The 57,671-nt window shown below is 55.8% G+C and carries 56 protein-coding genes (1 of these 56 running past the window's edge); 15 read left to right on the forward strand and 41 right to left on the reverse strand.

The window, feature by feature from the left end:
• From tuf to fkpA, 9 genes are all read right to left on the reverse strand, one after another.
• Window positions 1-1,148, reverse strand: a 1,148-nt coding sequence (gene tuf / locus OGX81_RS12615; RefSeq protein ID WP_275149288.1) for an elongation factor Tu, incomplete at its 3' end; no start/stop codon positions are given.
• A 70-nt stretch (window positions 1,149-1,218) separates the two neighbouring features.
• Entirely contained in the window at window positions 1,219-3,333 is a 2,115-nt protein-coding gene (gene fusA / locus OGX81_RS12620) for an elongation factor G (RefSeq protein ID WP_012135435.1), read from the reverse strand.
• Between the two features lie 97 nt (window positions 3,334-3,430).
• Window positions 3,431-3,901, reverse strand: coding sequence for a 30S ribosomal protein S7 (rpsG, locus tag OGX81_RS12625; RefSeq protein WP_002920113.1), 471 nt, complete (start codon window positions 3,899-3,901; stop codon window positions 3,431-3,433).
• A gap of 96 nt (window positions 3,902-3,997) precedes the next feature.
• Window positions 3,998-4,372 carry a 30S ribosomal protein S12 gene (gene rpsL / locus OGX81_RS12630; protein WP_000246815.1) on the reverse strand — a complete coding sequence of 125 codons (375 nt, stop codon included), beginning with the start codon at window positions 4,370-4,372 and terminating at the stop codon, window positions 3,998-4,000.
• A 125-nt stretch (window positions 4,373-4,497) separates the two neighbouring features.
• A complete protein-coding gene (gene tusB, locus OGX81_RS12635; protein ID WP_024131005.1) occupies window positions 4,498-4,785 on the reverse strand; it encodes a sulfurtransferase complex subunit TusB in 288 nt (95 codons plus the stop codon).
• A 7-nt stretch (window positions 4,786-4,792) separates the two neighbouring features.
• On the reverse strand, window positions 4,793-5,152 hold the full coding sequence (gene tusC / locus OGX81_RS12640) for a sulfurtransferase complex subunit TusC (protein ID WP_104868114.1): 360 nt from the start codon (window positions 5,150-5,152) through the stop codon (window positions 4,793-4,795).
• Window positions 5,152-5,538 (reverse strand): sulfurtransferase complex subunit TusD, encoded by a 387-nt coding sequence (gene tusD, locus OGX81_RS12645; protein WP_104868113.1) that lies wholly within the window; start codon window positions 5,536-5,538, stop codon window positions 5,152-5,154. Before tusD ends, tusC begins: the two co-directional genes overlap by 1 nt.
• Entirely contained in the window at window positions 5,538-6,260 is a 723-nt protein-coding gene (locus tag OGX81_RS12650; RefSeq protein ID WP_003023643.1) for a helix-turn-helix transcriptional regulator, read from the reverse strand. Before OGX81_RS12650 ends, tusD begins: the two co-directional genes overlap by 1 nt.
• A 166-nt stretch (window positions 6,261-6,426) precedes the next feature.
• Window positions 6,427-7,245 (reverse strand): FKBP-type peptidyl-prolyl cis-trans isomerase, encoded by an 819-nt coding sequence (gene fkpA, locus OGX81_RS12655; protein WP_047460812.1) that lies wholly within the window; start codon window positions 7,243-7,245, stop codon window positions 6,427-6,429.
• Window positions 7,246-7,477: 232 nt separating this feature from the next.
• Here fkpA and OGX81_RS12660 point away from each other — a divergent pair, with 232 nt between their 5' ends.
• Window positions 7,478-7,696 (forward strand): protein SlyX, encoded by a 219-nt coding sequence (locus OGX81_RS12660; RefSeq protein WP_012135441.1) that lies wholly within the window; start codon window positions 7,478-7,480, stop codon window positions 7,694-7,696.
• A 112-nt stretch (window positions 7,697-7,808) separates the two neighbouring features.
• On the opposite strand, the gene slyD is transcribed toward OGX81_RS12660, so the two are convergent.
• From slyD to kefG, 4 genes are all read right to left on the reverse strand, one after another.
• The gene (gene slyD, locus OGX81_RS12665) at window positions 7,809-8,396 is read right to left on the reverse strand and encodes a peptidylprolyl isomerase (RefSeq protein ID WP_012135442.1); all 588 of its coding nucleotides are present in this window, start codon (window positions 8,394-8,396) and stop codon (window positions 7,809-7,811) included.
• 94 nt (window positions 8,397-8,490) lie between these two features.
• A complete protein-coding gene (locus OGX81_RS12670; RefSeq protein WP_047460809.1) occupies window positions 8,491-8,691 on the reverse strand; it encodes a YheV family putative zinc ribbon protein in 201 nt (66 codons plus the stop codon).
• 9 nt (window positions 8,692-8,700) lie between these two features.
• Window positions 8,701-10,506, reverse strand: a complete 1,806-nt coding sequence (kefB, locus tag OGX81_RS12675; RefSeq protein ID WP_047460805.1) for a glutathione-regulated potassium-efflux system protein KefB — start codon at window positions 10,504-10,506, stop codon at window positions 8,701-8,703.
• Entirely contained in the window at window positions 10,506-11,057 is a 552-nt protein-coding gene (gene kefG, locus OGX81_RS12680; protein WP_024131006.1) for a glutathione-regulated potassium-efflux system ancillary protein KefG, read from the reverse strand. Before kefG ends, kefB begins: the two co-directional genes overlap by 1 nt.
• A gap of 128 nt (window positions 11,058-11,185) precedes the next feature.
• On the opposite strand from kefG, the gene OGX81_RS12685 reads away from it, so the two are divergent.
• Together OGX81_RS12685 and OGX81_RS12690 are read left to right on the forward strand one after the other, a co-directional pair.
• On the forward strand, window positions 11,186-13,087 hold the full coding sequence (locus OGX81_RS12685) for an ABC transporter ATP-binding protein (RefSeq protein ID WP_104868112.1): 1,902 nt from the start codon (window positions 11,186-11,188) through the stop codon (window positions 13,085-13,087).
• A gap of 16 nt (window positions 13,088-13,103) precedes the next feature.
• Complete coding sequence (locus tag OGX81_RS12690) at window positions 13,104-14,036, forward strand: LysR family transcriptional regulator (protein WP_104868111.1); 933 nt, start codon at window positions 13,104-13,106, stop codon at window positions 14,034-14,036.
• A gap of 117 nt (window positions 14,037-14,153) precedes the next feature.
• On the opposite strand, the gene mdcH is transcribed toward OGX81_RS12690, so the two are convergent.
• The 8 genes from mdcH to mdcA form a co-directional block, all read right to left on the reverse strand.
• Complete coding sequence (gene mdcH, locus OGX81_RS12695) at window positions 14,154-15,050, reverse strand: malonate decarboxylase subunit epsilon (RefSeq protein ID WP_104868110.1); 897 nt, start codon at window positions 15,048-15,050, stop codon at window positions 14,154-14,156.
• The gene (locus tag OGX81_RS12700) at window positions 15,051-15,668 is read right to left on the reverse strand and encodes a malonate decarboxylase holo-ACP synthase (RefSeq protein WP_104868109.1); all 618 of its coding nucleotides are present in this window, start codon (window positions 15,666-15,668) and stop codon (window positions 15,051-15,053) included. It lies immediately after the preceding gene.
• 3 nt (window positions 15,669-15,671) lie between these two features.
• Window positions 15,672-16,631 carry an AEC family transporter gene (locus OGX81_RS12705; protein ID WP_104868108.1) on the reverse strand — a complete coding sequence of 320 codons (960 nt, stop codon included), beginning with the start codon at window positions 16,629-16,631 and terminating at the stop codon, window positions 15,672-15,674.
• A gap of 124 nt (window positions 16,632-16,755) precedes the next feature.
• The gene (gene mdcE / locus OGX81_RS12710; protein ID WP_071259392.1) at window positions 16,756-17,556 is read right to left on the reverse strand and encodes a biotin-independent malonate decarboxylase subunit gamma; all 801 of its coding nucleotides are present in this window, start codon (window positions 17,554-17,556) and stop codon (window positions 16,756-16,758) included.
• Window positions 17,556-18,389 (reverse strand): biotin-independent malonate decarboxylase subunit beta, encoded by an 834-nt coding sequence (locus OGX81_RS12715; protein ID WP_012135453.1) that lies wholly within the window; start codon window positions 18,387-18,389, stop codon window positions 17,556-17,558. Before OGX81_RS12715 ends, mdcE begins: the two co-directional genes overlap by 1 nt.
• On the reverse strand, window positions 18,382-18,681 hold the full coding sequence (mdcC, locus tag OGX81_RS12720; protein ID WP_104868107.1) for a malonate decarboxylase acyl carrier protein: 300 nt from the start codon (window positions 18,679-18,681) through the stop codon (window positions 18,382-18,384). Before mdcC ends, OGX81_RS12715 begins: the two co-directional genes overlap by 8 nt.
• A 9-nt stretch (window positions 18,682-18,690) precedes the next feature.
• Window positions 18,691-19,548, reverse strand: coding sequence for a triphosphoribosyl-dephospho-CoA synthase (locus tag OGX81_RS12725; protein ID WP_104868106.1), 858 nt, complete (start codon window positions 19,546-19,548; stop codon window positions 18,691-18,693).
• Window positions 19,548-21,203, reverse strand: coding sequence for a malonate decarboxylase subunit alpha (gene mdcA / locus OGX81_RS12730; RefSeq protein WP_047460778.1), 1,656 nt, complete (start codon window positions 21,201-21,203; stop codon window positions 19,548-19,550). The genes OGX81_RS12725 and mdcA overlap by 1 nt, the downstream gene beginning before the upstream one ends.
• Before the next feature lie 249 nt (window positions 21,204-21,452).
• Between mdcA and OGX81_RS12735 the strand changes: the two genes are divergently transcribed.
• From OGX81_RS12735 to OGX81_RS12745, 3 genes are read left to right on the forward strand one after another with little or no spacing between them, the layout of a single operon-like run.
• Entirely contained in the window at window positions 21,453-22,475 is a 1,023-nt protein-coding gene (locus tag OGX81_RS12735) for a hydrolase (RefSeq protein ID WP_012135458.1), read from the forward strand.
• Window positions 22,472-22,690, forward strand: coding sequence for a YheU family protein (locus OGX81_RS12740; RefSeq protein ID WP_047460774.1), 219 nt, complete (start codon window positions 22,472-22,474; stop codon window positions 22,688-22,690). The genes OGX81_RS12735 and OGX81_RS12740 overlap by 4 nt, the downstream gene beginning before the upstream one ends.
• Window positions 22,691-22,743: 53 nt before the next feature.
• Window positions 22,744-23,613 (forward strand): phosphoribulokinase, encoded by an 870-nt coding sequence (locus OGX81_RS12745; RefSeq protein ID WP_012135460.1) that lies wholly within the window; start codon window positions 22,744-22,746, stop codon window positions 23,611-23,613.
• A 149-nt stretch (window positions 23,614-23,762) separates the two neighbouring features.
• Here the strand turns inward: OGX81_RS12745 and OGX81_RS12750 are convergent, their stop codons facing one another.
• Entirely contained in the window at window positions 23,763-24,167 is a 405-nt protein-coding gene (locus OGX81_RS12750) for an OsmC family protein (protein WP_012135462.1), read from the reverse strand.
• 307 nt (window positions 24,168-24,474) lie between these two features.
• On the opposite strand from OGX81_RS12750, the gene crp reads away from it, so the two are divergent.
• Window positions 24,475-25,107 carry a cAMP-activated global transcriptional regulator CRP gene (gene crp, locus OGX81_RS12755; RefSeq protein WP_000242758.1) on the forward strand — a complete coding sequence of 211 codons (633 nt, stop codon included), beginning with the start codon at window positions 24,475-24,477 and terminating at the stop codon, window positions 25,105-25,107.
• Window positions 25,108-25,158: 51 nt separating this feature from the next.
• Entirely contained in the window at window positions 25,159-27,246 is a 2,088-nt protein-coding gene (locus tag OGX81_RS12760) for a YccS/YhfK family putative transporter (RefSeq protein ID WP_104868105.1), read from the forward strand.
• Between the two features lie 105 nt (window positions 27,247-27,351).
• Here OGX81_RS12760 and argD read toward each other — a convergent pair whose 3' ends face one another.
• The 5 genes from argD to ppiA form a co-directional block, all read right to left on the reverse strand.
• Window positions 27,352-28,569, reverse strand: a complete 1,218-nt coding sequence (gene argD, locus OGX81_RS12765; RefSeq protein WP_101744210.1) for a bifunctional acetylornithine/succinyldiaminopimelate transaminase — start codon at window positions 28,567-28,569, stop codon at window positions 27,352-27,354.
• A gap of 73 nt (window positions 28,570-28,642) precedes the next feature.
• Complete coding sequence (pabA, locus tag OGX81_RS12770) at window positions 28,643-29,206, reverse strand: aminodeoxychorismate synthase component 2 (protein WP_104868104.1); 564 nt, start codon at window positions 29,204-29,206, stop codon at window positions 28,643-28,645.
• 31 nt (window positions 29,207-29,237) lie between these two features.
• Window positions 29,238-29,840, reverse strand: a complete 603-nt coding sequence (locus OGX81_RS12775; protein WP_104868103.1) for a putative adenosine monophosphate-protein transferase Fic — start codon at window positions 29,838-29,840, stop codon at window positions 29,238-29,240.
• Window positions 29,830-29,997: a FicA/YhfG family antitoxin gene (gene ficA, locus OGX81_RS12780; protein WP_012135470.1), complete on the reverse strand. Its 168-nt coding sequence runs from the start codon at window positions 29,995-29,997 to the stop codon at window positions 29,830-29,832. The genes OGX81_RS12775 and ficA overlap by 11 nt, the downstream gene beginning before the upstream one ends.
• Before the next feature lie 106 nt (window positions 29,998-30,103).
• Window positions 30,104-30,676 carry a peptidylprolyl isomerase A gene (ppiA, locus tag OGX81_RS12785; protein WP_012135471.1) on the reverse strand — a complete coding sequence of 191 codons (573 nt, stop codon included), beginning with the start codon at window positions 30,674-30,676 and terminating at the stop codon, window positions 30,104-30,106.
• A gap of 280 nt (window positions 30,677-30,956) precedes the next feature.
• Here ppiA and tsgA point away from each other — a divergent pair, with 280 nt between their 5' ends.
• The 7 genes from tsgA to OGX81_RS12820 all read left to right on the forward strand — a co-directional run bounded on the left by tsgA (window position 30,957) and on the right by OGX81_RS12820 (window position 44,096).
• The gene (gene tsgA / locus OGX81_RS12790) at window positions 30,957-32,138 is read left to right on the forward strand and encodes an MFS transporter TsgA (protein WP_101744209.1); all 1,182 of its coding nucleotides are present in this window, start codon (window positions 30,957-30,959) and stop codon (window positions 32,136-32,138) included.
• Window positions 32,139-32,495: 357 nt separating this feature from the next.
• Entirely contained in the window at window positions 32,496-35,039 is a 2,544-nt protein-coding gene (gene nirB / locus OGX81_RS12795; RefSeq protein WP_104868102.1) for an NADPH-nitrite reductase large subunit, read from the forward strand.
• The gene (gene nirD / locus OGX81_RS12800) at window positions 35,036-35,362 is read left to right on the forward strand and encodes a nitrite reductase small subunit NirD (RefSeq protein WP_012135476.1); all 327 of its coding nucleotides are present in this window, start codon (window positions 35,036-35,038) and stop codon (window positions 35,360-35,362) included. The genes nirB and nirD overlap by 4 nt, the downstream gene beginning before the upstream one ends.
• 304 nt (window positions 35,363-35,666) lie before the next feature.
• The gene (gene nirC / locus OGX81_RS12805; protein ID WP_012135477.1) at window positions 35,667-36,476 is read left to right on the forward strand and encodes a nitrite transporter NirC; all 810 of its coding nucleotides are present in this window, start codon (window positions 35,667-35,669) and stop codon (window positions 36,474-36,476) included.
• Window positions 36,477-36,487: 11 nt separating this feature from the next.
• The gene (gene cysG / locus OGX81_RS12810; protein WP_047460747.1) at window positions 36,488-37,861 is read left to right on the forward strand and encodes a siroheme synthase CysG; all 1,374 of its coding nucleotides are present in this window, start codon (window positions 36,488-36,490) and stop codon (window positions 37,859-37,861) included.
• 327 nt (window positions 37,862-38,188) lie between these two features.
• On the forward strand, window positions 38,189-43,717 hold the full coding sequence (locus tag OGX81_RS12815) for a pectate lyase-fold domain-containing protein (protein WP_104869098.1): 5,529 nt from the start codon (window positions 38,189-38,191) through the stop codon (window positions 43,715-43,717).
• A gap of 208 nt (window positions 43,718-43,925) precedes the next feature.
• The gene (locus OGX81_RS12820; protein ID WP_012135480.1) at window positions 43,926-44,096 is read left to right on the forward strand and encodes a YhfL family protein; all 171 of its coding nucleotides are present in this window, start codon (window positions 43,926-43,928) and stop codon (window positions 44,094-44,096) included.
• A 259-nt stretch (window positions 44,097-44,355) separates the two neighbouring features.
• On the opposite strand, the gene OGX81_RS12825 is transcribed toward OGX81_RS12820, so the two are convergent.
• The 14 genes from OGX81_RS12825 to aroB all read right to left on the reverse strand — a co-directional run.
• Window positions 44,356-45,471, reverse strand: coding sequence for an aminotransferase class I/II-fold pyridoxal phosphate-dependent enzyme (locus OGX81_RS12825; RefSeq protein ID WP_110123641.1), 1,116 nt, complete (start codon window positions 45,469-45,471; stop codon window positions 44,356-44,358).
• Between the two features lie 12 nt (window positions 45,472-45,483).
• Complete coding sequence (locus OGX81_RS12830; protein ID WP_047460741.1) at window positions 45,484-46,788, reverse strand: YhfT family protein; 1,305 nt, start codon at window positions 46,786-46,788, stop codon at window positions 45,484-45,486.
• A gap of 11 nt (window positions 46,789-46,799) precedes the next feature.
• Window positions 46,800-47,153: a DUF2620 domain-containing protein gene (locus tag OGX81_RS12835; RefSeq protein WP_047460736.1), complete on the reverse strand. Its 354-nt coding sequence runs from the start codon at window positions 47,151-47,153 to the stop codon at window positions 46,800-46,802.
• A 10-nt stretch (window positions 47,154-47,163) separates the two neighbouring features.
• Window positions 47,164-48,042, reverse strand: a complete 879-nt coding sequence (locus OGX81_RS12840; RefSeq protein WP_104868101.1) for a phosphotriesterase-related protein — start codon at window positions 48,040-48,042, stop codon at window positions 47,164-47,166.
• Entirely contained in the window at window positions 48,039-49,265 is a 1,227-nt protein-coding gene (locus OGX81_RS12845) for a phosphopentomutase (protein WP_104868100.1), read from the reverse strand. Before OGX81_RS12845 ends, OGX81_RS12840 begins: the two co-directional genes overlap by 4 nt.
• Entirely contained in the window at window positions 49,265-50,428 is a 1,164-nt protein-coding gene (locus tag OGX81_RS12850) for a YhfX family PLP-dependent enzyme (protein ID WP_187305230.1), read from the reverse strand. The genes OGX81_RS12845 and OGX81_RS12850 overlap by 1 nt, the downstream gene beginning before the upstream one ends.
• 84 nt (window positions 50,429-50,512) lie before the next feature.
• Window positions 50,513-50,875: a PRD domain-containing protein gene (locus tag OGX81_RS12855; protein WP_104868098.1), complete on the reverse strand. Its 363-nt coding sequence runs from the start codon at window positions 50,873-50,875 to the stop codon at window positions 50,513-50,515.
• Between the two features lie 20 nt (window positions 50,876-50,895).
• Window positions 50,896-51,801: a GntR family transcriptional regulator YhfZ gene (gene yhfZ, locus OGX81_RS12860; RefSeq protein ID WP_024131011.1), complete on the reverse strand. Its 906-nt coding sequence runs from the start codon at window positions 51,799-51,801 to the stop codon at window positions 50,896-50,898.
• Window positions 51,802-52,038: 237 nt separating this feature from the next.
• Window positions 52,039-53,043, reverse strand: coding sequence for a tryptophan--tRNA ligase (trpS, locus tag OGX81_RS12865; RefSeq protein ID WP_012135491.1), 1,005 nt, complete (start codon window positions 53,041-53,043; stop codon window positions 52,039-52,041).
• Window positions 53,036-53,794, reverse strand: a complete 759-nt coding sequence (gph, locus tag OGX81_RS12870) for a phosphoglycolate phosphatase (RefSeq protein ID WP_012135492.1) — start codon at window positions 53,792-53,794, stop codon at window positions 53,036-53,038. The genes trpS and gph overlap by 8 nt, the downstream gene beginning before the upstream one ends.
• On the reverse strand, window positions 53,787-54,464 hold the full coding sequence (rpe, locus tag OGX81_RS12875; protein ID WP_012135493.1) for a ribulose-phosphate 3-epimerase: 678 nt from the start codon (window positions 54,462-54,464) through the stop codon (window positions 53,787-53,789). The genes gph and rpe overlap by 8 nt, the downstream gene beginning before the upstream one ends.
• Before the next feature lie 17 nt (window positions 54,465-54,481).
• Complete coding sequence (gene dam, locus OGX81_RS12880) at window positions 54,482-55,318, reverse strand: adenine-specific DNA-methyltransferase (protein WP_012135494.1); 837 nt, start codon at window positions 55,316-55,318, stop codon at window positions 54,482-54,484.
• A gap of 72 nt (window positions 55,319-55,390) precedes the next feature.
• Complete coding sequence (gene damX / locus OGX81_RS12885; RefSeq protein ID WP_110123642.1) at window positions 55,391-56,677, reverse strand: cell division protein DamX; 1,287 nt, start codon at window positions 56,675-56,677, stop codon at window positions 55,391-55,393.
• A 96-nt stretch (window positions 56,678-56,773) separates the two neighbouring features.
• A protein-coding gene (gene aroB, locus OGX81_RS12890; protein WP_047460717.1) for a 3-dehydroquinate synthase crosses the window boundary here: on the reverse strand, window positions 56,774-57,671 show its 3' portion. The gene runs 191 nt beyond the window's last position; 898 of the gene's 1,089 nt are visible here — the last part of the coding sequence; its start codon lies beyond the right edge, outside the window; it ends in the stop codon at window positions 56,774-56,776.

The following is a 57,671-nucleotide window of genomic DNA, read 5'->3' on the forward strand; positions in this document are numbered from 1 at the left end:
GTACGGCCGCCTTCACGGATTGCGAAACGCAGACCGTCGTCCATCGCGATCGGGTGGATCAGGGTAACAACCATTTTGATGTTGTCGCCCGGCATTACCATCTCTACGCCTTCCGGCAGTTCGATGGTGCCAGTCACGTCAGTTGTACGGAAGTAGAACTGCGGACGGTAGCCTTTGAAGAACGGAGTATGACGGCCGCCTTCGTCTTTGGACAGAATGTACACTTCAGATTCGAACTTGGTGTGCGGCTTGATGGTGCCCGGCTTAGCCAGTACCTGACCACGTTCGATTTCTTCACGTTTGATACCACGCAGCAGAACACCTACGTTCTCACCAGCACGGCCTTCGTCCAGCAGTTTGCGGAACATTTCAACGCCAGTACAGGTAGACTTCGCAGTCTCTTTGATACCAACGATTTCAACTTCTTCGCCCACTTTGATGATACCGCGCTCTACACGACCGGTAACAACGGTACCACGACCGGAGATGGAGAATACGTCTTCGATCGGCAGCAGGAACGGCTTGTCAATCGCACGCTCTGGTTCCGGGATGTAAGAATCCAGGTAGCCAGCCAGTTCGATGATTTTCGCTTCCCACTCAGCTTCGCCTTCCAGCGCTTTCAGAGCAGAACCACGAACGATCGGCGTGTCGTCGCCCGGGAAATCGTACTGAGACAGCAGTTCACGCACTTCCATCTCAACCAGTTCCAGCAGCTCTTCGTCATCAACCATGTCGCATTTGTTCAGGAACACGATGATGTACGGAACGCCTACCTGACGACCCAGCAGGATGTGCTCACGGGTCTGCGGCATCGGGCCGTCAGTCGCAGCAACAACCAGGATCGCGCCGTCCATCTGCGCAGCACCGGTGATCATGTTTTTAACATAGTCGGCGTGGCCCGGGCAGTCTACGTGCGCGTAGTGGCGAGTCGGGGTGTCGTATTCAACGTGAGAAGTGTTGATGGTGATACCACGAGCTTTTTCTTCCGGCGCGTTATCGATCTGGTCGAATGCACGAGCAGCACCGCCGTAGGTTTTAGCCAGTACGGTAGTGATTGCAGCAGTCAGAGTAGTTTTACCATGGTCAACGTGGCCGATGGTGCCGACGTTAACGTGCGGTTTTGTACGTTCAAATTTTTCTTTAGACACGGCTATATTCCTTACTATAGTGCTCTCCCCTTCAGGAGAGAGCACGGGACTTAGGTTTTAATCCTGTGGATTATTTACCACGGGCTTCAATAACGGCCTGAGCAACGTTGCTCGGTGCATCATCATACTTCAGGAATTCCATAGTGTATGATGCGCGACCTTTGGTCAGAGAACGCAGCTGAGTTGCATATCCGAACATTTCAGACAGCGGTACTTCAGCGTGGATCTTAACGCCAGTAACTTCGGATTCCTGACCGCGCAGCATACCGCGACGACGGCTCAAGTCACCAATTACGTCACCGGTGTTCTCTTCCGGCGTTTCTACCTCAACCTTCATGATCGGCTCAAGCAGAACAGGTTTCGCTTTCTTAAAGCCTTCTTTAAAGGCAATAGACGCAGCCAGTTTAAACGCCAGTTCAGAGGAGTCAACGTCATGGTAAGAACCGAAGTGCAGACGGATACCGATGTCAACAACCGGATAGCCAGCCAGCGGGCCTGCTTTCAGCTGCTCCTGGATACCTTTATCAACGGCCGGGATGTATTCGCCAGGGATTACACCACCCTTGATGTCGTTGATGAACTCGTAGCCTTTCGGGTTGGAACCCGGCTCCAGCGGGTACATGTCGATAACAACATGACCGTACTGACCGCGACCACCAGACTGCTTGGCGTGTTTACCTTCGATATCGGTAACTTTCGAGCGAATCGCTTCGCGGTAAGCAACCTGAGGTTTACCGACGTTCGCTTCAACGTTGAATTCACGCTTCATACGGTCAACGATGATGTCGAGGTGCAGCTCACCCATACCGGCGATAATGGTCTGGTTAGATTCTTCGTCAGTCCATACGCGGAAAGACGGGTCTTCTTTAGCCAGACGGCCCAGAGCCAGACCCATTTTTTCCTGGTCAGCTTTGGTTTTCGGTTCTACTGCGATGGAGATTACCGGCTCAGGGAATTCCATACGTTCCAGAATGATCGGCGCGTCCGGGTCACACAGGGTGTCACCCGTAGTTACGTCTTTCAGACCGATAGCAGCAGCGATGTCGCCCGCGCGAACTTCTTTGATCTCTTCACGTTTGTTAGCGTGCATCTGAACGATACGACCGAAACGCTCACGTGCAGATTTCACGGAGTTCAGTACGGTATCACCAGAGTTAACCACACCAGAGTACACACGGAAGAAGGTCAGGTTACCCACGAACGGGTCGGTAGCAATTTTGAATGCCAGTGCAGAGAAAGGCTCATCATCGCTAGCATGACGCTCAGCCGGAGTATCTTTACCGTCGTCCAGGATACCGTTGATCGCAGGTACGTCAACCGGGGATGGCAGGTAATCAATTACCGCATCCAGCATCGCCTGAACACCTTTGTTCTTAAATGCAGAACCACAGGTTACCAGGATGATTTCGTTGCTCAGAACACGCTGACGCAGAGCTTTTTTGATCTCTTCTTCAGTCAGTTCTTCGCCACCCAGGTATTTTTCCATCAGCTCTTCAGAAGCTTCCGCAGCGGACTCGATCAGGTTCTGGTGCCATTCTTCAGCCAGTTCCTGCATGTCAGCCGGGATATCTTCGTAAGTGAAGGTAACGCCTGCATCTGCTTCGTTCCAGTTGATGGCTTTCATTTTCACCAGGTCAACAACACCGGTGAACGCTTCTTCAGCGCCAATCGCCAGTTGCAGCGGAACAGGGTTCGCGCCCAGACGGCTTTTGATCTGACCAACAACTTTCAGGAAGTTCGCACCCATACGGTCCATTTTGTTAACGAACGCAATGCGCGGAACTTTATATTTGTTTGCCTGACGCCATACGGTTTCAGACTGCGGCTGAACACCACCAACTGCGCAGTAAACCATTACTGCACCATCAAGAACACGCATGGAACGTTCTACTTCGATAGTGAAGTCAACGTGCCCCGGGGTGTCGATGATGTTTACGCGATGCGGTTCATACTGCTTAGCCATACCAGACCAGAATGCAGTAGTCGCTGCGGAGGTGATGGTAATACCACGCTCCTGCTCCTGCTCCATCCAGTCCATGGTAGCTGCGCCGTCATGAACTTCACCGATTTTATGGTTTACACCGGTGTAGAACAGAATACGTTCGGTAGTAGTGGTTTTACCGGCGTCGATGTGCGCACTGATACCGATGTTACGGTAGCGTGCGATGGGTGTTGTACGAGCCATTTGATTCCTCGTTTTATCTTCTAGGCGTTCAATTTAAGTAGCCCAAAGCGGGCTGCTTGCTGGAAGCGCCCGCCTGGTGACTAAAATTCCGAAGGGATTACCAACGGTAGTGTGCGAACGCCTTGTTGGCTTCTGCCATACGGTGAACGTCTTCACGTTTCTTAACTGCAGTACCTTTGTTGTCTGCAGCATCAGTGAGTTCGTTCGCCAGGCGCAGAGCCATGGATTTATCACCGCGTTTACGAGCAGCTTCAACGATCCAACGCATTGCCAGAGCATTACGACGAACCGGACGGACTTCAACTGGTACCTGATAAGTAGAACCACCAACGCGGCGAGACTTAACTTCGACAGTCGGGCGCACGTTTTCGAGAGCTACTTCGAAAGCTTCCAGTTCAGATTTACCAGAACGCTGAGCCAGGGTCTCCAGCGCGCTGTATACGATAGTTTCGGCAGTAGATTTTTTACCATCTACCATCAGGATATTTACAAATTTAGCCAGCAGTTCTGATCCGAACTTCGGATCCGGAAGAATTTTACGCTGACCAATGACGCGACGACGTGGCATGGAAATACTCCGTTGTTAATTCAGGATTGTCCAAAACTCTACGAGTTTAGTTTGACATTTAAGTTAAAACGTTTGGCCTTACTTAACGGAGAACCATTAAGCCTTAGGACGCTTCACGCCATACTTGGAGCGAGCTTGCTTACGGTCTTTAACGCCGGAGCAGTCAAGCGCACCACGTACGGTGTGGTAACGAACACCCGGGAGGTCTTTTACACGACCGCCACGGATCAGGATCACGGAGTGCTCCTGCAGGTTGTGACCTTCACCACCGATGTAGGAAGTCACTTCAAAACCGTTAGTCAGACGAACACGGCATACTTTACGCAGCGCGGAGTTCGGTTTTTTAGGGGTGGTAGTATATACACGAGTACATACGCCACGTTTTTGCGGGCATGCTTCCAGCGCAGGCACGTTGCTTTTCGCAACTTTGCGAGCACGTGGTTTGCGTACCAGCTGGTTAACTGTTGCCATTAAATAGCTCCTGGTTTTAGCTTTTGCTTCGTAAACACGTAATAAAACGGCCTCACACAATATGAGGACGCCGAATTTTAGGGCGGTGTCGAAAAGGTGTCAAGAAATATACAACGATCCCACAATCACCAGGCCATCTGGCTGGGATGCTTAACCGCAAGTCTGACGAAGTCAGTATAGTCAACCCTGACGACACTGTCTGAAATTTGACCGCTCAAACCGCGAGCATCGATATCTTCTTTCAGTGCGTAAACCGTTATGGGGGCGTTACGCAAACTTTCAAGGAAACGGCTACCTTCGATGGCCGCCGTAACGCCATCCTGTAGCAATAAAAGCGCATCGCCTTCTTTGCACACGCGAAGAAGCGCGGAAACGTCACTGAGCCATGCGGAACGATGTAATGTATGCAGGATAGTCACGTCAGAACCTCAGAATAACATCATAATTGTCCAGTTCACCGCGCAACGCTTCAGGTTCAAGCGGCGTCGCATCCACAATGAAACTCGCCCCCGTCTCCAGACCGCGCTCACGCAACGAAGCGGCGCACAGCCAGCATTGCTCGATATCGTACAGCCCCAGCAGTTTGAAGGTGGCGATGTAATCCCGCGCCAGCACGACGTCAGGCGTTTGTCCCGAAAGAATCTGAAAAACGCCATCGCCGATAAAAAAGACGCCAATCTCTTCCGTCAGCGCCGACGTCGCCAGTAACGCATCCAGTCCTTCGCGGCCCGACGCGCTGCCATGCGGCGTGGTGGAAAATACAAAAGCAATACGTTTCATCAAAACTGCACCACGCGATCGCAGGTCAGGGAGGCTTCCGCCAGCGCGCCAAGCCCGCTCAACGAAAACCCTGGCTGTAAGTTGGCTGATGCCAGCGCCAGCCTTTTTGCTTCGGTCTCATCCACAATGCCGCGACGCAGCGCCGCCGCAACGCAGATATTCAACGCGACGTCATGCTGCGCGCCCAACTGCTGCCATGCGCGCACCAGGTCGAATTCATCGCTGGCCGGAGAGGTCAACTGGTTGGCGTTATACACGCCTTCCTGGTAGAAAAAGACGCTGCTCAGCTCATGCCCTTCGTTAACTAAGGCATGTGCAAACTGCAACGCGCTGCTCGCTTGCTGCGTTCCGTACGCTGGCCCCGTCACCACAATGGCAAAACGCATTACTTATCTTGCCCCTGGAAGTCGCCGCTTTTGAACTGACGAATATAGAGGTAGACCGTATGTTTGGAGATGTTCAGGCGGTCAGCCACCTGGTTAATCGCATCTTTAATATCGAAGATCCCCTTCTCATACAGATTCAGCACAATCTGACGATTCTTCGCGTTATTAGAGACATTGCGATCGGCATTCACCTCTTCAATGGTGAATTCCAGCGTCTGAGTGACCAGATCTTCCACCGAGGAGGCAAAGTTCACGGCGGAACCCACTTCCGGCGTTTCCGGCGGAATAAAGGTATTCATAATCTGCGAGAACGGCACATCAAGGTTCATGTTGATGCACAGCAGACCAATTACGCGATGCTCGCGGTTGCGAATGGCAATCGTCACTGACTTCATCAGGACACCGCTTTTCGCGCGTGTGAAGTAACACTTCGATACGCTGCTATCCGCACCCGTCATATCATGCAGCATGCGCAATGCAAGGTCAGTGATCGGCGAGCCAATTTTGCGCCCCGTGTGTTCACCGTTGGCAATGCGAATGGCTGAGCATTTCAAATCCTGCAAAGAGTGCAATACGATTTCACAATGGGAACCAATGAGCATCGCTAACCCGTCCACCACCGCTTCGTAGGATTTCAGAATATCAAAGTCGGTTTGATCGAAAGGACGTTGATCCAGTAAGTCAAGCTCACTGGTTTCGTTGGTTAAAAGCGACCTGGACATGAAAAAAAACACTCCTTTTCAGGAGCCTGTCGTTATGTTTTCAGGGCAGGCTCATTATTTACGCGGATGATTAAATTAATACAGCGGGGGTTCCGCTTTCCAGTATTAATTATATCCGGCCTGCAATAAAAAAACCGCCGCCATGACAGGCGGCGGTTCTCAGTTTTTATTTTTTAGCAGCATCTGCCGATTTGGCGTCGGCCGCCGCGTCTGGTTTCGCATCGGCTTTCGGCGCCGGTTTGATGTCCAGCAGCTCTACATCGAATACCAGCGTGGAGTTAGCCGGAATACCCGGAACGCCCGTTTTACCGTAGGCCAGATCCGGTGGGATAACCATCTGGATCTTACCGCCTTTCTTAATGTTCTTCAGGCCTTCAGTCCAGCCTGGGATCACGCCGTCCAGACGGAAAGAGAGCGGTTCGCCACGGGTGTAGGAGTTATCGAACTCTTTACCGTCGATCAGCGTACCTTTGTAGTTAACCACAACGGTGTCGCTGTCTTTTGGCGCTTCGCCAGTACCGGCTTTCTCTACTTTATAAACCAGACCTGTTGAAGAGGTTTTCGCCCCTTTCTCTTTAGCAAATTTCTCGCGGAACGCTTTACCTTTCGCTTCGTTGTCAGCGGCGTCTTTTTCCATCTTCGCCTGAGCGGAGGTCTTCACGCGCGCTTCAAATGCCTGCAAGGTCTGCTCGATTTCCTGGTCAGACAGTTTGCTCTTGTCTGCAAATGCATCCTGGACACCCGCGATCAGCTGATCTTTATCCAGTTTGATCCCCAGTTTTTCTTGTTCCTTCAGGGAGTTTTCCATGTAACGACCCAGCGAAGCGCCCAGCGCATAAGCAGATTTCTGGTCGTCATTCTTGAACGCGGCTTTGCTGTCAGCAGTTGCAGCTGGTTTCGCGGCGTCCGCAGCGAAAGTGAGCGGTGCATGCAGAGCAACGGCCATCGTGGTCGCCAGCAGCGTTACTTTAAACAGTGATTTCATCCATATCTCCAGGGCCGGGGCATCTCACCCCAAGGTTAACTTACATGAGAAGCGTACTATAAAACGTTGTAGAACAAATCAACATACGGACACGCCCTATTATCACCCCTTTTCAGACTCTTTTTGTTTAAATTAGTTTCGTAGAGGGCGAATGAGTGCTGTGTAATCCGATAAAGTTCAGTAGAATCCGCCGCGACCCAAGAAGTGCCGGAGACAACAAGAGAGGTGAATCATGCAAGATATAACGATGGAAGCTCGCCTGGCTGAACTGGAGAGCCGTCTGGCGTTTCAGGAGATCACCATTGAAGAACTCAACGTAACGGTGACCGCGCACGAGATGGAGATGGCGAAACTACGCGATCATCTGCGCCTGCTGACGGAGAAGCTTAAAGCCAGCCAACCGTCGAATATCGCCTCGCAGGCCGAAGAGACGCCGCCACCGCATTATTGAGACGTAAAAAAAGCGGGATATTCCCGCTTTTTTGTGCCAGATGGCGGCGTAAACGCCTTATCCGGCCTACTGTAGCCCTGATAAGCGCAGCGCCATCAGGCATTACAGACGATTAATGGCAACCACAGCCGCCGTTACCGCCACAACCACCTTTGCCATGCTCATGACCGTGGTCATGATCGTGGCCGTGGCCGCCGCAGCAACCGTCGTGACCGTGGTCGTGGTCGTGACCGTGCGCGCCGTGAACGTGGCCATGAGCCAGTTCTTCTTCGGTCGCTTCGCGGATCGCCACAACTTCCACGTTAAATTTCAGGTTCTGGCCAGCCAGCATGTGGTTACCGTCAACCACAACGTGGTCGTCTTCCACTTCGGTAATTTCTACCGGTACCGGGCCCTGGTCAGTTTCCGCCAGGAAACGCATGCCAACCTGCAACTCGTCAACGCCCATGAAGACGTCTTTAGGCACGCGCTGCACCAGGTTTTCGTCATACTGACCGTAAGCGTCGTTCGCGCCAACAGCCACATCGAATTTGTCGCCAACGTCGTGACCTTCCAGCGCTGTTTCCAGGCCAGAGATCAGGGAACCGTGACCATGCAGGTAGTCCAGCGGCGCACTCACCGGAGACTCATCAACCAACACACCGTCTTCTGTACGTACCTGATAGGCCAGGCTGACCACCAGGTCTTTTGCTACTTTCATGATATCTCCTGAGCATGGGAAGAATAGTGGCGCAGATTGTAGCGGAATTCTGCACCCGTGTACCCACTAGCTTAAAAAAACCTGCGGCATATCGCTAGTCTGGATGAAAAATCCCGATCACTTGCTCTTCTTTGCGAACGTGCTCGCGGGCCGCTTTATCGGCTTCACGCATCTGATGACCGCACTTAACACACTCAACAATATCGACATTATTTTCGCGCCACATCGCCATTGAATCCTGCGCCTGGCAGGCCGGACACGTCGCCCCTGCAATAAAACGTTTACGAATCGCCATACCTACCCTCTACTCAAACTCATCCCAGCCATCCAGCTGGCGCCGCTCTTGCTGCATCTCTCGCTGGAAAATCTCCTCCAGTTCGCGTCTGGCTTCTCTGGCACGAGAAATTTGCACCATGTCGGTATGCATCGGAATAAGCTCCCGTAGCATACGCATATCCAGCCGACGGAAATGCAATTGCGCACGCTGCGCCTGGTGTGGGTGCATCCCTAACGACACCAGCGTCTTACGCCCCAGTTCCAGCGCGCTGGAAAACGTCTCGCGGGAAAACTGCGTGACACCCGCCTGTAATAACTCATGCGCTTCCACACGTCCGCGCGCTCGCGCAAGAATATGCAAATGCGGGAAATGCTGCCGGCATATCTCCACCAGCTTCATGGTGTCTTCCGGTTCATTACAGGTAATGACGATAGACTCCGCCGCTTCCGCTCCTGCCGAACGCAGTAGCTCCACCTGAGTCGCATCGCCGTAATACACTTTGTAGCCGTATTTTCGCATCAGGTTAACGGCGCTGATATCGCGCTCCAGTACGGTGATGCGCATTTTATTCGCCATCAACAAACGGCCAATTACCTGACCAAAACGCCCGAATCCCACGACAATCACCTGCGGTTTATCATCATCCACCCAGGGCTTTTCATCTTCCTCTTCCGGGCCGTTAAGCTGTCTGGAGAGCCATTTATCGACGAGCTTCATCAGCAGTGGCGTGGTCATCATCGACAACGTTACAGTGACCAGCAGCAGCGACATCTGGTCGCCCTGAAACAGCCGCTGGGACGAGGCGGTGGAAAAGAGCACAAACGCGAACTCGCCCCCCTGACTCAGCACGCCCGCAAACTGCATCCGCTCCGAACTCCGAATCCCGTACAGACGCGCCAGCAGATAAAGCACCAGCGTTTTCACCGCCACCAGCACGACGACGCTCACCGCCACCCACAGCAGGTGGGTATAGAGCACGCCAAGGTTTAACGACATCCCCACGGAGATAAAGAACAACCCCAGCAGCAGCCCTTTGAACGGATCGATGGCCGTTTCCAGCTCATGGCGGTATTCGCTTTCCGCCAGCAGCACGCCTGCGATAAACGTACCGAGCGCCATCGACAGCCCCAGCGCATCCATAAATAAAGCAGACCCCAGCACCAGCAACAGCGTGGCGGCGGTAAACACCTCGCGCACGCCGGAATCGGCGATAAAGCGGAACACCGGGCGCAGCAAATAGCGACCGCCAATCAGCATCCCGGCAAAGGCCAGCACCTTCATGCCGACCTTAATCCAGTCGAAATGTTCATCTGCCGAGCCAGCCAGCAGCGGCACCAGCGCCAGCGCGGGGATCACCGCCAGATCCTGGAACAGCAGCACCGAAAAACCCAACTGGCCGGATTCGCTGCGGTTCATCCCCTTTTCCCGCATCAGTTGCAGCGCCATCGCGGTCGATGACATCGCCAGACCAATCCCGCCGATCACCGCCGCCTGCCACGAGAAATCGGTAAGCATCAGCAGCCCGGCCAGCACGACAGCGCTCAGCATCACCTGGGCCGCCCCGACGCCAAAGATAGAGCGACGCAGTTGCCAGAGTTTGGAAGGGTTGAGTTCCAGGCCGATGATAAACATCAGAAAGACAACGCCCAGCTCAGAAAAGTGGAGGATTTCATCAACGTCGCTGATAAATCCCAGCCCCCAGGGGCCAATCGCAATCCCTGCCAGCAAATATCCCAGTACCGCGCCAATACCCAGCCGCGATGCCAGTGGCACCGCAGCGACCGCCGCGAAGAGGAACATTACCCCCGCCGTCAATAAATCGGAACCTTCCATTAGCGACCTCCCGCCAGAACAGGGTTTGCCAGCCATTCGCCGTAGGCTTTCGCGTGGCTGGCCAGTTCCTGCTCACTTTGTCGCCTGGCCCAGTAGATAATAATCGGACTCATCCAGTGCATCCGGCACATCGCCGCCGTCAGCTCAAACGGCCGCAGCACATCGGTCATCGGATAGCGGTTCAGCGCATCGTAACGATACGCGCTTTCCGGCTCGCCGGTGGTAATCACGCTCCGCCAGTACTTTCCCGCCAGTTGGTTCCCTCCTGGGCCACTGGCGAAACCACGGCTGAGCACGCGGTCTAACCACTCTTTAAGCAGCGCCGGACAGCTATAGGTATACAGCGGATGCTGGAAAACAATCACGTCATGTTCACGCAATAGCGCCTGCTCATGCGCGATATCGATAAAAAAATCAGGGTAGTGCGCGTAGAGATCGTGCACCGTCACATTACTGAGTTGCATGGCCGGTTTAAGCAGCACCCGGTTCGCGACCGAGTCCTGAGATTCTGGATGGGCATACAGCAGCAGTACCTTTGCTGGCTGGGACATCATCCCCCTCCCGGTTATTTTGTGTATCGTTATTGTTTTGGGCTACCATTGCGCTCCGGCGCGGCAGAATGCCCGCATATTACATTATCATAATGATAAATTAACATAGTCTGAACATACGGCGCCTTATGATTGTTTTCTCCTCGTTACAAATTCGTCGCGGCGTGCGCGTCTTGCTGGACAATGCCACCGCCACCATCAACCCGGGACAGAAGGTCGGCCTGGTGGGTAAGAATGGCTGCGGTAAATCTACCCTGCTGGCATTGCTGAAAAATGAAATCAGCGCCGATGCAGGCGGCGTGACCTTTCCCGGTAACTGGCAGCTGGCGTGGGTGAATCAGGAAACACCCGCGCTTGCGCAGCCCGCGCTGGAGTACGTGATTGATGGCGATCGCGAATACCGCCAGCTGGAAGCACAGTTGCACGACGCCAACGAACGTAACGACGGGCACGCCATCGCCACCGTACACGGCAAGCTCGACGCCATCGACGCCTGGACCGTGCGCTCACGCGCCGCCAGCCTGCTCCACGGCCTCGGTTTTAGCAACGAACAGCTTGAACGCCCGGTCAGCGACTTCTCCGGTGGCTGGCGCATGCGCCTTAACCTGGCCCAGGCGCTGATTTGCCGTTCTGACCTGCTGCTGCTCGATGAACCGACCAACCACCTCGATCTTGATGCCGTTATCTGGCTGGAAAAATGGCTGAAGAGCTATCAGGGCACTCTGATTCTGATTTCGCACGACCGCGACTTCCTCGATCCGGTGGTAGACAAAATCATTCATATCGAACAGCAAACCCTGTTCGAATACACCGGCAACTACAGCGCATTTGAAGTGCAGCGCGCGACCCGGCTGGCTCAGCAGCAGGCGATGTACGAGAGCCAGCAGGAGCGCGTGGCGCATCTGCAAAGTTATATCGACCGTTTCCGCGCCAAAGCGACAAAAGCGAAGCAGGCGCAGAGCCGTATCAAAATGCTGGAGCGTATGGAGCTTATCGCCCCCGCGCATGTCGATAACCCGTTCCACTTCAGCTTCCGCGCGCCGGAAAGCCTGCCCAACCCGCTGCTGAAAATGGAGAAAGTGAGCGCCGGGTATGGCGATCGCATCATTCTGGACTCCATTAAGCTGAATCTGGTGCCCGGTTCACGCATCGGCCTGCTGGGGCGCAACGGCGCCGGTAAATCAACGCTCATCAAGCTGCTGGCGGGCGAGCTTGCGCCTGCCAGCGGTGAAATCGGTCTGGCGAAGGGCATTAAACTCGGTTACTTCGCTCAGCATCAGCTGGAGTATTTGCGAGCGGATGAATCGCCGCTGCAACATCTGGCGCGACTGGCGCCGCAGGAGCTGGAGCAGAAGCTGCGCGATTACCTCGGCGGGTTTGGCTTCCAGGGCGATAAGGTCAGCGAAGAGACCCGCCGCTTCTCCGGTGGTGAAAAAGCGCGCCTGGTGCTGGCATTGATCGTCTGGCAGCGCCCTAATCTGCTGCTGCTTGATGAACCGACCAACCACCTTGACCTCGATATGCGTCAGGCGCTGACCGAAGCGCTCATCGAATTTGAAGGCGCGCTGGTGGTCGTCTCGCACGACCGTCACCTGCTACGCTCCACCACCGACGATCTCTATCTGGTTCACGACCATAAAGTTGAGCCGTTCGATGGCGATCTGGAAGACTATCAGCAGTGGCTGAGCGACGTGCAGAAACAGGAAAGCCAGCCTGATGACGCCCCGAAAGAGAACGCTAACAGCGCCCAGGCGCGTAAGGATCAGAAGCGTCGCGAAGCCGAACTGCGTGCCCAGACCCAGCCGCTGCGTAAAGAGATCGCCCGTCTGGAAAAAGAGATGGAGAAGCTGAACGCGAAACTGGCGCAAGCGGAAGAAAAACTGGGCGACAGCGAACTGTACGACCAGAGCCGCAAAGCGGAACTGACGGAATGCCTGCAACAGCAGGCCAGCGCCAAATCCGGGCTGGAAGAGTGCGAGATGGCCTGGCTGGAAGCGCAGGAACAGCTTGAGCAGATGCTGGCCGACTAACTTCGGGAATATGACGATGAATCCGCTGATAACCAACGATATCACCTTTCGCAAGTTAAGCATCTTCATGACGTTTATGGAGAAAGGCAATATTGCCCGGACGGCGGAGGCGCTGGATATCAGCGGGGTCAGCGTTCATCGCGCACTGCATACGCTGGAAGAGAATGTTCGCTGTCCGCTGTTCGTGCATAAAGGACGTAATCTGATCCCGCAACCGGCTGCATGGACGCTGCTGGAGTATTGCCAGGAGGTCAGCCAGTTGATGGCGCGCGGGCTGGAAGAGGCGCGCAAAACGGCAGGGATCGGCCAGGGGCGTCTGCGCGTGGGTACGCTCTACTCTCTGACGCTGGAAACCGTCCCGCATCTGATCATGGGGATGAAACTGCGCCGACCGGATCTCGAACTGGATCTGACAATGGGCTCCAACGAAGCGCTGCTGAGAATGCTGGAAGACGGAATGCTGGATGCGATCCTGATCTCCATTTCGGAAAGCGCTATCGATCGCAACAGTCTGGAAGTGCTGCCGCTGTTTCATGACGATATTTATCTCGCCGCACCGGCGACGGCGACGCTTGACACCTCCTCGCCCGCCGATCTGCGTGATTACCGGGATCAGAAGTTTGTCTCACTGGCGGAAGGCTTTGCCACCTATGCGGGCTTCCAGGACGCCTTTCATATTGCCGGGTTTGAACCAGAGATTGTCACCCGTGTGAACGACATCTTTTCGATGCTCAGTCTGGTGCAGGCGGGCGTCGGTTTCACTCTGATGCCGGGACGCATGAAGAAGATGTACGAGAATTCCGTACAGTTGCTGAAGTTGTCGCAGCCGTACCAGATGCAGCAGCTCATCGCCATTGTCTTCGCCCGCAACCGCGAGCGCGACCCTAATCTGCTGGCGCTGGCCGCCGAAGGGCGCATGTACGCGCGTAGCCTTAATCTGGGGGCCTGATCGCCGGATGGCGGCGCTACGCGCCTTATCCGGCCTACGGGGTTGCGTGTTGGCCATCCGGCCTACAACGGGTGCGAGTCGTAGGCCCGATAAGCGCAGCGCCATCGGGCAACCGCACTAGCCTCTAAGCCGTTTTGCCAGATGCACCGCGACATCCACCCCGCTGCGCTCCAGCGAGACAGACTCACCTTCCCACTCCGCCTGTCGCGTTAAGCAGGTCAACACGCCGCCGGGCGGCATTTCAATCGCCAGCCGCGCCTCGCGCTCGTTGGCGGAGATCGCCGCGTCCTGCCAGCGCACCGTACGCGCCATGTTCATCGCCAGGTCGTCAGCAATACGTTCCGGCTGCCACAGCACGCGCCCGGTGCTACCGCTGAGGTATGCACAGCGCGGACGGGAGAGCGTCACATGACGGAACGCCTCCACCAGCCGCTGCGCCGGTTCCGCCAGCAGAGCGCAGTGCGACGGCACGCTCACCGCCAGACGGTGGGCTTTACTCGCGCCTTTATCCAGCGCCCGCTTCGCAACATCCGCCATCGCCTCATCGCTACCGGCAATCACAATCTGGGTTTCCGCATTCAGGTTAGCGATAAAGGTTCCACTGCCTGCAACCAGCGATTCCACCTGCGGCAAGGTCAGCCCCATAATCGCCGTCAGGCCGTAACCGTGCGGGTACGCCTGCTCCATCAAATCACCGCGCAGGGCCACCAGCGTCAGCGCGTCGGTAAACTCCAGCGCTCCGGCGATCACCGCCGCTGGATACGCGCCGATGGACAGGCCGCTGACAATATCCGGCGCAACGCCGCGACGTTCCAGCTCGCGCGCCCACGCCACCCCGGCAATCAGCAGAGCAAGCTGTACCGCCCGGGTGTGTTGCAGCGCGTCCGGGGTATCAAGCGTATCCGCCTCCGCCCCCAGCACCTCGCGCGCCAGCGCTAACTCCGTTCCCGGAAGGTTTTGCAGCATACCTGCATGCTGCGTCCCCTGTCCCGGAAAGGTAAACAGGATTTTCATTTACTCCTCCCTGCGCCACGGGTCGCTGACCAGCCGCGGCCCCTGCGGCGTTTTTAACAGCGCTTTGCCATCGCGCAGCCATTCGTTCAGCGCAAACGCGCCGTACGGCGTTTCCACCTGGGTATCCGCACGGCAAAGCCCGCCCGTCAGTTGCTGCCGCCATTTCTCCAGCAGCTCGCGAGAGAGCGGCTGCCGGGCGCGAATCAGCAAATCCAGATCGCTTGCGGCGTGGATCACCGGGAGCCCAGTCGCCAGCGCGTAGCCGGTACTGCCGGTAATCCCCCACGTCCACGGCCATGCCCGTTGCGTCAGTAATAAAGCCACCTGAACCGGTGGCTGCGAGATAAAGGGCGAGCGCAGCAGCGTCTGTGGGTCAACCAGCGATTCCGGCGTACAGACGCGGGTAATGGCGTCCGGTTGAGCCCAGCCCGCCGCGCGCTGGTCGCGCTTTATGCCGCGAACGCCGACGGGAATGCGCCCCTGCGCATCAACATCACGCCGCACCACCACCGGCAGGCGGGTATGCCAGACGTCATCCACCCAGGATTCCGTGACACCTTCCAGCGCGCTCCGCACGTTAAGCCAGATAAGATCGTGGGGGCGTAATGTTGTGTTCATGCTTTAGAGTCCTGAAGTCAGCGAGATAAACAACGGCAGCGACAGGATACACAGGACCGAGCTTAACAGCAGCACGGCTTCTGCATCCGGCGACTGCACGCCAAAGCGATTACCGAACACCACGCCGAAGAAACCGGCAGACAGCGCAATCATCAGGATAGCGGTGATCGCCACCGAGCCATGCAGACCGAAAATCAGCACGATCCCCCAGGCAATCGCCGGTTGAATCAGCAGCTTGGCAATGGTGGAGGTAATAACCATCGTGTTGATCTGCAACTTACGCGCAGAAAGAATCACCCCGGTCAGGAACAGCGCCGCCGCAGTGGCAGACAGGCCCAGCGGTTTGATCGCCGCCAGCACCAGCTCCGGCATCTTGATACAGACAGCGGAGAGAATAACCCCCAGCAGCGGCCCCATCACGATCGGTTTCTTGATTGAACGCCACATCAGCACCGGCAGCATCGACAGGGTAGAACCCGAGTTGCCGCCTTCCGCACGCGCTTTCTCACGCTCCAGAATCAGCAGGCAGAACGGCGTCATCAGCACGGAACCGCAGGCGATGGAAACCGCGACGGAGAGCGACGTTGACGGCCCTTCGCCCAGCACGCTACCGAGAATCGGCAGGCCAAGCGCGGCATAGTTTGGCAGAGCGACGGTCAGGGTCAGCACGGCCGCATCCTGCGGTGATTTTTTAAATACCTTCGTTGCCAGAAAATAGATAGCGGCGTAGGTGATCCACATCGCCAGCGTCAGCACCAGAATCAGCGGCGACTGCGCGACAATACCCGTCCAGGGCGTTTGTACCGTGGCGCTAAACAGCGCAGCGGGGAGTGCAAAATCCATGACGAAAATGTTGAGCAGGGAAACATTCTTGTTATCAACCATTTTGGCCTTCCCGGCCCAGAACCCCAGCAACATGATGACAAAAATCGGTGCAAGAGCATGAACAATCACGTAAGTCATAAATCACCTGTAATGAATAAAAGAGTTAGCACGGACGCGATGATTATTATTTTCAGGATGCAGGTCGCCTCACGGACGCAACGGGCGCGCCCGTGGGGTTATGCATCTGGCAGGTCTCTTTTACTTACCAGCTCGCCCGCATGCGTTCGCGTACAAGAGCAGAACTACGACGATTGTCGGCACCCAGACGGTTTTTCAGCGTCGGCTCCTGACGAGCATCGCTGATGGCCTGTTGCAGAGTGGCCGTCACCAACGTCAGATCGTTTGCCGAAGGAGCATCTGGATTACTGATATCCAGCAGACTGGAGAGCAGTCCCAGCGTGGCGTAGTTACTGATGTCGTACGCCATCGGCGGAATAGTGGCCGCCAGTTTTTCCAGCGACTCGACGGTACGCAGGGTGATACGTGCCGCAGACTCTTTGCCCATCGCGTGGATCAGCACACCTTTGTCGTTGAAGGCAATCAGACGGTTGGCCTGATAACCGTGCGCCAGAAACGCGCCGGACATCGCCTTGCCGACGATAAGGCCAATCACCGGATGCCCTGCCAGACGCGCATTGGCATACGCCGCTGCCGCACCGGCCAGCGCCTGGTGAATACCAAATCCCTCTTCACGGCGACCGTAGGCCTGGCTGGGCACATCAATCACCGCCACGATCGGGCGCTTAACAGCGTTGTCAGCATCGGCAGCCACGGTTTCGCTGACCACTTTTGCAAGCGTCCAGCCTTCCAGCAGACCAACCTCGCCTTTTGCGGCGCGTGGGTAATGGTTGTTAGCATCCGGCACTACCGCGATAAAGCGCGCCGTTTCACCGTTCAGCTCACCGTCTGCGGCCTGCACGGAGGGGCACAGCCCTTCGAGCCGTCTGGCGTTCGGTACGAGGGCTTGCAGCCATAACTCGCCACGGCTTATTGCGTTACTCATCATTTCACCTCCCGGGCAAAGAGCGCGTTAATCTGTTCTGAATCGGCCTGTTTGCGGGTGTCGAAATGGCTCAGACGGTTCAGATAATCGTCGTAGTTATCGGTGCGGTGTTTTGCCGGAACGCCTTTCGCCAGCGCATCGTTCATCGCCGCTTTCACCGCGTTGACGCCATCGCCAACCAGCGCATCCACCAGCCCGCTTTGATAGCGCACTTCGCCACCGGTCATGCTCCAGATAAACGGGCGGTCACGGGAGTCATATTCTTCAATCCCGGCTTCCTGTTCGATAACCTGCGGGCCGTTCAGACCCAGACGCGCTTCGCGGGTGACAATCAGATAGCTACACAACGCAGCGGCGATAGACATCCCGCCGAAGCAGCCGACAGTCCCGGCCACAATGCCGACCACCGGGGTATAACGACGCAGGTCAACAATCGCCGCGTGGATGTCGGCAATCGCCGCCAGGCCGAGGTTGGCTTCCTGCAAACGCACGCCGCCGGTTTCCAGACTCAACACCGCCTGCGTCGGAATGCCGTTACGGTTATCTTCCGCCGCCAGCTCCAGCGCCGCCGCCATTTTAGCGCCGGACACTTCGCCCATGCTGCCGCCCTGGAATGCGCCCTCAATCGCCACAACCACCGCCGGTTTGCCGTTAATAGTGCCTTTCGCCACGACCATGCCGTCATCGGCCTGCGGCACGATGCCCTGCGCGCCCAGCCACGGCGACATCACGCCTTCAAACGGGTCGAGCAGTTCGCGGTAGCTGCCTTCATCCAGCAGCGCATGGGCGCGCTGACGCGCTTTTAATTCGATAAAACTGCGGTCATCACGCATAGCTCACCTCTTCAAATACCTGTTCGATACGAATGCGCGCTACGCCCGGCGTCGCGCCGAAGTCGTGGATGGTCAGTTTGCCTGCCGGCAGGCTGCTGACCGTTTGCAGACGGGTAAACAGCGCTTCCCAGCGGCTGCGGCTGTTATCGACGGAAGTGGTGATATCAATGGTTAACGTCTGGCCCTGGTCGGCGGTGAATAACACCTCCATATCCCCGGAGCCGACAATCCCTGCCAGCGCCCTGCCGCGTAATGCGCGGCTGGCTGGCACGGTCAATGTGATTTTTTCCATAACATCCTCTTAATGCTTTGAATAAGACGTTTCGACGCGATCGAGAAACAGGGTGGCGGCGAGCAAGTCCGCCGCGCCGCCCGGCGAGGCGTTCAGCGCCAGCATCTGACGGTCTAAACGGGCCAGCGCCTGCTCCCCTGCCGGGTGCGCACTGCCGCCCGCATGGAGAACGGCGCGCGCGCCGTGCTGCATGGCATCCAGCCCCTCCATCCCTGCGCGAGAAAGTACGCAGGTGTCGGTCAGCGAGGTCATGATGGCCATCAGCGCATCCAGCCGGGCGTGCATTTCGCTGCTGCCGTTCTGTCGGCTTAGCCGAAGCTGCGGCAACGCATGCTGCATAATGTGTGGAAACGCCTGCTGCGCTTCTTCTCTGGCGCCCGGTACGCGATAACGGTGGGTGGCGCGCAGCCCTTTACTGAAGACTTTCGGCGCGGCGTCATCCGGCAGTTTTGCCAGTTCAGCGGCGGTTGCCGTCACCTGCTGCGCCCTGCCCGCGCCGCCGTGCATCGCCACGGCGCTCACCAACAGCCCCAGCGCCCAAATCGCGCCACGGTGGGTGTTCACGCCACCCGTTGCCGCCATCATCTGCTGCTCGCCTTCGCGACCGAGTCGCCCTATGGTTTGTCTGAGCGCAATATCAGCCGGACGCCGCCAGCTTTGTTGCGCCAGCGCCTGAAACGTGGAGGTCAGGCTGTGCGCCGAGCGCTCCATCAGCGCAAGCGATAAATCGTGGTGCGCGCCGTTCCCCCGACTGTCCACCAGACCGGGTTTCGGGCTTAATCGTGCTTCGTCGATCAGACACTGCGTGGCGGTTCGCGCCAGCCATTCGGCGCCGCCTTCAACCTGAATCCGGGGCAGAAGTTTCATTACCAGCTCCGAAATTTCGCAGGTGGGTTGTAGAGACCCCCGGACCATTCCACCAGGTCGGCAACGCTACCGGCCGCCAGCAGAGAACGGGTGGCGTCGGTACGACGAATGCCCATATCTTCCGGGTAAACCACCTTGCCGCTCTGACGCAGTTCGGCGACGCGCCGGGCGTCTACGCCCAGACCGATGTCGGTGATACCGGCCACCGCCGCAACCATCGCGCGACGCTCCTCCAGACTTTCCGCCCGGTAGAGATAAGCGATACCTTCTTCGGTCAGAACGTGGGTCACGTCGTCGCCGTAGATCATCACCGGCGCCAGCGGCATACCGGAGGCTTTCGCCACGTCAACCGCATCCAGTTTTTCCACGAAAGTCGGTTTCACGCCTGCCTGGAAGGTTTCCACCATCTGCACCACCAGCTTTTTACCGCGCTGCATGGGGTCAGGTTCGGTGATCATGTTCAGCCAGGCCGGGGTAGCGTGACGGCGACCGTGCGGGTCGTGGCCCATGTTTGGCGCGCCGCCGAAGCCGGACAGACGACCGCGAGTCACCGTTGAGGAGTTAGCCAGGCCATCAACCTGCAACGTGGAGCCGATAAACATATCGACCGCGTACTGACCCGCCAGCTGACAGAAGGCACGGTTAGAACGCATGGAGCCGTCGGCGCCCGTAAAGAACACGTCAGGACGGGCGCGGATGTACTCCTCCATCCCCAGCTCGCCGCCGAAGCAGTGCACGCTTTCCACCCAGCCGCTTTCAATCGCCGGGATCAGCGTCGGATGCGGGTTCAGCGTCCAGTGTTTACAGATTTTGCCGCGCAGACCGAGTTGCTCGCCCCAGGTGGGCAGCAGCAGTTCAATAGCGGCGGTGTTGAAGCCGATACCGTGGTTCAGCGACTGCACCTGGTGCTCTGCGTAGATGCCTTTAATGGCCATCATCGCCATCAGGATATGTTCCTGTTTGATCAGGCGCGGGTCGCGAGTGAACAGCGGTTCGATAAAGAACGGCTTGTCGGCAACCACCACATAGTCGATCCACGAGCCCGGAATATCGACGCGCGGCAAGTCGCATTCGTCGTCCACCAGCTCATTCACCTGTGCGATAACGATGCCATCGTGGAACGCGGCGGCTTCCACCAGCGCCGGGGTATCTTCGGTACTCGGCCCGGTGTAGAGGTTGCCTTTGCGGTCAGCTTTGTAACCGGCAATCAGCGCCACGTTTGGCGCCAGATCGACGTAAAGACGGGAATAAAGCTCGATGTAGGTGTGGATGGCGCCAATTTCCAGCAGGCCATCTTCCAGCAGTTGCGAGATGCGCAGACTTTGGGTGCCGGAAAAAGAGAAGTCCAGCTTGCGGGCGATACCCTTTTCGAAGATATCGAGATGCTCGCTGCGCCCAACGCTTGGCATGATCATATGCAGGTCATGCACTATCTGCGGGTTGACCTCCGCCAGCATGCGGGACAGGAAATCTGCCTGCTTCTGGTTATTCCCTTCTAATACCACGCGGTCACCCGGCGCGATCAGTTTTTCCAGCATTGCGGTCAGGTCTGCGGTTGGCAGCACCTTGCCCTGCACCGGAACAGAAGCCAGACGCCGCTGCTTCTCGGTGCGGCGCGTGTTCCAGACTCGTGCTGGCGTTTGCCCAGATAACATTATTAACCTCCTGATTCAGCTAATCATTTTGATTGCTTAACACTGGAAAGAGTGTGCGCCCTGGTGAGAAAGTCATCAATTAAGCGTAGAGAGGAATCATTAGCCTGAGAGTAATAATTTGAGTAATGAATTGTGATTAAGATCAGCGTCAGGAAGGTGTAAATCCGCTCCCCCTGCCTCATTTTCATAAACACCAGGGGAAAGTGACGGTATAGTAGGCGGCAGATTTAAAAAAACATCGCATAATTTATGACTCAAATAACCTCCCCCGACCTTGATATCACCGGTCACGATAGTGCGGAGTTCGTGCCAATGCGCGGTATCCGCAACCGTCACCTGCAAACCATGCTGCCGCGACTCATCCGCCGCAAGGTGAAGTTCGATGCGCACTGGCAACGTCTGGAATTACCGGACGGCGATTTTATCGATCTGGCCTGGAGTGAAGATCCGCAGCACGCGAAGCACAAACCGCGTCTGGTGGTTTTTCACGGCCTGGAAGGCAGCCTGAACAGCCCGTACGCTCACGGGCTGATTGAAGCGGCGCAAAAGCGCGGCTGGCTGGGCGTGGTCATGCACTTTCGCGGCTGTAGCGGCGAACCGAACCGGCTGAACCGCATTTATCACTCCGGCGAAACGGAAGACGGCACCTGGTTTTTACACTGGCTACAGCGTGAGTTTGGCGCCGTCCCCACCGCCGCCGTCGGCTATTCGCTCGGCGGAAATATGCTGGCGTGTCTGCTGGCGAAAGAAGGCCGCGAGATCCCGATTGACGCGGCGGTCATCGTTTCCGCCCCCTTCGTGCTGGAAGCGTGCAGCTATCATATGGAAAAAGGGTTTTCCCGCGTTTATCAGCGCTATCTGCTCAATCTGCTGAAGGCCAACGCCGCGCGCAAGCTGGCGGCATACCCCGGCACACTGCCGATTAATCTGGCGCAGCTCAAATCCGTGCGCCGGCTCCGTGAATTTGACGATCTGATCACCGCGAAAATTCACGGCTTTGCCGACGCGATAGACTATTATCGTCAGTGTAGCGCCATGCCGATGCTCAACCAGATCGCCAAACCGACGCTCATCATCCACGCGAAAGACGATCCGTTTATGGATCATCATGTGATCCCGAAACCGGAAAATCTGCCGCCGCTGGTGGAGTATCAGCTCACCGAGCATGGCGGGCATGTTGGATTTATCGGCGGGACGCTGCGTCGCCCGGAAATGTGGCTGGAGTCGCGGATTCCCGACTGGCTGACAACGTATCTGGAGGCGTCATCATGATGATCCCCTGGCAAGAGCTGTCTTCTGAGACGCTGGACAATTTGATCGAAAGCTTTGTGTTGCGTGAAGGCACCGATTATGGTGAACATGAACGTTCGCTTGAGCAAAAGGTCGCCGACGTCAAACGACAGCTACAGTGCGGAGAGGCTGTTCTGGTGTGGTCTGAACTGCACGAGACGGTCAATATTATGCCGCGTGGACAGTTTCGCGAATAATCCGCCGCTGACGGCCGACTATACTAAAACTTTTGTTGATTCATGGAGTTGTTATGTCTGCCAAACATCCGGTGATTGCGGTAACAGGATCCAGCGGCGCGGGGACCACGACCACCAGCCTCGCGTTTCGAAAAATTTTCGCGCAGTTAAATCTGCGCGCAGCCGAGGTGGAAGGCGACAGTTTTCATCGTTACACACGCCCCGAAATGGATATGGCGATCCGCAAAGCGCGCGACGCCGGGCGGCATATCAGCTATTTCGGCCCTGAAGCCAACGACTTCAGCCTGCTGGAACAAACCTTTATTGAATACGGACAGACGGGCAAAGGCCAGGCGCGTAAGTATCTTCATACCTACGATGAGGCCGTGCCGTGGAATCAGGTGCCAGGGACGTTTACCCCGTGGCAGCCGCTGCCGGAACCCACCGATGTGCTGTTTTACGAAGGGCTGCACGGCGGCGTGGTAACGCCGCAGCATGATGTCGCGCGTCATGTCGATCTGCTGGTCGGCGTGGTGCCGATCGTCAACCTGGAGTGGATTCAAAAACTGATTCGCGATACCAGCGAGCGCGGCCACTCCCGCGAGGCGGTGATGGATTCCGTTGTCCGCTCAATGGATGACTACATTAATTTCATTACGCCGCAGTTTTCCCGCACCCACATTAACTTCCAGCGCGTGCCCACCGTCGACACCTCCAATCCCTTCGCCGCGAAAGGCATTCCTTCGCTGGACGAAAGTTTTGTGGTCATTCATTTCAGAAATCTGGAAGGGATTGATTTCCCGTGGCTGCTGGCGATGTTGCAGGGGTCGTTTATTTCCCATATCAATACGCTCGTGGTGCCGGGCGGCAAAATGGGGCTGGCGATGGAGCTGATCATGTTGCCGCTGGTTCAGCGACTGATGGAAGGGAAGAAGATCGAATAATCTGTTCGCTGTTTGCCGGATGGCGGCTGACGCCTTATCCGGCCTACAGGATGCGTTTGATATATGCCGGATGGCGGCTGGCACCTTATCCGGCCTACAGAGTGCGAATTCGTAGGCCTGATAAGCATAGCGCCATCAGGCAACCGGCATCACGCCGCAATCACTTCATATGAATGGGTAATATTCACCGCTTTTTCCAGCATTAGCGCCACTGAGCAATACTTCTCAGCCGAAAGATCGACCGCCCGCGCAACTGCCGCGTCTTTCAGGTCATTGCCGGTCACAATGAAATGCAGATTGATATGCGTAAACAGGCGCGGCGCTTCTTCACGACGTTCGGACGTCAGCTTCACTTCGCAATTCGTCACATCCTGACGCCCTTTCTGCAAAATAGAAACCACGTCGATTGCGCTACAACCGCCTGCGGCCATCAGCACCATTTCCATCGGGCTTGGCGCTTTATCACCGGAGTTGCCATCCATTAAAACCTGGTGGCCGGAGGCAGACTCTCCCAGAAAGGTTAACCCTTCAACCCACTTTACACGCGCTTGCATATTCGGAACTCCAATGTGTCAATTTTCCTGACAGATTACGCGCACATAACAAATCTCGCAACGGAAGGCGACCTGCGTCATGCTGAAGCGAGACACCAGGAGACACACGGCGAAAGCTATGCTAAAACAGTCGGGATGCTACAGTAATACATTGACGTACTGCATGTATGCAGAGGACATCACATTCAGGCTGCAGTACATTTTCGACAGCCCCCTTCCCAGGAATTCGGGAAACCTATTTTTGCAAACCCAGAGGCAGTGTCGTGTTCTGGCTCTGGAGACAGCTTATAACAGAGGATAACCGCGCATGGTGCTTGGCAAACCGCAAACAGACCCGACTCTCGAATGGTTCTTGTCTCATTGCCACATTCATAAGTACCCATCGAAGAGCACGCTGATTCACCAGGGTGAAAAAGCGGAAACGTTGTACTACATCGTTAAAGGCTCAGTGGCAGTGTTGATCAAAGATGAAGAAGGGAAAGAAATGATCCTTTCTTATCTGAATCAGGGCGATTTTATTGGCGAACTGGGCCTGTTTGAAGAGGGTCAGGAACGCAGTGCCTGGGTACGTGCCAAAACGGCCTGTGAAGTCGCTGAAATTTCTTACAAGAAATTCCGTCAGTTGATCCAGGTAAACCCGGATATTCTGATGCGCCTGTCTTCCCAGATGGCTCGCCGTCTGCAAGTGACATCTGAGAAAGTCGGTAACCTCGCCTTCCTCGACGTAACGGGCCGTATCGCTCAGACCCTGCTGAACCTGGCGAAACAACCTGACGCGATGACTCACCCGGATGGCATGCAGATCAAAATCACCCGTCAGGAGATCGGCCAGATCGTTGGCTGCTCCCGTGAAACCGTGGGGCGTATTCTGAAAATGCTCGAAGATCAGAATCTGATCTCCGCTCACGGTAAGACCATCGTCGTCTACGGCACACGTTAATCCCGTCGGAATGGCGCATTACCGGGTAATGCGCCATTTTTGTTTGCACCGATGTGGCGAAGACTGATTTACCATCCTGAGATCAACTACGCACTACGGCAAACGCTGGTGCTGTGCCTGCCTGTGGCTATCGGCCTGATCATCGGCCAGTTGCACCTGGGACTGCTGTTCTCGCTCGTTCCCGCCTGCTGCAACATTGCCGGTCTAGATACCCCGCATAAACGCTTTTTCAAACGCTTAATCATCGGCGGATCGCTGTTTGCCGGATGCAGCCTGATTACGCAACTGCTGCTGGCGCGCGACATCCCCCTGCCGCTGATCCTCACCGGGCTGACGCTGCTGCTCGGCGTCACGGCGGAAATCAGCCCACTGCATGCAAGACTGCTGCCCGCTTCACTGATTGCCGCCATTTTCACGCTAAGCCTGGCGGGGAACATGCCGGTCTGGGAGCCGCTGCTCATCTACGCGCTCGGCACGCTATGGTATGGGCTGTTTAACTGGTTCTGGTTCTGGCTGTGGCGCGAACAGCCGCTGCGCGAGTCGCTCAGCCTGCTGTATCGCGAGCTGGCCGACTATTGCGAGGCCAAATACAGCCTGCTCACGCAGCATATCGATCCAGAAAAAGCGCTGCCGCCTCTGCTGGTGCGCCAGCAGAAAGCGGTGGATCTCATTACCCTGTGTTACCAGCAGATGCACATGCTGTCGGCCCAGCACAATAATGACTACAAGCGCCTGCTGCGCGCCTTCCAGGAAGCGCTGGACTTACAGGAGCATATCTCCGTCAGTTTGCATCAGCCGGAGGAGGTTCAGAAGCTGGTGGAGCGCAGCCACGCGGAACAGGTTATTCGCTGGAATGCGCAAACCGTCGCTGCCCGCCTGCGCATCATCGCGGATGACATTCTGTATCACCGTCTGCCCAGCCGTTTTTCGATGGAGAAGCAGACTGGCGCGCTGGAAAAAATCGCCAATCAGCACCCGGAAAACCCTGTCGGGCAGTTTTGCTACTGGCACTTTAGCCGTATTGCCCGCGTATTACGCACTCAGCGTCCGCTGTACGCACGCGATCTGATGGCCGATAAACAGCGTCGCCTGCCGCTGCTGCCCGCGCTGAAAAGCTATTTATCGTTTAAATCGCCCGCGCTGCGCAACGCCGGGCGAATCAGCGTCATGTTAAGTATCGCCAGTCTGATGGGCAGCGCCTTACATCTGCCCAAGCCGTACTGGATTCTGATGACCATCCTGTTCGTCACGCAAAACGGCTACGGCGCGACGCGCGTACGCATTCTGCACCGTTCGGCGGGTACGCTGGCCGGTCTGGTGGTGGCGGGCGTCACGTTGCACTTTCGCATTCCTGAAGGCTACACGCTGGCATTAATGCTGATCATTACGCTGGTGAGCTATCTGACCATTCGCAAAAACTACGGCTGGGCGACGGTTGGTTTTACGGTGACGGCGGTCTATACCCTGCAACTGCTGACGCTCAACGGCGAACAGTTCATCGTGCCGCGATTTATTGATACGGTCATTGGCTGCCTGATTGCTTTTGGCGGAATGGTCTGGCTCTGGCCGCAGTGGCAAAGCGGCCTTTTGCGTAAGAATGCCCACGACGCGCTGGAAGCGGACCAGGAGGCCATTCGGCTGATCCTCAGCAACGACCCGCAGCCAACGCCGCTGGCGTATCAGCGAATGCGGGTGAACCAGGCGCACAATACGCTGTTTAACTCGCTGAATCAGGCGATGCAAGAACCGGGGTTTAACACGCACTATCTGGAAGATATGAAACTGTGGGTAACGCACAGCCAGTTTATCGTTGAGCACGTCAACGCCATGACCACGCTGGCGCGCGAGCATACGATGCTGACGCCGGATCTGGCGCAGCGCTATCTGGAATCCTGCGAAATTGCGCTCCAGCGCTGTCAGCAGCGGCTGGAGTATGACGCGCCGGGCGGTTCCGGGGATGTGAATATTCTGGAGTCATCGGAGATGCTCTCCCACGGGCCGCTCAGCACGCTGGAACAGCATCTGCAACGCGTGCTGGGGCACCTGAATACCATGCACACCATTTCGTCAGTGGCATGGCGCCAGCGCCCGCATCACGGCATCTGGCTTAGTCGCCGGTTACGGGATATGAAGGGTTGACGTTGTTTGCTGTTTGTTGTTTGCCGGATGGCGGCGCAAGCGCCTTATCCGGCCTACAGGGAAAACGCGATTTATAGGCCGGATAAGCGTAGCGCCATCCGGCAATCAGCCAGCCACTTTCGCCACCGCCTGCGCAAAACGCTGCATCCCTTCGTCAATATCCGCCTCTTCCACCACCAGCGACGGGGCAAAGCGCATGACATCCGGCCCGGCATTCAGCACCATAACGCCTTCATGCGCGCCAGCGTAAAGGAAATCCCGCGCCCGGCCTTTGTACTGCGGCTTCAGTTCCGCGCCAATCAACAGCCCCATACCGCGAATATCGCTGAAGATGTCATACTGCTCGTCAATCTTCTGCAAATGCTGAACAAACCGCTCGCGTTTAGTCTGAACGCCGCTCAGCACGTCAGACGTATTGATGATATCGAACGCGGCCCCGGCAACGGCGCAGGCCAACGGATTGCCGCCGTAGGTGGAACCGTGCGACCCAACGTGGAACGCGGACGCAATCTCCTGCGTGGTCAGCATAGCGCTGACCGGGAAGCCGCCGCCCAGCGCTTTCGCACTGGTAAGAATATCCGGCGTCACGCCGTAGTGCATATAGGCGAACAGATCGCCGGTGCGCCCCATACCGCACTGAACTTCATCAAACACCAGCAGCGCCTGATGCCGATCGCACAGCTCGCGCAGGCCTTGCAGAAACGCTGGCGTTGCGGCGGTGACGCCGCCTTCTCCCTGGATCGGCTCCACCACCACCGCGCAGGTATGGTCATCCATCACCGCTTTCACCGCGTGCAGGTCGTTGAAAGGAACATGGATGATATCCGCCGGTTTAGGGCCAAATCCGTCGGAATACTTCGGCTGACCACCAACGGAAACGGTAAACAGCGAGCGGCCATGAAAGGCGTTATGGAAGGCGATGATTTTGGTTTTAAACGGGCTATGACGCACGCAGGCATAGTGGCGCGCCAGTTTGAAGGCGGTTTCGTTGGCTTCGGTGCCGGAGTTCATAAACAGCACGCGCTCGGCGAAGGTCGCGTCGATAAGCTTACGCCCCAGACGTAGCGCAGGTTCGTTAGTAAAAACGTTGCTGGTGTGCCACAGCGTTTCACCCTGCGTTTTCAGCGCGTCCACCAGCGCCGGATGGCAATGCCCTAAGGCGGTAACTGCAATCCCACCCGCGAAATCAACGTACTCTTTACCCTGCTGATCCCAGACCCGGCTGCCCTTGCCTTTTACCGGAATAAACTCTGCCGGTGCATAAATCGGCAGGATAACTTCATCGAAAGTCGCGCGCGTAATTGCAGTTTGTTCAGTTGCCATCTTATGCCCATCCAGCTAAATGAAATTTCAGTCATAAAATATGCATAAAAAATCACTGGATAGCAACCACAAATCAGCGCGACAGGAAATTAGCCAACAGTTGATGTCCCTGCTCGCTCAGAATACTTTCCGGGTGGAACTGCACCCCTTCCACGTCCCACTCCCGGTGGCGAATCCCCATAATTTCCTGCGTGTCGCTCCAGGCAGTAACGTCAAAGCAGGCGGGAAGCGTTGCAGGATCGATCACCAGCGAGTGATAACGCGTGACGGTAAGCGGGTTCGATAGCCCCTGAAAAACGCCCTGGCCGTTATGGGTGACGGGAGAGGTTTTACCGTGCATCACTTTAGCCGCCCGCACGATCGTCGCACCAAAGGCCTGCGCCATCGCCTGGTGTCCAAGACAGACGCCGAGCATGGGAAGGCGTCCGGCATAATGGCGGATTACTGCCAGGGAGATGCCCGCGTCATCCGGCGTACAGGGCCCCGGCGAGATCACGATTTTTTGCGGATTCAGCGCGTCAATTTGCGCCAGCGTCAACGCGTCATTTCGCCTGACCAGGACATCAGCGCCCAGTTCGCAGAAATACTGATAAAGGTTCCAGGTAAACGAATCATAGTTGTCGATCAGCAGAATCATGGCGGCTCCGGTACGTAAGAACCGCGCTATTCTACTCAGTTTCCTGGGCTTCGCTTACCCCTTTACGAAATATTGCCTGTAATCCCGACAGGTCGCCCATCGCGCCGTTCTGGTTCGCCTGGCTCCATTCGGCCACCTGAATGCCGCTCCAGCTCAGGATATAACCGGCGTGGAGCGCCAGTTGCTCAAAGAAGATGCGCTGCGCCAGTCCGCTGCCGATACGAAAAGGATGCAGCACGTTAATTTCACAGTAGTAGTGCGCCAGACGATCGGCGAATTTCTCTTTCGTCAGCCCGACCAGATACCCCTCTTCTTCCAGATCCTGCATCAGGGCGTTGCCCTCTTTTTCGATGTAGGCAAAATGGCAAAAACGGGTATCGCCCTGATATATATCGACCTCGCGCAGTTGTCCGGCCCAGTCAAAAACATCCTGATACAGCTGGCGATGAATGGCGCGCAGGTGAGGCAGTCCGCGTACCAGGGGGCCTAGTTCAATCGTCGCGGCACGCAGTGCGGTCAGTTCATACGCCGCCTGCTCCAGACGCTGAACCTGCCGGATGCCTAAGCGGTTACGCATGATGTTCAGGCCGGGATACAGATAGGGGTCGCGTCCATCACCAAACTTATCGCTCATAGTGCCTCCTTAATTCTGCCAGGCGCACCAGTGCTTCTTCGGCGGTCAGGGTAACTAACGGGATGTCCACCCCTTCCAGACGTCGACTCTCCTGGAAATTGATATTTCGTCGTTGTTCCCAGAGGCGAGACTTTTGTTTATCGGTGAGTTTTTTCACGAGACCTCCCTGAATGTGCCTGCACTTGCCACAAGTATAAGCAGCAAATTCAGGTTACGCAGAGGTCAGGAATCGCGCGGGCATTGCTGGCCCGCGCAGAATGCCATTACGGCAGGACTTTGGCGGAAAGGATAACTATCGGTTTTGAAGGAACATTTTGGTAAGGGCCGACATCATGTGTCTGCACCTGAGAGATTTTGTCAGCGACATCCATCCCTTTCACAACTTTACCAAATACGGCGTAGCCAAAATCGCGCTGGCCGTGATCCAGGAAGGCGTTGTCGGCAACGTTGATAAAGAACTGGCTGGTTGCGCTGTCTTTATCTGCGGTACGCGCCATCGCAATGGTGCCACGGGTGTTGCGCAGCCCGTTGTCCGCTTCGTTTTTGATCGGCGGGTTAGGTTTCTTTTGCTGCATCTGCTCGTTAAAACCGCCGCCCTGCACCATAAAGCCGGGGATCACACGGTGGAACGTGGTGTTGTTATAGAAACCGCTGTTGACATAATCGACAAAGTTTTGCACTGAAACTGGCGCTTTCTGGCTATTCAGTTCCAGTTCAATATTTCCGGCGGAGGTCGTCAGCAGAACATGTGGGTCACCTTTCGCTGCCAACGCTACAGGAGAGAGAGCAGAAAGAGCGAGAACAGCTGCAACAGCCGCCAGAGTCGATTTGAGCATGAGATTTCCTTAACGAGAGCAGTAACAAAAGCAAGTAGATTGATTCTAAAGAGCCTTCAAGGAGCAGGCCAGCCCTTTACCTAATTTTACGTATCTGAAACAAATGTAACCTTACGATTTTGTTGTGCTTTTCGGCATATTAATGTGATCACCGTCACGTTAAAAAATGTAACGCTTACAGTAATTGCTAATAAACATTTAAATACATCACTAAAACGCCTAAAATCTGCCCGCTCACGGCGCTGTCAACGCGCTTTACACCTCTATACACAGGCCAGTCATGACTAACAGCAATCGCATCAAGCTCACATGGATTAGCTTTCTCTCCTACGCCCTGACAGGCGCGTTGGTAATTGTCACCGGGATGGTGATGGGAAACATTGCAGAGTATTTCAACCTGCCCGTTTCCAGTATGAGTAACACATTCACCTTTCTTAACGCCGGTATCCTGATCTCTATTTTCCTGAATGCCTGGCTGATGGAAATTATCCCGCTGAAAACGCAGCTGCGTTTTGGCTTTGTGTTGATGGTGCTGGCCGTGGCCGGGCTGATGCTCAGCCATAGCCTGGCGCTTTTCTCTGCGGCAATGTTTGTACTGGGTCTGGTGAGCGGTATCACCATGTCGATCGGTACTTTCCTGATCACCCAGATGTATGAAGGCCGTCAGCGTGGTTCTCGCCTGCTGTTCACCGACTCCTTCTTCAGTATGGCCGGGATGATCTTCCCGATGGTCGCCGCTTACCTGCTGGCGCGCAGCATTGAGTGGTACTGGGTATACGCCTGCATCGGTCTGGTCTACGTGGCGATTTTCATCCTGACCTTCGGCTGCGAATTTCCGGCGCTGGGTAAACACGCGCAGAAAACGGAAACGCCGGTGGTAAAAGAGAAATGGGGCATTGGCGTTCTGTTCCTGTCCATCGCCGCGCTGTGCTACATCCTCGGTCAGTTAGGTTTCATCTCCTGGGTGCCGGAATACGCCAAAGGTCTGGGCATGAGCCTGAACGACGCCGGTACGCTGGTCAGCGATTTCTGGATGTCGTACATGTTCGGCATGTGGGCCTTCAGCTTCATTCTGCGCTTCTTTGATCTGCAACGTATCCTGACGGTACTGGCGGGTCTGGCAGCGGTGCTGATGTACCTGTTCATTAAGGCCCAGCCGGAGCATATGGCGTGGTTTATTCTGACGCTCGGCTTCTTCTCCAGCGCCATTTACACCTCAATCATTACGCTGGGTTCGCAGCAAACCAAAGTGCCGTCGCCGAAGCTGGTTAACTTTGTGCTGACCTGCGGCACCATTGGCACCATGCTGACCTTCGTGGTGACAGGCCCGATCGTGGCGCACAGCGGCCCGCAGGCCGCGTTGCTCACCGCAAACGGTCTGTATGCCGTAGTGTTTGTGATGTGCTTTATCCTCGGGTTTGTTACCCGTCATCGCCAGCATAACGTGCCAGCAGCGCACTGATGATGATTTGCCCGGTGGCGCAAGCTTACCGGGCCTACATGTAACTTGTAGGCCGGATAAGACGCATAGCGTCGCCATCCGGCTTTTTAATCCTGCTTCTTCGCGCAATTTCCCCCTCCTCCTGACGGCGTAGACCTCGCATTCTTTAGAGGTAGACCTTCTTACGCTAATAACCCCTCATTTTGTACGTTATTTGCACAACAACGAAATGTCTGACAATTCCGTGACTTATAAAAATGCTGACAAATCAGCAATATACCTCTTAAGGAGTATATAAGGCCGAATTTGATTTACATCAATAAGCGGGGTTGCTGAATCGTTAAGGTAGGCAGTAATAGAAAAGAAATCGAGGCAAAAATGAGCAAAGTCAGACTCGCTATTATCGGTAATGGTATGGTCGGCCATCGCTTTATTGAGGACCTTCTTGATAAATCCGACGCTGCCAATTTTGACATTACCGTGTTCTGTGAAGAACCCCGCAAAGCATACGACCGTGTCCACCTGTCTTCCTACTTCTCCCACCACACCGCTGAAGAGCTGTCTCTGGTGCGTGAAGGCTTTTATGAGAAGCACGGCGTTAACGTTCTGGTCGGCGAACGCGCCATTACGATCAACCGTCAGGAGAAGGTCATCCACTCCAGCGCGGGTCGTACGGTTTATTACGATAAACTGATCATGGCGACCGGCTCCTACCCGTGGATCCCGCCAATTAAAGGTTCCGAAACCCAGGACTGCTTTGTTTACCGTACCATTGAAGATCTCAACGCCATTGAAGCCTGCGCCCGTCGCAGCAAACGCGGCGCGGTGGTCGGCGGCGGCCTGCTGGGTCTGGAAGCCGCTGGCGCGCTGAAAAACTTAGGCGTCGAAACCCACGTTATCGAATTTGCCCCCATGCTGATGGCAGAACAGCTGGATCAGATGGGCGGCGAGCAGCTACGCCGTAAAATCGAAAGCATGGGCGTGCGCGTACACACCAGCAAAAACACCAAAGAGATCGTTCAGGAAGGCACCGAAGCGCGTAAAACCATGCGTTTTGCCGACGGTAGCGAGCTGGAAGTCGATTTCATCGTTTTCTCTACCGGTATCCGCCCGCGTGACAAACTGGCCACCCAGTGCGGCCTGGACGTCGCTCAGCGCGGCGGTATCGTGATTAACGACGCCTGTCAGACGTCTGACCCGGATATCTACGCGATTGGCGAATGCGCCAGCTGGAACAACCGCGTGTACGGTCTGGTCGCGCCTGGCTACAAAATGGCGCAGGTTGCCGTTGACCACATCCTCGAAACCGAAAACGTGTTTGAAGGCGCAGACCTCAGCGCCAAGCTGAAACTGCTGGGCGTGGACGTCGGCGGCATTGGCGATGCGCATGGCCGCACGCCGGGCGCGCGTAGCTACGTTTACCTCGACGAAAGCAAAGAGGTCTACAAACGCCTCATCGTCAGCGAAGACAACAAAACCCTGCTCGGCGCGGTACTGGTGGGCGATACCAGCGATTACGGCAACCTGCTGCAACTGGTGCTGAACGAGATTGAACTGCCGGAAAACCCGGACTCGCTGATCCTGCCAGCACATTCTGGCAGCGGTAAGCCTTCCATTGGCGTTGATAAACTGCCGGACAGCGCGCAAATCTGTTCCTGCTTTGACGTCACCAAAGGGATGCTGGTCGCCGCCATCAACAAAGGCTGCCACACCGTTGCGGCGCTGAAAGCGGAAACCAAAGCCGGTACTGGCTGCGGCGGCTGTATTCCGCTGGTTACTCAGGTTCTGAACGCCGAACTGGCGAAACAGGGTATTGAAGTGAACAACAACCTGTGTGAGCACTTTGCGTACTCGCGTCAGGAACTGTTCCACCTCATCCGCGTGGAAGGCATTAAAACCTTTGAAGAACTGCTGGCGAAACACGGTAAAGGCTACGGCTGCGAAGTGTGTAAACCGACCGTCGGTTCTCTGCTGGCCTCCTGCTGGAACGAATACATTCTGAAGCCACAGCACACCCCACTACAGGATACCAACGACAACTTCCTGGCGAACATCCAGAAAGACGGCACCTACTCCGTGATCCCGCGTTCTGCGGGCGGCGAAATCACGCCGGAAGGTCTGGTGGCCGTAGGTCGCATCGCGCGTGAGTTTAACCTGTACACCAAAATTACCGGTTCTCAGCGTATCGGTCTGTTCGGCGCGCAGAAAGACGATCTGCCGGAAATCTGGCGTCAGCTGATTGAAGCGGGCTTCGAAACCGGTCACGCGTATGCCAAAGCGCTGCGTATGGCGAAAACCTGCGTGGGCAGCACCTGGTGCCGCTACGGCGTGGGCGATAGCGTCGGCTTCGGCGTCGAGCTGGAAAACCGTTACAAAGGCATCCGTACCCCGCACAAAATGAAATTTGGCGTCTCCGGCTGTACCCGTGAATGTGCGGAAGCCCAGGGTAAAGACGTGGGGATTATCGCCACGGAAAAAGGCTGGAACCTGTACGTCTGCGGTAACGGCGGGATGAAACCGCGTCATGCGGACCTGCTGGCGGCGGATATCGACCGCGAAACGCTGGTTAAATACCTCGACCGCTTCATGATGTTCTACATCCGTACCGCCGACAAACTGACCCGTACCGCACCGTGGTTAGATAACCTGGAAGGCGGCATCGACTACCTGAAGTCGGTCATCATCGACGACAAACTGGGCCTGAACGCACATCTGGAAGAAGAGATGACCCGCCTGCGTGCAGCGGTGGTGTGCGAGTGGACGGAGACCGTGAATACACCGTCTGCGCAGGTTCGTTTCAGACACTTTATCAACAGCGATAAGCGCGACCCGAATGTTCAGGTGGTGCCTGAGCGTGAACAGCATCGTCCGGCAACGCCGTACGAGCGCATTCCGGTAACTCTGGTGGAGGAAAACGCATGAGCCAGTGGAAAAACATCTGCAAAATCGATGACATTCTGCCGGAAACCGGCGTCTGCGCGCTGTTAGGCGAAAAGCAGGTCGCCATTTTCCGTCCATATCACAGCGACCAGGTATTCGCGATCAGCAATATCGACCCGTTTTTTGAGTCCAGCGTGCTGTCGCGCGGGTTGATTGCCGAGCATCAGGGCGAACTGTGGGTTGCCAGCCCGCTGAAAAAACAGCGGTTCCGTCTGAGCGACGGTCTGTGCATGGAAGATGAAAGCCATTCCGTCGCGCACTACGAAGCTCGCGTGAAAGACGGCGTGGTGCAACTGCGCGGTTGATGAATTTGGGGAGGCGCAACGCCTCCCTTTTTGACGTCTTTGTAGGCCCGATTTTGTAGGCCTGATAAGCGCAGCGCCATCAGGCAAACATACCGCCGGATGGCGGCATAAATGCCTTATCCGGCCTACGGCTTTACGATTTTTCAAGGACAATCAAATGGTTACAGGCCCGATTTTGTAGGCCTGATAAGCGTAGCGCCATCAGGCAAAACATACCGCCGGATGGCGGCATAAATGCCTTATCCGGCCTACGGTTTTACGATTTCTTTTTTAATTTTATTGTTTTTACTTCAAGGATAATCAAATGTTTACAGACACTATTAACAAGTGTGCGGCTAACGCTGCGCGCATTGCACGCCTGTCGGCAAATAATCCGCTCGGTTTCTGGGTGAGTTCCGCAATGGCTGGCGCCTACGTCGGTCTCGGCATCATTCTTATTTTTACCCTCGGCAATCTGCTTGACCCCTCCGTTCGCCCGCTGGTGATGGGCGCTACCTTCGGCATCGCCTTAACGCTGGTGATCATCGCCGGTTCTGAACTCTTTACCGGCCACACCATGTTCCTGACGCTCGGCGTAAAAGCGGGCACCATCAGCCACGGTCAGATGTGGGCGATTCTGCCGCAAACCTGGCTGGGCAACCTGGTGGGCTCCGTGTTCGTCGCGCTGCTGTATAGCTGGGGCGGCGGCAGTCTGCTGCCGGTCGATACCAGCATCGTTCACACGGTTGCACTGGCGAAAACTACCGCGCCCGCCACGGTACTGTTCTTTAAAGGCGCGCTGTGCAACTGGCTGGTTTGCCTGGCGATCTGGATGGCGATTCGTACCGAAGGCGCGGCGAAATTCCTCGCTATCTGGTGGTGTCTGCTGGCGTTCATCGCGTCCGGCTACGAGCACTCCGTCGCCAACATGACGCTGTTCGCCCTCTCCTGGTTCGGCCATCACGGCGACGCCTACACGCTGGCGGGAATTGGTCATAACCTGCTGTGGGTGACTCTCGGCAATACTTTGTCCGGTGTCGTATTCATGGGATTAGGTTATTGGTATGCTACGCCAAAAGCGGAGCGTCCGGCTCCGGCAAAAATCAATCAAACTGAAGCTACTGCCAATAATTAAGAGGTAATGTCGTGGACCATTTGCCTATATTTTGTCAATTACGCAATCGTGACTGTCTGCTCGTCGGCGGTGGCGATGTCGCAGAACGCAAAGCGCGGTTACTGCTGGAAGCAGGCGCTCGATTAACGGTCAACGCGCTGGCGTTTATTCCGCAGTTCACCGTGTGGGCAAATGAAGGCATGTTAACGTTGGTTGAAGGGGCATTCGAAGAATCCCTGCTCGACGGATGCTGGCTGGCGATCGCCGCGACCGATGATGACGCCGTGAACCAGCAGGTGAGCGAAGCCGCTGAATCACGCCGCATTTTCTGCAACGTGGTCGATGCGCCAAAAGCCGCCAGTTTCATCATGCCCTCCATTATCGACCGCTCACCGCTGATGGTGGCGGTCTCCTCCGGCGGCACTTCGCCCGTTCTCGCACGCTTGCTGCGCGAGAAACTGGAGTCCTTGCTGCCCCAGCACCTCGGCCAGGTCGCGCATTACGCCGGCCAGCTCCGCGCGCGGGTGAAAAAGCAGTTCGCCACAATGGGCGAGCGCCGTCGCTTCTGGGAAAAACTGTTCATCAACGACAGGCTCGCGCAGTCGCTGGCGAATGCCGATGCGAAAGCGGTGTCGGAGATCACCGAGCAGATGCTTAGCGAACCGCTGGATCACCGTGGTGAAGTAGTGCTGGTGGGCGCGGGCCCTGGCGACGCCGGGCTGCTGACGCTGAAAGGGTTACAACAGATCCAACAGGCGGATGTGGTGGTGTATGACCGCCTGGTCTCCGACGACATTATGAATCTGGTACGCCGCGACGCTGACCGCGTGTTCGTTGGCAAACGCGCGGGCTATCACTGCGTTCCCCAGGAAGAGATTAACCAGATCCTGCTGCGAGAAGCGCAGAAAGGCAGACGCGTGGTGCGTCTGAAAGGCGGCGATCCGTTTATCTTCGGTCGCGGCGGCGAAGAGCTGGAAACGCTGTGCCACGCCGGTATTCCGTTCTCGGTTGTTCCCGGTATTACCGCGGCCTCCGGGTGCTCGGCTTATTCCGGCGTTCCGCTGACTCACCGCGACTACGCGCAAAGCGTGCGTCTGGTCACCGGGCACCTGAAAACGGGCGGCGAGCTGGACTGGGAAAACCTGGCGGCGGAGAAACAAACGCTGGTGTTCTATATGGGGCTGAATCAGGCGGCGACCATTCAGGAAAAGCTGATCGCGTTTGGTATGCAGGCCGATATGCCTGTGGCGCTGGTTGAAAACGGTACCGCCGTCAAGCAGCGCGTGGTCAGCGGCGTTCTTGCGCAATTAGGCGAGCTGGCGAAACAGGTCGAAAGCCCGGCGCTGATTATTGTCGGTCGAGTGGTCGCGTTACGCGATAAGCTAAACTGGTTCTCAAACCATTAATAAATATAGATGCCCTATATCAGGGCATCTTTTTTTTAACACTTTAACGATCATTCATTCTTACATTACACTTTAAATAAGCTAAATCCATTCATTGCGTAAATATAAAAAAGAATAACGCCATAAAATACCGCACAAAATATCCATTATTTCTTTTTTATTCGCTAAATAAATTCACCACACGAATATCGACAAAATAAAGGCTGGATTGACGCCCCCTGGGTAGTCAGTGGCAAAATAGCGCCATTCATTAATTTTGCAAATAAAGGTTGTCTGTCAGGGCCGCCTTATATTTCTTATTTTATTTACAGGATGGCAACTATGTTTATGCAAAGGAAAAAACTCCTTGCAGTGGGTATTGCGATTGCACTGCAAACATATTACTGCCCGGCAATTGCGGCAGAGAATACAGAAGATGAGAAAGAATGTCCGGTAAATATTTCGTCGTTATCTCAGGCGGAACGCAATAAGTTACCGGCGAAATGTCTGACGGCAGAAGCCGGGCAGGATAACCATTGGGCATGGGTCGCCAGCGGCGTAGCGGCTCTGGCGGCGGGCATCGCCATTGGCAATCACAGCGACGGCGATTCTCACCACCATTCAACAACGCCAGTCCCGCCAGACGACGGGGGCGACGTTACCCCAACGCCGCCGGATGACGGCGGAGATGTCACCCCAACGCCTCCCGATGATGGCGGCGACGTCACACCGCCTGATGATGGCGGTGATACGCCAGTACCGCCTGACGACACGTCCGTGACGACCTTCAGCAATCAGGTGACGCTGGATAAAGGCACAGACACCCTGCACTTCGACGACATCAAACTGGATAACGGCGAGCACCTCGGCGAAGCCACGCTCAGTTATTCCGAACAAGACGCGCAGTGGCAGTTAACCACCCAGGACGGCAAAACGCTGGCGATTTCCGGCTGGAACGTTACCGACAGCAACGCGGCCGTGATTGAAGGCGCTCAGGCCAACGGCTTTTACTGGAAGTACGACAGTCGGGGCTATCTGATCCTCGCGGATAACAATACTCAGGTTGTCAGCGGAGACGGCAAAACGCACACCACCGATCGCGAACTGGATATCAGCGGGAAAAATCGTACCGGCGTCATTATCTCGGGCGATAACACCCGTAATACGCTGAACGGGGATTCCACCGTAACCAATGGCGCAGTTGGCCTGGTTATTAGCGGCGACGGCACCACTAACGCTATCTCAGGCAAAAGTACGGTAGATGGCGCTACCGGGGCGTTAATTTCCGGCAATGGCACCTCGACCTCGCTCTCCGGCGATATCACCATCGGCGGCGGCGGTACGGGCATCGTTATCGATGGTGATAACGCCCTCATTGATAATGCGGGGACTTCCAGCATTAGCGGCGCAGGTTCTACCGGTTCCATCATTAACGGCAATGACATTCGCCTCATCAACAAGGGGGAATTAAACGTTTCTGATGGCGGCACCGGGGCAAAAATCACCGGCGACAATGCTATCGTCGATAACAAAGGCCATTCGACAACCCGCGGTATCGGCTCTACGGGGCTGTACATTGAGGGTGATAATGCGCTGGTGATTAATGAAGGTAATCAGCTCATCGCCGATGGCGCGACGGGCGTGCGCATTGATGGCGACAACGCCCGCGTACTCAATACCGGCAATATGGCTGTCGACGGCGCTGGCTCAACAATCGCCACCATTACGGGCAATAACGCTGACATGACGCAGAATGGCGATCTGTTGGTTATGAATGGCGCGACGGGTCTGACCATCAACGGCGAAGAAAGCGAACTCACAAACAGCGGCACCACCACCGTGCGTAACGACGGCTCTGTCGGCTTCGTTGTGGCCGGTACACAAAACACCTTCAACAACAAAGGTAATATCAACACCAGCCTTAACGGTACGGGAACGCTGATCAGCGGTACTGAATCGCAGGTCAGTCTGACGGGCGATATTAACGTGACTGCGGCTCAGGACAGCAGCGGTGTATTTCGTGGGGCAACCGGTCTTAACGTTTCTGGCGACACGAATACGACAACCATTCTGGGTAATGTGAACATCGAGGGCAGTTACCCGCAAGACGCTCAAATTAAAAGCGATGAGCAGTTACAAGGCATTACCGTCAACGGCAATCAAAATACGGTCAATCTGGATGGCGCGATGAATATCCATCTTGACAGTTCTGATATCAGCTCTGGGTATGCGAGCGTTGTCGGCCTCGATATCAGCGGCAGCGGTAACGCCGTGAATGTCGCCGGTGGTATAAACATCGACTTTTCCCAAAACGAAGCGGCTGCTGGCTCTGAAGCTATCGGTATCAACATTGATGGTGACAACACGTTAACGCTAAGCGGTAAATCTACCGTGGATATGACCACTATCTCAGGTGGCCAGGCCACGCTGGCAAACGTTAATAATGGCGGCTCCCTGCTCGTTACCGATGACGCCACAATTGAAGTGAACGCCGACTATCTGTACACACATTACTCCGTCGGAAATAAAGCCCTGCTGTCAGCCCATGGCCAGGGCTCGACGATTGAAAATCAGGGCGATATTACCACCCACGGAACAGCCAACGTTCTCCTTGCCGATCAGGGAGCGGAAGCGAGCAACAGTGGCAATATTCTCATCTACGGAAGCAGTGACGATACGGGAGATAACCGTTCTGCCATCACCAGTGCAAATCGCGAAGATGCGGTCGTACACAACAAAGCGGGGGCCGATATCACCCTCTTTTCTAACCAAACGCCAGAGTACATTGACGGCATCAATCTCTACCCGGAAAGATGGTATACCCACACGCTTTACGCCATGCTGGCGGCCCAGGGCGGCAGCGTCGTTAATGATAAAGGAGCGACCGTCCATTTACAGGGCGCGGGAGCATATGGCGTCAGTGCCAGTGTAGGGACGGCGTTAAACGAAGGCGATATTTATCTGGATGGTTTTATCCCGACGCTGGACGATGAAAACAATATCATCAGCACAGACTACTGGCAGCCGACACACCTCTATTTGACCAGCTCGGCAATGGTTGCCGGTTCCACCGACAGCGGCTACGGTGACGCCACGGCCATCAACACCGGCACCATCACCGTCAACAACGCCGGGTTCGGTATGATGGCGCTCAACGGCGGCACGGCCGTTAACCAGGGTACTATTACGCTGACCGCTGATGAAGGTGTGACCGGCGAGGAAAACCAACTGGTGGGGATGGCCGCATTAAACGGCGGCACCGTCGTGAACGACACCACCGGCACCATCAATATTGATGCCGACTACGGCCAGGCGTTCCTTAGCGACAGCAACAGCTACATCATCAATAACGGCGCCATCAACCTGAACGGCAGCCCGATGGACGAAAACGACCCGCATATGGGTTCCACGCCAACCGACAAAATCTGGATACGGTCGCTGCCCGGCAGCGGCGACAGCGATAGCCAAACGTCAGAAGCGGGCTTTTTCACCACCGGAGCGCTGGCGAATTACGGCAATGAAACGCTGAACGGCGATATCGATGTTAGCGGCTGGCTGTACAACGAAGCAGGCGCCACGCTGACCGTCAACGGCGATATGGAGATTAATGCCGGAGGCGATCTGGAAAACCACGGGACGATGCATGTCGATACGATCACCACGTATCACAGCCTGTTCAACCGCGCAGACGGCAGCCTGACCACTGACCTCCTGACGCTTAATGGCGATATCACCCTGTTCAACGAGGGCAGCTTTACCGGCTCAATTGCAGGAACCTCTTACGCCCAGGAAGTCGTCAATACCGGCAATATGACGGTGGCGGAAGATGGCAAATCGCTCATCAACGGCAGCTTTGCGTTTTATAACCAGGAAGGCGCAACGCTTACCAACAGCGGCAGCGCGGTAGAAGGCGGCGAAAACACCATCATCAACATGACGCGAACCGACAGTTCCATCGCTCAGGTGAACAGCGGCACCATTACCGCCACCAACGGTTACAGCGCCATCACCACCGCGAATGCCAGCAACTCCCCGATGTGGATCTGGAACACGGAAACCGGCGTGATTAATGGTATTAACCCGGACGCCCCCCTGATCAACCTCAGCCGTGGCTATAGCTTTGGCAACGAAGGGACCATTAACGTCCAGGGCGACAATGCCGTGGCGATCAGCGGCGGCACCAGCAGTTATATCATCGACCTGGTCAACAGCGGCACCATCAACGTCGGCACCGAACAGGGGCAAATAGACGGAACCAACGGCACCGGACTTATCGGCATCAAAGGCAACGGCAACGCCACCACCATCAACAACACCGCCGATGGCGTGATCAACGTGTACGCGAATGACTCTTACGCGTTTGGCGGCCAGAGCAAAACCATCATCAATAATGGCGAAGTGAATCTGCTGTGCGACACCGGCTGCGGCATCTACGCCCCTGGCACTACGGGTACGCAGGACGATCACAACGGTACGGCAGATATCGTGATCCCGGATGCGATTGTCGCGCCGACGCAGGGTGATATTCCAGCGCCTCCGGCCGATCCGAACGCGCCGCAGATGTTAAGCAACTACATTGTGGGCACCAATGCCGACGGCAGTTCCGGTACGCTGAAAGCGAATAACCTGATGATTGGCGACGACGTGAAGGTGAATACCGGCTTTACCGCAGGTACGGCAGAGACCACCGTCGTGGTCGATAACGCCTTTACCGGCAGTAATATCCAGGGCGCGGACAATATCACCTCCACCAGCGTGGTGTGGAACGCCCAGGGCAGCACCGACGGCGACGGCAACGTTGACATCACCATGACCAAAAACGCCTATGCGGATGTGGCGACGGAGAGTTCCGTCAGCGACGTCGCACAGGCGCTGGACGCCGGGTATACCAACAATGAGTTGTACAACAGCCTGAACGTTGGCACGACCGCAGAGCTGAACAACGCCCTGAAGCAGGTCAGCGGTAGCCAGGCGAACACCGTCTTCCGCGAAGCCCGCGTACTCAGCAATCGCTTTACGATGCTGGCGGACGCCGCGCCGCAGGTGAAAGACGGTCTGGCGTTCAACGTGATGGCGAAAGGCGATCCGCGTGCCGAACTGGGTAACGACACCCAGTACGACATGCTGGCGCTGCGTCAGACGCTGGATCTGACCGCCAGCCAGAACCTGACGCTGGAATACGGTATTGCCCGTCTGGACGGCGACGGTTCGCAGAAAGCGGGCGACAACGGCGTGACCGGCGGCTACAGCCAGTTCTTCGGCCTGAAGCACAGCATGACCTTTAATGAGGGTCTGGCCTGGAACAACAGCCTGCGTTATGACGTGCATAACCTCGACAGCAGCCGCTCTGTCGCCTATGGCGACGTCAATAAAGTGGCGGATTCTGACGCCCGTCAGCAGTACATGGAGTTCCGCAGCGAAGGGGCAAAAACCTTTAACCTGATGGACGATGCGCTGAAAATCACGCCGTATGCGGGCGTTAAGCTGCGTCATACACTGGAAGAAGGTTACAAAGAGCGCAGCGCCGGGGACTTCAACCTGTCGATGAACAGCGGCAGCGAAACGGCCGTAGATTCCGTGCTTGGCCTGAAAATGGACTACGCCGGGGAAAACGGCTGGAGCGCAAGCGCCACGCTGGAAGGCGGCCCGAACCTGAGCTACACGAAAAGCCAGCGTAGCGCCACGCTGGCGGGTGCAAGCGACCAGCGCTTTAGCGTTGACGACGGCCAGAAAGGCGGCGGTCTGAACGGTCTGGCAAAGATGGGCGTGAAGTACAGCGCCCAGGACAGCAGCCTGCATCTTGACGCTTATCAGTGGAAAGAGGATGGCATCAGCGATAAAGGCTTTATGCTGAACTTTAAGAAAACATTCCGTTAATTAAATAAACGCCACGGTCTGGAGAATATACATCATCTCCAGGCCGTTTTTATTATGCTGAATCTACGCAAAGCATATTATCCGCAGAATAAGAAGTCCTTATCTGGACTACCTCGCTCCCTTATTAATTGATATGGTAACGTCCGCAAAATGGATTTTTCCATTTATCTCATACAATTAAAATTGTTTTATTTACAAGGATTTTGTCATGTTTAAAATTGCAAAGATTGCCGTTGTGGCAGGGATGCTGGCTACGCTCACCGCGTGTACGGGTCATATCGAAAACAAAAAGAATGATTGCAGTTACGATTATTTACTTCACCCGGCAATTTCTATTTCAAAAATTATTGGTGGTTGCGGCCCGGCTGCGGATCAATAATCGAAACCGTTGTCGCACGATACAAAAAAACCGGGGATTCCCCGGTTTTTTCATGTGTGTTTGCCATCACAATGCCGAACCATTGTAGGCCTGATAAGCGCAGCGCCATCAGGCTTTCGTGCACACATACACGCCGGATGGCGGCGTAAACGCCTTATCCGGCCTACGGTGTTGTACGCTGTAGGCCTGATAAGCGCAGCGCCATCAGGCTTTCGTGCGCACATACACGCCGGATGGCGGCGTAAACGCCTTATCCGGCCTACGGTGCTGTACGCTGTAGGCCTGATAAGCGCAGCGCCATCAGGCTTTCCCGCAAAATACGTAACACCGTTTCTTCGCCGCTGCGGTTGGGATTAATACGAATCGCATAACGCGCCAGACCCGGACGGGCCGCACGAAACGTACCGGAAAGGCGATAAAACAATGGCGGGATTTCATACTTGGACTCCGCGCCTACCGGGTAAGGCAACGCCCCGCGCTTTTGCGCCTCCTCCAGCACCTTTTCGGCAACGGGCTGGTGGAACTCCACAATTAACACTTTCGATTGCGCATTCGCAATCACCGCCTGCTTCACTTCCGGCACGACTCCACTGTTTAACAAGGCGAGTAAACGTTCCGTCACCCCGGCCTGCACTGCGTGCATCACTGGCGCGAAAACCAGGCCACGAAGCACCGCCAGCGCCTGCGCGCCCTGAATCTGGCTGCCGCCGGAATACATCGTCGCACGTATTCTGGCGATGGCTTCCGCCTCCCCCACCACCGCGCCGGTGCCTTCAGGCCCGAAGAGTTTAAAACAGGAAAACGTGGACAGCGTGGCCCCACATTCACAGCCAATACGCGCCACTTTCATCACCGCATAATTATCGTCGGTCAGCGTGGGGACGCCGCGTCGCGCAAGCTCCGCCAGCACCCCGGCCAGAGAATAGCAATCCTGCGGTTGCTGACGCGTATGTTGCACCAGCGCCGCATGGGGACGATGCTCTGCGATAACCTGCGTTATCGTCGCCAGATCGTTGAAATCCGCTCTGACAAGTACAATCCCCATCTGCTCGACGATCCCCTGCGTTGTGGGATAAACCGGCGCATCATGCACCAGAAGGCGTTGCCCCGGTTTCAGCAGCGCGGCCAGCCCGGCCCGAATCGCGCCAGTTCCCGCGCCCTGCACCAGCACCGCGTCCTCAGCATGAAACGCCTCCGCCAGCACTTTTTCCACTTGCCGGGTGGTTCCCGGCTGGTTAAGCCCCGGACTTAACCCCAGATCGCCACCCTTTAAAAAATCCGCGCCTGGGAAATAACGACACACCGTGTCCACCAGCGCAAACTGCTTCTGCTGCGCCTCGGCGAGCGTCAGGCTTTGCAGGGGAAAGGTTTTCATTTAGACGCCTCCTCAGGCCGGAATAAACAAACCGAACCAGTAGAGAATATTCAACAAGATACCGGTAATCATCACGGCCACGACCGGCGCGGCCATCTTCTGCACCGGGCGCCCCAGCGACTCGTTGAGGAAGTAGATAGCAATCGCAATCGAGAAGCCGGTATAACCCGCCATCTTGATCGCCGCAAAAATAGAGCCGATCAGTAGCGCGGTTTCCATCAGCATATTCATCGCGTTACGGATATTGTCCGACGCATTGCGCACCGACGGGTAGCGTCCAAGCCACTTCCCAATTGAGCGCAACAGCAGCACTTCCGCAGAAATCACGACCGCCCCCAGGATGGCGGCAATCCACGGATTCGGCGCCAGATAGCCCACGGAATACACAAAGGTAAAACCGGCCACCGCATACACGCCCGTCGCCAGCGCCGTTGTGGCGATCATCGGCACAAAGCCAAGCCCACGCATGAACTCCGCCAGCGCCGCCTGATGAAGCAAGGTCTGCGACTCTTCAGGCGTAACGCCAGCAGAATAGGCTTTCTCAAGGGTAAAGATCGACACCTCGCTGCCGGCAAAAATATTCATACTGGCAACCGCCGCAATCAACGCGCCGACGATCGCGATATACGGTAAGTTTTTAATAATACGGGAGGTGCGCTCCTCAAAGACGGATAACCCACTGCTATCCATCTCCTCATCGCCACGGTGGCGCAGGTCGTGCGTAATCGCAATCGCCAGCAGCATCACCATGCCGATAAAAATCTCAATCGATTCCGGGTTCAGGTGCGGGAAGTAGCGCACCACCAGGACACGCGCCATCAGCACCACAACCGCAGCGATAAGACTGTGTTTCCAGCCGAATTGATAAAAAATCGCCACCAGCGGGAACAGCGCAAAACCGGCGACAACCGGGGAACTCAACTCGCCAAGGCTCCCCAGCACGTCAACCGGCAAGGCGGTAAGCAGATGGTTCACCGGCAGCAAACAGGTCAGAATCAGCACGCCCCAGGCAGCGCCAAGCCCAAACGCCAACAGGCTATTAATCGCCAGTACGCCAAGAATATCGGTAGGTAAAAACAGCAGCCAGGCGTTAAGCAGCCCCGTTTTGAGGGTAAATGAGATCCCCACCGACGCCACAAAACCGATACTCAAACCAAACGCGATACTCCCCGCCTCCCGGCGGTTCATATAGCCTTCGATCAGCTGCGGTAAGATCGGGCGAATCCCGTCATGGAAAACGGCGGCTGAGCGATGCGCCAGTAGCGACGTCATCCCCGTCAGGCAGGCCACCACCAGAATCTGAATATACAGCTCCATAAGCATGCCTTTTATTTCAAGTGGTTAACCAGCATGGGAATCGCATGCTCAACATGTTCGACAGAGAGGCCAAACGCCACTTTCCCTTCCGCGACCATCTTTGCGATATGCTCGTCTTTCGCTTTAATACCCGGCTTAGCGATGGTGCAGCTTTTGTTGTAGCCAATCACCGCAATCGCTATTGACAACGCCGCGCCAGCGCCGGTATTACACGCACCGATGTAATAATCCAGTTGCCCGGACTTCACTTTCATCGCCGCGTCCATATCGTTGTGAATGGACACGTCAAAGCAGCCGGGCGCCACGGTCTCGATGGTTTTTTTAATCTGCTCACGCTGTAAGCCAGCAACACCAATCTTTTTCATCTTTCTGTCCTTATTGGAAAAATTGTGAGGGGTTATCACGCAACATCGTGTCCACATCGGCCTGACTGAATCCTGACTGGCGCAGCTGTGGGATAAAGGTGGTTAACAGGTAGTCGTAGCCATTGCCGCCATTGGCTTTTAGATGGGAGCGGCGGGTAATATCCATCGAAAGCATCACGCGGTTGAGCAAACCGCGCTGGCGCAGCGCATTCAGCATGTCGATGCGCTTTTCATCCGGGTAGTAGTTGTTTTTGCCGATGGTGTCGAACTGCACGTACGCGCCGAGATCGATCATCTGCAAAATGCCGTCGAGGTTATCTTTCAGATCGCAATGACCAATCACCACGCGGGAGAGATCGACGCCCTGCGCCTGCAACAAGGCCAGTTGCTCCAGCCCCATCGTACTGAACGAGGTATGGGTGGAAATGGGGCGTCCGGTTTCATTGTGGGCGCGCGCAGCGGCGATAAACACCTTCTCTTCCAGCGGCGTAATCACCCCTTCACTGGAGCCGATTTCCGCAATAATTCCGGCTTTCAGCGTCGTGTTATCAATACCGATGACAATTTCATCGATCATCTCCTGCGCAAGCTGCTCCACACTGCGGGTCGCGACATGCTCAGGGAAAAATGCGTCCTGGTAGTAACCCGTGCAGGCCACCACGTTTATCCCGCTATCCCGCATCAAATCGAGCATGAATTGCGGGTTGCGCCCCATATAACGGTTAGTCATTTCAATGATGTTGCACACGCCCAACGCCCGCAGATCTTTCATCTCCTGACAAATGAGATCGTACTGATCTAACCGGCAGTCGAGGTTATTTTTGAACCCGGAGAGATCGATGTGCAGATGCTCATGGGCCCAGGTGTAGCCTGACGTATCAAAATTCATACGGCGTCTCCTGTGAGCTGTAATGACGAAAAGAAAGAGGTGCCGTTTTGTGGCGCGGGCGCGCCAAAGAACTCACAGACCGTCGCGCCCACATCCGACAGCGTGGCGCGAAGGCCTAACTGAACAGGCTTCAGCCCCTGCCGGTAGACCAGAATCGGCACTCTTTCACGGGTATGGTGACTGTGACCTATCGTTGGATCGTTGCCGTGGTCGGCCATCACCAGCAGACAATCATCGGGTGTCATCTCGCTTGTCAGCCGCGCAAGATTACGGTCAACCACCTGCAAACGTTCCGCATAACGTGCGACATCCTGGGCGTGCCCCGCCAGATCGGTTTCCTGGATGTTGGTGCAGATAAACGCGTGCCGGGCGGCACTGAATTCATCGCGCGTGATATCCATGATGCGCTGGCTGTCCACCAGGTTTTGCCAGCTACGTCCGTGAGGGTTCGCCACGATATCCGCCACTTTGCCGATCAGCACGGTCGGCACGCCAACCTCATGCAGTTTTTGCGGCACCTGAACCCGTTCATCCACGCCATAGCCCATATGAACAACCTGAAAACCGCTTTCATATGCGCCGGATCGCGGCGCATTGATGCCAATAAAACGCCCCTCTTTCGCTTCTGCGGCGTCCAGAATCCGCTGGCTGTCGTGAAGCGTGCCGCCGAATGCAATGACGCGCCCCACCTGCGCGTGTTCACGCACAATGCGGCCAATCTTCAGCACCTCGTCAAAGGCGATGGCGGAAAGGTTGGCGGTAATGTTGTAAACCTGTCCTAAATCCGCTTCGAGGTTATCGCCTATCGCCACTGATTCATTGACCCACAGGAACGCCAGTTCGCCGCCACGTCGCTCCACCTGCCAGCCCGCCGCCTTCAGCGCCAGCTCAACGCGATCAATCACCTCGCTAAACGGCATACGCAGCGGCGCCTGCGGACGCGTTCCTAAAATCTCCTGATGCCCCATGAAGGTATCCCCTCCTTCATGCTGCAATTCCGCGATCCCCCACACTGCCGACGCCGAGGGAGCCATAACGCCTGGCGCATAGCCCAGCGCGTTAATCAGCCCCAGTTTCTCCAGCGTCGGCAGATGTAGCTGCGGGAGCTGACGCAGAATATGTCCGCAGGTATTCGCCCCGACATCCTGCGGGCGAACCTCCGCCACATCCTTCATTGCGCCTACGCCGAAGCTATCAATCACCAGCACCACAAAACGAGCCATTACGCCTCCAGTACGTTTCCGAGACTGTCATAACGGGCGACGATTTCCGCCGCGCCGCGCTGAATGCCAGACACCAGCACCACATCACTGCGCGTCACAAAGATTTGGGTACGAAAACAAAGCACCACGGCGCTGCTCACCGGAAACGTCCCTGCAAGCGGCAGGTAGTAGTCGATACTGCTGTCATCGACGGGTTCCAGCGTCGTCTTCGCGGGAACGTCGTTTTCCGGCGTAAAAACGAGCGCGTTGCGCGCATGTCCCCGGCGGTAATAGCCGCCGCCATAGCAGTAGCTGTTGCCACGAAAATGGTGCGAAATTTCACTCAGCCAGAGCATCGCAATGCGTTCAGGCTGATCGCCTTGCTGATTCGACGGAATGGTGCCGGTCAGCGCATGGCCCGGTTCGGCATGGGTGACGCCATACCGCGCCAACAGCGGCAAAGACGCACAGCTGGTTGCAGAGGGCGCATTAAGCTGCTCAATGGCAATCTCCTGTTCTTCCAGTTGCTGCTTCGCCTTGACCAGGGAATGCAGATTGGGCGTCGGCCTGGTCTCGCCTGATGCGTCATCCCACAGCAGGCAGGGGAAATGCGTTAACCCCGTGACATGGAGCCCCGGCAGACGGCGAATGTCATTCACCGCGTCATCAAGGCGCGCCAGCGGGAAGCCGCTCTCCTGCCCCGGATAAAGAAAATCCTGCTCGCCGTAAATCTTCAGCATTACCGCCTGCACGCGCCCGGCCTTCACCGCCGCCGCCGACACTTCACGCGCCTTCTCCAGCGAAAAGAGCGTAATAACGTCCGTCCCTTGCTCCACCGCTTCGTCAATCTGCCGGGAGGGGATCTGCACTAAATGCCCCTGATGCGCCACCGGCAATCCGGCGCGGCGCATGACCCTGGCCTCTTTGTAATCCACCGTGACAATTCCGGCATATCCCAGCGCCAGCAGCTTTTCCGCCAGCCAGGGATTGCGCCCAAGCTGTTTTGTCATCAGATACAGCGTGATGCCGTATTGATGAGCCGTATCAACCAGGCGCTTCCCGTTTTCCAGCACCTGATCAACATCAATCACCCAGCTGTCCGGGACGATCCTTCCCTGCTGCCAAAGTCGGATCGCGGCGGTAATCAGCGCCGGATTCTGGCGTTTCAATGCGTGTATAAACATCTTTGTGCCTCGGTTTCTAATCCCTGAATTAAATATTCATTTTTTTGAATATTTAAGGTGTGGTACGTTGATGTACGGTGTTCCTCACGACGCTTCGTGCGCCACCATCCACAGCCCATATAGATTTGCCAACAAATAACCTTCCTCATTGGCATGAAGCGAAACCGTAAACTCCGCCAGCAGCGCCTGGTGCGCCAACAAAATCGCGGGCCAGTGGGGAGATTGCGTCAGTTCCGCCAGCAGCTCGCGATCCAGCGCGTCAATCACCTCTCCCCGACGACTGCGCATTAACGCGCTGGCCATGTGGGTTATCGCCATCGTTCCCTGCTCGGTATGCACCGGCAGCTTCCACTCCTCGTCCAGTCGTCTGACGACCTGCAACATGCCACGGCAAATATCTTCGTCGATAACCCCTGCGTCACACAGCAGGCTGAGTCTGTTTTCCATTTACAATGCCTTTGATTAACTTAGTAACTGGGTTCCTGTTCACCGCTGACCACACGTTGCTGATGGGCGAGCAGCGCCTGTTTGTCCACCACGGCGCGCAGCAGTTGCTGCATCGGGTAATCGTCCGACCGGGTCAGCACCACGGCTTCGGTGGCCTGCAAGAATCGAGGATCGCGGGTGAGCGGCGTCGCTTCTAACCCCAGCAATGCCAGCTCCGCTTCCGCCACCACATTCCAGATCACCGCATCCACATCGCCTTTCACAATGCGCTGAAGACTTTCGTGATAAGAGAGGTCTATCAGCTCCACATCACTTTTGCCGAAACAGGCTTCAGTCATGATTTTCTGATCTGCCGAACGGTTATCCAGCCCCACTCGCTTCACCCGGTCGGATTCGCCTTTACGGCAGATCAACTGGTGCTCGCCGACATAGGTGTGTGGCCCCAGTTCCAGCGCGATGCGCAATCCGTTTTGCGCCAGGTAGCTCTCTGCGGCCAGACGCGACACCACGGCCATGTCGTAGACGCCATTCAGCAGGCATTCAACCCGGATATCCGCCCCACGCATGTGCGCGTAATAAAATGGAATCCCTTCAAACTGCGCTTTCAGCCCGCTCGCCAGCCCTTCATACAGACGGGTGTACGGCAGCGGCATCGCGCAAACAACGTTGCTGATGTCCACATGCGACAGCAACGTTTTGTTATCCATCTCCACCAGGAAGCTGCCGTTGCGCCCACGACGCTCAATACGGATCGCCCCGGAGGACTCCAGCGTTTTTAATGCGGCCTGCGTTAACCCCACCGATGAGTGGCATTCGTTAGCCAGTTCATCTATCGTTTTCAAACGGTTACCGCATTTCTCACCAAGCAGGTAGCGGGCCAGGGTCGTCAGCACGACCCCCTCTTTTTTGATAAATGTTCGACGCATCATAAATTTTCAGTAAAGTGAATATTTATATATTCATTAAAATGAAGATATCGTGCAATGACGATGTGCGTAAACGGCGAGACGCCTCACAGTTTTTCGTCACGGGTACGCAGAGAGACAAAAAAACCGGGAAATCCCCGGTTTTTTAATGTGTGGTGTCGCATCACTGTAGACCCTCGCCGTGTTTACGCCGGGTGGCGGCGTAAACGCCTTATCTGGCCTACGGCGCGGTGCGCATTACGGCTTGGCGACAAAGCCGATCGCTTCGTAGACCGCTTTCAGCGTTTCGGAAGCACGGGCGCTGGCTTTTTCCGCCCCTTCTTTCATCACTTTCTGCAAGAAGGCTTCGTCGCTGCGGAAGCGATGATAACGCTCCTGCAACTCGGTCAGCATACCGGAAACGGCTTCAGCCACTTCACCTTTCAGATGACCATACATCTTGCCTTCGAAATGCTGCTCCAGCTCAGGGATGCTCTGGCCGGTTACGGCGGAGAGGATATCCAGCAGGTTAGACACCCCCGCTTTATTCTGGATGTCGTAGCGCACTACCGGCGGCTCGTCGGAATCCGTCACCGCACGTTTGATTTTTTTCACCACCGATTTCGGGTCTTCCAGCAGGCCGATGACGTTGTTACGGTTATCGTCCGACTTGGACATCTTTTTGGTCGGTTCCAGCAGTGACATCACGCGCGCGCCGGATTTTGGAATAAACGGCTCAGGAACGTTAAAGATATCGCCATACAGCGCGTTAAAACGCTGCGCGATGTCGCGGCTCAATTCCAGATGCTGTTTCTGATCTTCACCCACCGGCACCTGATTCGTTTGATACAGCAAAATGTCTGCCGCCATCAGAACCGGGTAATCAAACAGACCGGCGTTGATGTTCTCGGCATAGCGCGCGGATTTGTCTTTGAACTGGGTCATCCGGCTCAGTTCGCCGAAATAGGTGTAGCAGTTCAGCGCCCAGCCCAGCTGCGCGTGCTCCGGCACATGGGACTGAACAAAGATGGTACTTTTCTCAGGATCGATACCACACGCCAGGTAGAGCGCCAGCGTATCCAGCGTCGCTTTACGCAACTGCTGTGCATCCTGACGCACGGTGATCGCATGCTGGTCAACGATGCAGTAAATGCAATGATAGTCATCCTGCATGTTCACCCACTGACGCAGCGCACCCATATAGTTGCCAATGGTCAATTCACCTGAGGGCTGTGCGCCACTAAAAACGATGGGCTTAGTCATTTTTCGATTCCTGATTTTCGCTATGCGGAAGCCCGAGAGCGGGCAGAAGGTCATTAATAGTGTCGTAAATCACATCCGGCTGGCTAAGAGCGATTGATTCGCCATAGTTGTAGCCGTACGTGAGGCCGACCGACGGGCAGCCAGCCGCTTTTGCAGCCTGAATGTCATTACGCGAATCGCCCACGAAGAGCATCTGTTCAGGCGCGACGCCCATTCGCTTTGCCACCAGCAGCAGCGGATCGGGATGCGGCTTTTTGTTCTGCACATCGTCGCCGCCAATAACCACGCTGAAGTATTTGGCGATATCCAGCGCTTCAAGCAGCGGCGCCACAAACGGCGTCGGCTTATTGGTCACCAGTCCAAGCGGCAGCCCTTTGGCATGCAGCGCGCCCAGCGTATCGGCTACGTGCGGGAACAGGAACGTCCCCTCTTCCGCCACATCGCCATAGTAGCGGTCGAACAGCTTACGCAAAATACGCACCTGCTCTTCGGCGGGGATCTCATCATCAACAGGCGGTTTGCCCATTGTTTTACGTAACGTAGCGCGTTCCTGGCGAGCCCAGGCGAGCGCACGCTCCATCAATACATCCGCGCCGTTACCAATCCAGGTAATTACGCGATCTTCGCCAGCGGTAGGCAGTTCCAGCGCGTATAACGCCATATCTACCGCAGCGGCTAATCCCGGCGCGCTGTCAACCAGCGTGCCGTCGAGGTCAAAGGCGACACCCCGAATATCCTGCAATTTATCCATGACTTACCTTTGCCAGTTCACTGCGCATTTCATCAATGACTTTTTTGTAGTCTGGTTGGTCGAAAATCGCGGAGCCTGCCACAAACATGTCTGCGCCCGCCGCGGCGATTTCGCCGATGTTGTTCACCTTGACGCCGCCGTCCACTTCCAGGCGAATGTCATAGCCTGACTCATCAATACGACGGCGCACTTCACGCAGCTTCTCCAGCGTGTGCGGAATAAAAGACTGGCCGCCAAAACCCGGGTTGACGGACATCAGCAGGATCACATCCAGCTTATCCATCACATAATCCAGATAACTCAGCGGCGTGGCCGGGTTAAACACCAGACCCGCTTTACAGCCGTTTTCTTTAATCAGCTGCAAGGTACGATCGACATGCTCGGAGGCTTCGGGATGAAACGTAATGATGCTGGCACCCGCTGCGGCGAAATCCGGCACGATGCGGTCAACCGGCTTCACCATCAAATGCACGTCGATGGGGGCGGTAATACCGTATTTACGCAGGGATTTCAGCACCATCGGGCCGATGGTCAGGTTCGGCACATAGTGGTTGTCCATGACGTCAAAATGCACGACATCCGCACCAGCTGCCAGCACTTTCGCGGTGTCCTCACCCAGGCGGGCAAAATCAGCCGACAGAATTGAGGGGGCAATCAAATACTGTTTCATCCGCTTCTCCTTGAGAATTATTTTTTCGCAGGCGTTACGACTCCTGGTTGGTACAGAGCCAGCAGTTCGTCCACCTTTTTACGTGTGCCGCCATTGCTGCTTATACTGCGACGCACTTTGACCTGAAAATGTTTCGCCGCTTTGTACCACTCGCGGGTATCGGGCGTGTCATGGTTCGAAATTAACACCGGGATCCGCTTGCTGACCAGCTTTTCTGCCATCTCCGCCAGACGAGCCTGCTCTTTTGGGCTGAAGCTATTGGTATGATAAGCGGTGAAATTCGCCGTCGCAGAAAGCGGTGCGTAAGGCGGATCGCAATAGACCACAGAATTGCTATCAGCACGATCCATACACTCTTCATACGAAAGGCAATGAAACTCTGCATTCTGCGCTTTTTTGGCAAAATGATACAACTCCGTTTCCGGGAAGTAGGGCTTTTTGTAACGGCCAAACGGCACGTTAAACTCCCCACGCAAGTTATAGCGGCACAGGCCGTTGTAACCATAGCGGTTCAGGTATAAGAACAGGACCGCGCGACGGAACGGCTCCCGGCTCGTATTGAACTCTTCACGGAGTTGATAGTAAACCTCGGCCTGATTCGTCTCAGGCGTAAACAGCTCGCGGGAAGCCCGCACATACTCTTCAGTACGCGACTTCACGATGTTATAGAGGCTGATAAGGTCACTATTAATATCGGCAAGAATATAACGAGAAAAGTCGGTGTTAAGAAACACCGACCCGGCCCCCACAAAGGGTTCAACCAGACATTCACCTTTCGGTAAATGCCGTTTGATGTCATCAAGCAGGGGGTATTTCCCCCCTGCCCACTTCAGAAAAGCGCGATTCTTTTTCATGCTGACTAACTAATTACACCTTCTCCGGCTGTGGAGAAAGCTCCGACAGCATCCTGCGCTTTAACATGACTATTACTTCAGATCGGCCTGCACCTGATGCAACGGTTTTGCCCACGGGTTTTTCGCCTGCACATCGGCTGGCAACGTAGACACCGCACGTTTGGCATCATCTTTAGACGCATACACACCCGTTACCAGAACATACCACGGCTGGCCGTTACGCGTCGTCTGATACACCACATAGTTTTTCAGGTTTTCTTTCTTCGCCCAACCATTCAGGTTGTCGTAGTTAGAAGAACTGCTGAGTTGCAGGGTGTAATGGCTGGAAGGCGCAGACTTCAGCGAACCCACGTTACCTGTGCTTTTCGTACCAGCCGCACTGCCGGCTGCCGCTGTGGTTTGCGCTGGCGCTGCGGTTTGTGCAGGCGCAGCGGTGGCTTTCGGCGCGGTCGTTGCCGCTGGCGCGGAAGTTGCTGGCGCTTTCGTCGTCGCGACCGGCGCGGCAGGTTCGCTACGTTTCGGCTGCGTGGTCGGCTTCGGTTCCGCTGGCGTCGCTTTCGCGGTGGTCTGCGGTTTCTTCGGCTCAATCACAACCTGCTTACGTTCCGGGCGCGTAGTGGCCTGACGCTCGCCCGATTGCGTCGCCGCCGTCTGACGCGGCGCGTTGCCGTTGCGGATTGGCGCAACGGTGGCAGGTTCCGTCGGCAGCGTGGAGTTCGCCACCACATTGTTAACCTGTTCCTGACCCTGCGGCTGGGTCAGCGCATTGTTCAGATCGCCCTGAACTTCCACACGCTGTTGGCCTTCGGTCGCGGCAGGCGCCTGACCCTGCGTTGGCGTTGAGGCGATCGGCGGCAGAGAAACATCCTGCTGCGTGTTTCCGGCGGTCTGTTCAGCGTCTGGCGCAGGCTGCGTGGCGCTCGCCTGATCGGTCGCGTTATTGCCGGAAAGATCGATGCTCTTCTCGGCAGACGCCGTTTGATCGCTGGAAGAGGAGGGTGAAGGGGCTTTCAGCGCGGAACCAATACCGATGATCAACAGCAGCAACACCAGAACGCCGACACCCATCATGATGTACTGACGGGAAGCGGGTTTGCTGGCGGCTTTCTTACGTTTGCGGGGACGACGCTCTACGCGTTCTTCATCCACTGCATCATCGGATTCATAATCGTCTTCGCTGTACTGCTCTTCCTCACGCGCCTTTCGCGCACGCCCTGGACGACGATCGTCCGTATCCAGGTCGACGTCATCGAAATTGATCTGTGGATCATTATCGCGTTCAGAAGATTGACGAGTACGACCAGTACGACGATCGCTGGGATCGGGTTTCAGCTCGTCTTCTGGTTTGAATTCATCCATTTAACACCCCACTCAAAGGTTAATGCTTACGACATTGCAGTTAACCTGAATTTAAATGACCAATACCGTGCAGTATCAGTCCGACCTTTCTTGTTGTTACGCCTGCTGACAGTCAGCAATAGCGCTGAGAACGATTTCGTGCGGCACTCCGCCACGTACTTCACTTTTCCCTATCGCCAGCGGGAGCACTAAGCGCATCTCGCCCGCCAGGACTTTCTTATCGCGCAGCATGTGTGGCAAATACGCCTGAGCAGACATCTCACGCGGCCCGTGTACAGGCAGACCTGCGCGCTGGAGCAGCGTAATAATGCGTTGCGTATCCGCAGCGCTAAACTGACCGAGACGCTCTGACGTACGCGCCGCCATCACCATACCAGCAGCGACGGCTTCACCGTGTAACCAATTGCCATAACCCATTTCAGCTTCAATGGCATGACCAAAGGTATGTCCCAGATTCAGTAAAGCACGTAAGCCCGTTTCGCGCTCGTCTGCTGCGACAACTTCGGCTTTCAGCTCACAACAACGGCGGATACAGTACGCCATTGCCGGACCTTCCAGACGTAATAACGCGTCCAGATTGTCCTCAAGCCAGGTGAAAAATTCACCGTCAAGAATGATGCCGTATTTGATCACTTCCGCCAGACCCGATGCCAGCTCACGCGCAGGAAGCGTTTTCAGACAGTCGAGATCCACCACCACAGAAGCAGGCTGGTAGAACGCGCCGATCATGTTCTTGCCGAGGGGATGGTTTACAGCGGTTTTCCCGCCTACGGAGGAGTCGACCTGCGACAGCAATGTCGTCGGGACCTGGATAAAGCGCACGCCACGCTGATAGCTGGCGGCGGCGAAACCGGTAAGGTCGCCAATCACGCCGCCGCCGAGGGCAACCAGCGTGGTATCGCGACCGTGCGGTTTTTGCAGTAACGCGGTGAAAACCGTATCAAGTACCGTCAGGCTTTTATACTTTTCGCCATCGGGCAGGATAACGCTATCT

The organism is Citrobacter sp. CK206, assembly GCF_030333125.1.
Classification (GTDB): Bacteria; Pseudomonadota; Gammaproteobacteria; order Enterobacterales; family Enterobacteriaceae; genus Citrobacter_B; species Citrobacter_B koseri.

Bases quoted from the DNA above. Each gene is read 5' to 3' on its own strand.
- rpe (WP_012135493.1), bottom strand. From the start codon at position 54,464: ATGAAACAGTATTTGATTGCCCCCTCAATTCTGTCGGCTGATTTTGCC.
- OGX81_RS12740 (WP_047460774.1), top strand. From the start codon at position 22,472: ATGATGATCCCCTGGCAAGAGCTGTCTTCTGAGACGCTGGACAATTTG.
- dam (WP_012135494.1), bottom strand. From the start codon at position 55,318: ATGAAAAAGAATCGCGCTTTTCTGAAGTGGGCAGGGGGGAAATACCCC.
- rpsG (WP_002920113.1), bottom strand. From the start codon at position 3,901: ATGCCACGTCGTCGCGTCATTGGTCAGCGTAAAATTCTTCCGGATCCG.
- OGX81_RS12690 (WP_104868111.1), top strand. From the start codon at position 13,104: ATGAATCCGCTGATAACCAACGATATCACCTTTCGCAAGTTAAGCATC.
- OGX81_RS12825 (WP_110123641.1), bottom strand. From the start codon at position 45,471: ATGAAAACCTTTCCCCTGCAAAGCCTGACGCTCGCCGAGGCGCAGCAG.
- OGX81_RS12650 (WP_003023643.1), bottom strand. From the start codon at position 6,260: ATGTCCAGGTCGCTTTTAACCAACGAAACCAGTGAGCTTGACTTACTG.
- damX (WP_110123642.1), bottom strand. From the start codon at position 56,677: ATGGATGAATTCAAACCAGAAGACGAGCTGAAACCCGATCCCAGCGAT.
- OGX81_RS12670 (WP_047460809.1), bottom strand. From the start codon at position 8,691: ATGGCGATTCGTAAACGTTTTATTGCAGGGGCGACGTGTCCGGCCTGC.
- OGX81_RS12715 (WP_012135453.1), bottom strand. From the start codon at position 18,389: ATGCGTGATGACCGCAGTTTTATCGAATTAAAAGCGCGTCAGCGCGCC.
- OGX81_RS12815 (WP_104869098.1), top strand. From the start codon at position 38,189: ATGCAAAGGAAAAAACTCCTTGCAGTGGGTATTGCGATTGCACTGCAA.
- fusA (WP_012135435.1), bottom strand. From the start codon at position 3,333: ATGGCTCGTACAACACCCATCGCACGCTACCGTAACATCGGTATCAGT.
- OGX81_RS12775 (WP_104868103.1), bottom strand. From the start codon at position 29,840: ATGAGCGATAAGTTTGGTGATGGACGCGACCCCTATCTGTATCCCGGC.
- OGX81_RS12700 (WP_104868109.1), bottom strand. From the start codon at position 15,668: ATGAACACAACATTACGCCCCCACGATCTTATCTGGCTTAACGTGCGG.
- OGX81_RS12745 (WP_012135460.1), top strand. From the start codon at position 22,744: ATGTCTGCCAAACATCCGGTGATTGCGGTAACAGGATCCAGCGGCGCG.
- OGX81_RS12685 (WP_104868112.1), top strand. From the start codon at position 11,186: ATGATTGTTTTCTCCTCGTTACAAATTCGTCGCGGCGTGCGCGTCTTG.
- gph (WP_012135492.1), bottom strand. From the start codon at position 53,794: ATGGATAAATTGCAGGATATTCGGGGTGTCGCCTTTGACCTCGACGGC.
- tusC (WP_104868114.1), bottom strand. From the start codon at position 5,152: ATGAAACGTATTGCTTTTGTATTTTCCACCACGCCGCATGGCAGCGCG.
- trpS (WP_012135491.1), bottom strand. From the start codon at position 53,043: ATGACTAAGCCCATCGTTTTTAGTGGCGCACAGCCCTCAGGTGAATTG.
- OGX81_RS12840 (WP_104868101.1), bottom strand. From the start codon at position 48,042: ATGAATTTTGATACGTCAGGCTACACCTGGGCCCATGAGCATCTGCAC.
- fkpA (WP_047460812.1), bottom strand. From the start codon at position 7,245: ATGAAATCACTGTTTAAAGTAACGCTGCTGGCGACCACGATGGCCGTT.
- nirC (WP_012135477.1), top strand. From the start codon at position 35,667: ATGTTTACAGACACTATTAACAAGTGTGCGGCTAACGCTGCGCGCATT.
- ppiA (WP_012135471.1), bottom strand. From the start codon at position 30,676: ATGCTCAAATCGACTCTGGCGGCTGTTGCAGCTGTTCTCGCTCTTTCT.
- OGX81_RS12725 (WP_104868106.1), bottom strand. From the start codon at position 19,548: ATGAAACTTCTGCCCCGGATTCAGGTTGAAGGCGGCGCCGAATGGCTG.
- argD (WP_101744210.1), bottom strand. From the start codon at position 28,569: ATGGCAACTGAACAAACTGCAATTACGCGCGCGACTTTCGATGAAGTT.
- mdcH (WP_104868110.1), bottom strand. From the start codon at position 15,050: ATGAAAATCCTGTTTACCTTTCCGGGACAGGGGACGCAGCATGCAGGT.
- mdcE (WP_071259392.1), bottom strand. From the start codon at position 17,556: ATGAGTAACGCAATAAGCCGTGGCGAGTTATGGCTGCAAGCCCTCGTA.
- nirD (WP_012135476.1), top strand. From the start codon at position 35,036: ATGAGCCAGTGGAAAAACATCTGCAAAATCGATGACATTCTGCCGGAA.
- OGX81_RS12705 (WP_104868108.1), bottom strand. From the start codon at position 16,631: ATGACTTACGTGATTGTTCATGCTCTTGCACCGATTTTTGTCATCATG.
- OGX81_RS12760 (WP_104868105.1), top strand. From the start codon at position 25,159: ATGTGGCGAAGACTGATTTACCATCCTGAGATCAACTACGCACTACGG.
- OGX81_RS12735 (WP_012135458.1), top strand. From the start codon at position 21,453: ATGACTCAAATAACCTCCCCCGACCTTGATATCACCGGTCACGATAGT.
- OGX81_RS12850 (WP_187305230.1), bottom strand. From the start codon at position 50,428: ATGTTTATACACGCATTGAAACGCCAGAATCCGGCGCTGATTACCGCC.
- yhfZ (WP_024131011.1), bottom strand. From the start codon at position 51,801: ATGCGTCGAACATTTATCAAAAAAGAGGGGGTCGTGCTGACGACCCTG.
- mdcC (WP_104868107.1), bottom strand. From the start codon at position 18,681: ATGGAAAAAATCACATTGACCGTGCCAGCCAGCCGCGCATTACGCGGC.
- OGX81_RS12750 (WP_012135462.1), bottom strand. From the start codon at position 24,167: ATGCAAGCGCGTGTAAAGTGGGTTGAAGGGTTAACCTTTCTGGGAGAG.
- tsgA (WP_101744209.1), top strand. From the start codon at position 30,957: ATGACTAACAGCAATCGCATCAAGCTCACATGGATTAGCTTTCTCTCC.
- mdcA (WP_047460778.1), bottom strand. From the start codon at position 21,203: ATGTTATCTGGGCAAACGCCAGCACGAGTCTGGAACACGCGCCGCACC.
- OGX81_RS12845 (WP_104868100.1), bottom strand. From the start codon at position 49,265: ATGGCTCGTTTTGTGGTGCTGGTGATTGATAGCTTCGGCGTAGGCGCA.
- rpsL (WP_000246815.1), bottom strand. From the start codon at position 4,372: ATGGCAACAGTTAACCAGCTGGTACGCAAACCACGTGCTCGCAAAGTT.
- OGX81_RS12835 (WP_047460736.1), bottom strand. From the start codon at position 47,153: ATGAAAAAGATTGGTGTTGCTGGCTTACAGCGTGAGCAGATTAAAAAA.
- tusD (WP_104868113.1), bottom strand. From the start codon at position 5,538: ATGCGTTTTGCCATTGTGGTGACGGGGCCAGCGTACGGAACGCAGCAA.
- OGX81_RS12830 (WP_047460741.1), bottom strand. From the start codon at position 46,788: ATGGAGCTGTATATTCAGATTCTGGTGGTGGCCTGCCTGACGGGGATG.
- crp (WP_000242758.1), top strand. From the start codon at position 24,475: ATGGTGCTTGGCAAACCGCAAACAGACCCGACTCTCGAATGGTTCTTG.
- OGX81_RS12660 (WP_012135441.1), top strand. From the start codon at position 7,478: ATGCAAGATATAACGATGGAAGCTCGCCTGGCTGAACTGGAGAGCCGT.
- kefB (WP_047460805.1), bottom strand. From the start codon at position 10,506: ATGGAAGGTTCCGATTTATTGACGGCGGGGGTAATGTTCCTCTTCGCG.
- OGX81_RS12820 (WP_012135480.1), top strand. From the start codon at position 43,926: ATGTTTAAAATTGCAAAGATTGCCGTTGTGGCAGGGATGCTGGCTACG.
- slyD (WP_012135442.1), bottom strand. From the start codon at position 8,396: ATGAAAGTAGCAAAAGACCTGGTGGTCAGCCTGGCCTATCAGGTACGT.
- kefG (WP_024131006.1), bottom strand. From the start codon at position 11,057: ATGTCCCAGCCAGCAAAGGTACTGCTGCTGTATGCCCATCCAGAATCT.
- OGX81_RS12855 (WP_104868098.1), bottom strand. From the start codon at position 50,875: ATGGAAAACAGACTCAGCCTGCTGTGTGACGCAGGGGTTATCGACGAA.
- nirB (WP_104868102.1), top strand. From the start codon at position 32,496: ATGAGCAAAGTCAGACTCGCTATTATCGGTAATGGTATGGTCGGCCAT.
- pabA (WP_104868104.1), bottom strand. From the start codon at position 29,206: ATGATTCTGCTGATCGACAACTATGATTCGTTTACCTGGAACCTTTAT.